Here is a 57,671-nt window from a genome sequence, read left to right as displayed (position 1 = left end):
ACTTGACTTCGAAGTTTCTCCAATAATAAATCACAAATACAGATGATACCAGAATCATATCTAGTAAAATCACAAATGTCTTGAAATATCGAGAATATCGAAGTCTTTGCATAAACCAAATTTAAGGGATATTCAGATATTTATGCGTTTGGATAGAAGATCTCCATCTTGGGTTTTCTAAAATGAAATCTGTAATTTTAGGATAATTTGCATCTCGTTTGCTCCATTCGCTCTGTAGATAAAGTTCACAAGAATCTGAAACTTTTGAGGCTTGTTCCTCAGCAAACTTAAAATCATTTTGATTAAAGATAATCATCTTCAATTCACTTGCTTCTTTATAAATATCTGCTAACGGAAGTCCAGTTTTCTTTGGAGAAAGCGTAATCCAATCCAGATGTCCACTCATTGGATAGGCTCCCGAAGTTTCGATATGAATAGTACATCCTAACTCTTTTAACTTTGAAGTCAAGATATCAAGATTCCACATTAATGGCTCTCCACCTGTGAGAACAATTGTCTTGCAATATTTTGCTACGGTTTCTGCAATTTCTACAGTATCCATCAATGGATGAAGCGTTGGATCCCAACTTTCCTTGACATCACACCAATGACAGCCAACATCACATCCGCCTAAGCGAATGAAATACGCTGCTTTTCCAGCATGAAATCCCTCACCTTGAATAGTGTAAAAATGCTCCATCACTGGGAGCATTTTACCTTCTTTTAATAAAATATTTTCTTCTTCTTTAGTCATTATAAACCGAAGTTTTATAGGCAATGATGGTATTTTTCATCAGCATTGCTCGCGTCATTGGTCCAACTCCTCCAGGAACTGGCGTAATCCAACTTGCTTTTTCTGCACAACTGTCAAAATCTACATCGCCTGCAAGATGATATCCTTTCTCAGAATTATCATCCACTCTTGTAATGCCGACATCTACGATAACTGCTCCATCTTTGATCATCTCTCCTTTCAAGAAGTTGGGATCGCCAAGCGCTGTTATCACAATATCTGCTTTTTTTGTATATTCTTCTATATGTTCTGTGTAAGAGTGTGTCAAAGTCACTGTAGAATTTCCTGGAAAATCTTTTCTTCCCATTAATATGCTCATTGGTTTCCCAACTATTCTACTTCTTCCTATGATTACACAATCTTTTCCTTTGGTCTCGATATTATATCGTTCCAATAATGTCAAAATTCCAAATGGTGTTGCTGGTAAAAATGTATCCATTTCCAAAGCCATTTTACCAAAATTCTCTGGATGAAAACCATCCACATCTTTTCTTGGATCAATCGCCATAATGATTTTCTCCTGATCAATTTGCTTTGGCAAAGGCAACTGAACGATAAATCCGTCTACATCTTTGGACTTATTAAGTTCATCGATTTTCTCCAATAACTCTGATTCTGAAACAGTGCTTGGAAATTTGATCAATGAAGAACTGAATCCAACTTCCTCACAATCTTTCACTTTGCTATTCACATAAGCTTTGCTTGCTCCATTATTCCCAACTAAAATTGCTACCAAATGCGGTGCTCTTCTTTTGTTGGCAAGAATCTTCTGAACCTCTTCTTTGATCTCAGCTTTTACCTCTTTGGACACTTTCAGTCCATCTAGAATTTGTGCCATTTTTCTTTCTTTTTACTTTTTAGATTTATTTGAAAAAAAGTGAAGTGCTCCTTTCCCAACACTCCACTTTTATATTTTATCGATTTGATTTATAAAAATTAATCAAACCGTTGGTTGAACTGTCGTGCGTTTCAACTTGATCTTCAGCTTCCAATTCTGGAAGGATTTTTCCCGCTAATACTTTTCCTAATTCTACACCAAATTGGTCAAAACTAAAGATATTCCAAATCACACCTTGAACAAAAATCTTGTGTTCGTATAAAGCGATTAATTGTCCTAATGTAAATGGAGTCAATTCCTTAAACAAGAAAGAGTTGGTTGGTGTATTTCCAGCGAATATTTTATAGTTCAACAACTTTTCGATTTCTTCTTCTGATTTGCCAGATGATTTTAATTCAGCAAAAACTTCATCTTCTGTTTTTCCAAATGCTAAAGCTTCTGTTTGTGCAAAATAATTCGCTAATAAGATATCCTGATGTTCACCAACTTCATTTAAAGATTTAGCATAAGCGATGAAATCTGCAGGAATCAATTCTGTTCCTTGATGAATTAATTGATAAAAAGCGTGTTGACCATTAGTTCCCGGTTCTCCCCAAATGATTGGTCCTGTTTCGTATTCTACAAATTCGCCATTTCTATCAACAGATTTCCCGTTACTTTCCATATCACCTTGTTGAAGGTAAGCTGAAAAACGATCCAAATATTGAGAATAAGGTAAAATAGCATAAGTTCCTGCCGCATAGAAATTACGATACCAAACACCTAAAAGTCCCATCAAAACAGGAACGTTCTCTTTAAAATCCTTAGTTTGGAAATGAACATCTGTATCGTTTGCTCCTTTCAATAACTGTTCGAAATTGTCATAACCAACAGACAAGACAATACTTAATCCGATTGCACTCCAAAGCGAGTAACGACCGCCAACCCAATCCCAAAATTCGAAGATATTCTCTTCCGCAATTCCGAATTTTTTAACCGCCTCAATATTAGTTGATAATGCTACGAAATGTTTTGCAACATCTTCATTTTTAGCACCGGATTTCAAGAACCATTCTTTTGCAGAATTGGCATTGGTCATTGTTTCCTGAGTTGTAAAAGTCTTAGAGGCAACAATAAACAAAGTTGTTTCAGGATTAAGATCTTTAACAACTTCTGCCATATGATTTCCGTCTACATTGGAAACGAAATGAACATTAAGTCTAGTTTTAAAATGCTTCAATGCAGAGCAAACCATTACTGGTCCAAGATCAGAACCTCCGATTCCTACATTCACCACATCCGTGATTTCCTTGCCAGTGAAACCTTTGTGAGAACCAGAAATTACAGATTCTGAAAAAGCTTTCATATGATCCAAAACCTTTCTGATTGCAGGTTTGATATTTTCGCCGTCAACCAAAATTTCTTTATCAGAAAAATCTCTCAAAGCCGTGTGAAGAACCGCTCTATCTTCTGTCTCATTGATTTTATCACCAGAAAACATTTTGCCAATTGCTTCCTTCAATTGTGATTCTTCTGCCAACTGTAACAATAATTCTAAAGTTTTAGCATCAACCAAATTCTTAGAATAATCAAAAAGATAGTTTTCTGTTTCTAACGAAAACTCCTGAAAACGGTTTGGATTGTACTGGAACAAAGTTCTAAGTTCAAAATCGTTGTTTGCAAATTGCTGGTCAAGAGCTTTCCAAGCGGAAGTCTGAAGGGGATTTATTTTTGGTAACATATTATAATTTAAATGTTAGATTGATGATTTATCTAAAAGACTTGCAAATTTACGAAAAATCAATAACTTCTTTTTAAATTAGTTTTAACATCATATGTAAAAAAAACAAGGTTTAAATTTTAATTTTTCCCGTTCCAAAAATAGATTTTGAATAGTATCTAAAATTTTTTATTCTACATTTTATTTTCTCGTAAAATTTTAGTTTAAAAATTTCTCCAAAATGTCAACCGCACATTTGGGCAAATTAGTCCCGGGACCGAAGATAAAATCTGCGCCATTAGCGTATAAAAACTCATAATCCTGTTGGGGAATTACACCACCAACAACAATGGTGATATCGTCTGCACCGAGTTTTTTCAGTTCGTCCACAACTTGCGGAACGAGTGTTTTATGACCTGCCGCTAAAGAAGAAACACCTAAAATATGGATGTCATTTTCCACCGCTTGTTTCGCAACTTCTTCCGGAGTTTGGAAAAGTGGAGCCACATCGACATCAAATCCCATATCTGCAAATGCCGTTGCAACTACTTTTGCGCCTCTGTCGTGACCATCTTGTCCCATTTTTGCCACCATAATTCTTGGTCGTCTTCCTTCCGCATCTTCAAATTTCTGGCTTAGAGAAACAGCTTTTTCAAAGTATTCGTTTTTTCCTGCATTCATAGCGTAAACTCCTGATATGGTTCTGATATTAGCTTTGTAACGCCCGAAACTTTCTTCCATCGCATCACTCATTTCGCCTAAAGTTACTCTTCTTCTTGCTGCTTCTATGGAAAGTTCCAGAAGGTTTCCGTTGCCAGTTTTCGCGGTTTCGCGGATTTTATTTAAAATTTCTTCAACAGATTCTGCATTACGATTTGACTTAATCGAGTCTAATCTTTCGATTTGTTTTCTACGAACCTCCGTATTATCGATGTCAAGAATGTCGATATCGGTTTGTTTAAGATTGGATTTGAAGGAATTAACCCCGATGATGAATTCTTCTCCGCTGTCGATTTTTGCTTGTTTTCTTGCTGCGGCTTCCTCGATTCTCATTTTCGGGATTACCGCTTCGATGGCTTTTGTCATTCCACCTTCTTTTTCAACCTCATCTATGTATTTCATTGCTTCATCAATCATTTGTTGAGTTAATGATTCAACTAAGTGACTTCCGCCCATTGGGTCAACAACGTCGCAGATTCCGCTTTCCTGCTGAAGAATGATTTGGGTATTTCTTGCGATTTTTGCAGAATAATCTGTTGGAAGAGCAATCGCTTCGTCCAAAGCATTAGTGTGTAAAGACTGGGTTCCTCCTAAAGCCGAAGACAACGCTTCAATTGCTGTTCTTGTGATATTATTGAAAGGTTCTTGTTCCGTCAAACTCCAACCAGAAGTCTGAGAATGAGTTCTTAAAGCTAAGGATTTTTGATTCTGAGGATTGAATTGTATTAGGAGATTTGCCCAAATATAACGTGCAGCGCGCATTTTGGCAATTTCCATAAAATGATTCATTCCGATGGCCCAGAAAAAGGATAATCTTGGAGCAAAATCATCTACGTTCATTCCGGCTTTGATTCCTGTTCGAACATATTCCAAACCGTCAGCTAAAGTATAAGCCATCTCCAAAACCGGAGTTGCGCCAGCTTCCTGCATATGATAGCCGGAAATCGAAATCGAGTTGAATTTCGGAATATTTTTGGAAGTGTATTCGAAAATATCAGCAATGATTTTCATTGATGGCGTTGGCGGATAGATATAAGTATTCCGGACCATAAATTCTTTCAGAATGTCATTCTGGATTGTTCCAGATAATTTATCCTGAGAAACACCTTGTTCTTCTGCAGCGACAATGTAAAAAGATAAAATCGGTAAAACTGCGCCATTCATAGTCATTGAAACCGAAATTTCATCCAATGGAATCTGGTCGAACAAGATTTTCATATCCTCAACCGAATCAATCGCAACACCTGCTTTTCCAACATCGCCAACAACTCTTGCGTGGTCGGAATCATAACCTCTGTGTGTTGCCAAATCAAAAGCAACGGACAATCCTTTTTGTCCTGCTTGTAGGTTTCTTCTGTAAAATGCATTCGATTCTTCTGCTGTGGAAAAACCTGCGTATTGGCGAATGGTCCAAGGTTTCTGAACATACATTGTAGAATATGGACCTCGAAGAAAAGGTGCAATTCCGGCTGAACCATTTTTGATGCTTTCGTTTTTTACATCTTCTGCATTGTATTTTGATTTTAGTTCTAAACCGTCTTTTTCAAAAATGTAATTTTCTGAATTAGAATTGAATTTAATATTCTTAAAATCAGGGTTTTGGTTTTTTATTTTGTGGCGCATTTTTCCTTTTATCTTGTGAAAGTAAATGTAATCAATTTTGAAAATGTGGTGAACCACAAAAGGCACAAAAGTTTTTAGGCTGAAAAATTCATTTCTACGTATTTTTTTAACGCAAAGGTCGCAAGGAATTATTTCCTTCATTGAAAATATTTTTAAGTGCGCAAAGGCGTAAAACTTAGCAATGAACGCATTAAAGCTTTTGTGTCTTTTGTGGTTTTATCAAGCGACAATTTGTCATTAATTTTTGGATGGTCTTTTTTTTGAGTTTCGAATTCAAAATTTTGTAAACAAAAAATAATATAAATATGGCAACAGGAAGTATTAATGTATCGGTGGAGAATATTTTTCCACTGATTAAAAAGTTTCTTTACAGCGACCACGAGATTTTTCTTCGTGAGCTGATTTCTAACGCGACAGATGCGACAACCAAACTGAAACACCTCACCACAATAGGTGAAGCAAAGGTGGAATATGGCAACCCAATCATCGAGGTGAAAATTGATAAAGATGCGAAAACGCTGACTATCAAAGATCAGGGAATTGGGATGACTGGCGAAGAAGTTGAAAAATATATCAACCAAGTGGCGTTTTCCGGAGCAGAGGAATTTCTTGAAAAATATAAAGATTCTGCAAAAGATGCGGGGATAATCGGACATTTTGGTCTTGGATTTTATTCGGCATTTATGGTGGCGGAAAAAGTGGAAATCTTGACTAAATCTTATAAAGATGATGAAAAAGCCGTACGTTGGATCTGTGACGGAAGCCCGGAATATACGCTGGAAGATGCAGAAAAATCTGAAAGAGGGACAGAAATTATCCTTCATATTGCAGAAGATTCTACCGAGTTTTTGGAAGAATTCAAAATCCGTGAGCTTCTGACAAAGTATAACAAATTCAACCAAATCCCAATTAAATTCGGGACCAAAAAAGAGCAGTTGCCTTTGCCGGAAGGCGCTGCAGAAGGTACAAAACCGGATGAAGTTGAGATAGATAATATCATAAATAACCCCAACCCGGCGTGGACGATTGCGCCAAGCGATCTGACTAAGGAAGATTATATAAAATTCTACCACGAGCTGTACCCAATGCAGTTTGAGGAGCCTTTGTTTCATATCCATCTGAATGTGGATTATCCTTTTAACCTGACTGGTATCCTGTTCTTTCCGAAATTAGGGAACAATCTTAATATTGAGAAAGATAAGATTCAGCTTTATCAAAATCAAGTCTTTGTAACGGATGAGGTTAAGGGAATTGTTCCTGATTTCTTGATGCTGCTTCGTGGAGTTATTGATTCGCCGGATATTCCTTTGAACGTTTCCCGTTCGTACTTGCAGGCTGATGGCTCAGTGAAGAAAATCTCTTCTTACATCACGAAAAAAGTGGCGGACAAAATGGTTTCGTTAATCAATGAAAACCGTGAAGATTACAATCAGAAATGGAATGATATCAAAATCGTTATCGAGTATGGAATGATTTCGGAAGATAAATTCTATGAAAAATCGGACAAGTTTGCGCTGTATCCAACGACAGATAACAACTATTATCTTTGGAATGAATTGATTGAGAAAATCAAACCAACTCAAACGGATAAAGACGGGAAAACTGTAATTCTTTATGCTAATAATGCTGACGAGCAGCACAGCTATATAGAATCTGCGAAAGAGAAAGGTTATGAAGTTCTATTGTTAGATTCTCCGATTGTTCCGCACTTGATTCAGAAACTGGAATCTTCAAAAGAGAATGTTTCTTTTGCAAGAGTTGATGCAGACCACATCAATAACTTAATCAAAAAAGACGAGCCAAAGATTTCTAAACTAAATGATTCGGATAAAGAAACATTGAAGAAAAAAATCGAGGAATCGATTAATGATACAAAGTTCACTGTTCAATTAGAAGATTTGGACTCTACAGATGCACCGTTTACGTTGACTCAGCCAGAATTTTTCAGAAGAATGAAAGATATGCAGGCAACTGGCGGTGGCGGAATGTTCGCAATGGGCGGTTTCCCGGAGATGTATAATTTGGTGGTGAATTCTAATTCGAATTTCGCTGAGGAATTATTGAAAAAAGATAATGTTGAAGAGAAAAATGTGATGATTAATCAAGCTTTGGATTTGGCAAAATTATCTCAGAATCTTTTGAAAGGAAAAGAATTGACAGATTTTATCAAGCGTAGTTTTGAGAGTTTGAAATAAAACTTAGATATTAATGAAAAAGGAAAAGGAACTCAGTTTTGAGTTCCTTTTTTTATTATTTAAAGATTGTCTAATTCTCTTCTCAACGCAATCGATGCTTTTTTGACCTCTTGCGTCCAATCATCGGCTGCATTTCCGTCTGCGCCGTCAGAAATATATTTCAGACAGAGAAAATCGATTTTTTCATATTCTGCAACTTTCGCAAGGGCAAAAGCTTCCATATCGATGACATTATATTCCGGATTGATATGTTCCATTTCAAACTGGTCGCCGGAACCGCAGATTCCGTTGGGGAGATTTTCTACATTTAATCCATATTCCAGAAGAATTGGTTCGCCGGAAAGTGGCGTTTCAAACTTCTGAAAACCCAACGCTCTGACATCCATATCTCTCTGAATAAAACGACCGCAATTAACAACACTACCTCTGTCAAAAGTTGTACTTCCGGCCGTTCCAAGATTAATGATCAAATCTGGTTTAATTTTCTGAATGGCTTTTATAAGATTATAAGTTGCCTTAACTTTTCCTATTCCTACAAAGATTTTATTATAGTTATCAAATTGGTTCCCCGCTTCAGATTCTAGTGCAAAAACCAGAAGGATGTTGCTGTATTGTTTCCCGTTTATGGTCATCTATAAGCTTGGTTTTTTGAGAAAAAATAAAGTTAGGGTGCGCGCTCCTTGGGCGCCGTGCACCAAAACGGCATTGATGTCCGCCGTGGCAGAAGGTCCCATAACAAAACAACCATAATGCGCTGCCGGCAACTGCACCCTCTGATAAGCCGTGTGCATATTCTCCGTAATGTCGGTGGGATCCAGCAGAACGGCCAAATGCTGGGACAGGTAGCCCAAAGAATTGGTAACCAATGATTTTTCCGTCACCCAAACCATGCCCATCTCCGCCACACCAAATTCGGCCCGGAAAATTCCCAAATCTACATGATTGAGATCTGCAGGGTTTTCCACTTTTATATCCTGATTTCCAATCCACTCAGGTGTTGCAGAGCAGGTGACCTTAGCATCGGGAAGTTTTTTATACATGATTGCCTGTGCTTCCTCAACAGATGAAACATCGTAAACATCAACGGCGGCTATTTTGGCACTTTGTTCAAAATTTTTCTTGAGATCCGCATCTGGTTTTTTGTAATCCGGAATTAGTGGATATTCAACTTTTTCTCGGTTTTGCAGGTTAGATCGTACGCTGCTAAGTAATTGCTCTTTAGTCATTTTCTTTCCTGTTTTTTTTGTACCAGTCGCGGAATGTTTCTTTTTGTATATCCGGCAATTCCCTGTCTTCTACCCAAGGGTCTAGTGCACTGTTATCCAACAGGAATTTGGGTAAAATGTGCGTCATATTGTAAGCTGCTTTTTCCATCTTTTCAAAAGCTTTTGGATTGCCTAAAAGCATGTCCGCAGCAGCAAAAGCCAAACGTCTTCCGAATGGTGTTTTCTTTTTCTCCATCATCACTTTCCGCCATTCTATAATCTGATCGGCTATATCGATATGAACCGGGCAAATCTCTGTACATGAGCCACATAACGATGAATGAAATGGCAATTCTGAATAAGTATCTTCATCAAATGTAGGATCCAAAATAATCCCGATAGGCCCGGAATAGGTGGCACCATAAGACAAACCACCACTTCTTCTGTAGACAGGGCAGGTATTCATACACGCGCCACAACGGATGCATTTGAGGGAATGCCAAAATTTATCCAGGGACAAACGCTTGCTCCTGCCATTATCTGTAAGTACAATGTGCATCTCCGAACCTTCCCGCGGTCCGGAAAAATGCGACGTATATTGCGTTGCTGGCGTTCCTAATGCGCTTCTTGACAACAGTCTTATAAAAACCCCTAGATCTTCCACTTTTGGGACTAATTTTTCGATACCAATACTGGCGATGTGAAGTGGCGGAAGGCTTGCTGTGAGATCTGCATTGCCCTCATTGGTACAAACTACAAAAGTCCCCGTTTTTGCAACAGCAAAATTAGCACCTGTCATCCCTGCATCGGCTACCAGAAATTTTGGACGGGCATTGTTCCTCATTGCTTCTGTCAAAGAACTTGGATCGTCATTATTAGGATCAGTCCCAATTTTTTCAGCGAAAAGTTTGGCAATATCTTCTGTATTTTTTTGGATGGCGGGCATTACAATATGGCTTGGCCGTTCGCCTGATAACTGCTGAATACGCTCGCCCAAATCGGTTTCCAGAACATCAATGCCTCTTTTTTCCAGAAACGGTGTCATCCCACATTCTTCCTGCAGCATCGATTTGCTTTTGATGAGCCTCTTGGCTCCTTTGGACTGCAGAATATCATAGACAATGGCATTATGTTCATCAGCATCTTTTGCAAAATGGACAGTAATCCCATTTTTTTCTGCGTTTTCGACGAACATCTCTATGTAATGGTCCAGATGGGTCAAAGTATGTTCTTTGATCTGCGACGCCAAATTACGGAGTTCTTCCCATTCCGGGATTTGCGACGCCACTGTGCCGCGTTTCATAACGGCATTCCAGAGGTTTTTATCGTGTTGCGCTTCGTGCACGTCATCTTGTTTGATGAACTTGCGCGCATTATCTTCTACGTTTATTTTTCCCATTTGATTTTTTTAAAAAGGTCCGTTATTCAAAACCTGAGCAATATGAACAAATTTCAGCCCGGATTTTTCCCGTTTGGCAATCCCTTCCTGATGCATCAGGCAAGACATATCGGGGGAAACCACATATTCTACCTCGTGCCTAGTGTAGTCTGCCACTTTGTCCTGCCCCATCTTGGAAGATACAGCCTCATCGGTAACACAGAAAGTCCCTCCAAAGCCACAGCATTCTTCTGGCCGGTCTATGGTTTTTACATCTACACCCGCTACTTTTTTCAGCAAATCTTCGGTTTTATTAAAGTAAGGTTCTTGCCATTCAAACCGGGAGGCTACATGAAGACCTCGGATGGAACTGCACGAATTGTGAATGGCTACTGTATGCTGAAAATCTGCCCAGGGAAAATCCTCAATCTTGAGGACATCATGCAGAAACTCCACCAGTTCTATGGTTTTTGTGCGAATCTCTTTTACGGTTTCGGTTTGTGGGATGGCATCCATGTGAAATTTGACGTGCTTTACACAGCTTCCTGCAGGGCCAACGATATAATCAAAATCCAAATCGTTGAAATTTTCGCAAAACTGAGTCTCCGTCTTTACGGAATGCTTCTGGTCTCCCTCGTTGGCCATGGGCTGACCGCAACAGGTCTGCTGCAGCGGAACAGTGACTTCTACACCTAAACGCTCCAAGAGCTCCAGCGTGGCTATTCCCACTTTTGGGTAAATAAGGTCTATATAACAGGGAATAAACAGTGCTACTTTCATTACAATCTTTTCTAGAACTACTAAATTAATACTAATTCTACGTTCCCGAAAGCCTGACTTCTAAAAATTCCTACTTCGTTTTCAGTTTATAATCAGTAAAAATAAAGCACCGGTTGAAACAAAAAAAGGCTCCTGAATAAATCAAAAGCCTTATATCTCTGAAAGTTAAACACTTGTTAAGTCAACATTCCTCCGTCAACATTCAGAACCTGACCTGTTACATAAGAAGATAATTCACTTGCGAAGAAAACACACGCATTTGCAACATCTGCTGGTTGTCCTCCTCTTTTCATTGGGATCCCATCTCTCCAGCCTTGAACTGTCTTTTCATCCAAAGCAGCTGTCATTTCAGTTTCGATGAAACCTGGTGCGATGGCGTTGCAACGGATATTTCTAGAGCCTAATTCCAAAGCAATAGACTTAGTAAAACCAATTGCTCCAGCTTTTGAAGCAGCGTAATTTGCTTGTCCAGCATTTCCTTTTACACCTACAACAGAAGTCATATTGATGATAGAACCAGATTTTGCTTTCATCATTGGTTTGATAACCGCTTTTGTCAAGTTGAAAACCGAATCCAAATTAACTTTTATAATTGTATCCCAATCTTCTTTTGACATTCTCAACATCAAGTTATCTCTTGTGATTCCTGCATTATTTACCAAAATATCAATCGTTCCGAATTCTGCCAATACATCCTCAACCAACTTTTGAGCGGCATCATAATCCGAAGCATCTGATTGATATCCTTTGATTACTGTTATCTTGCTTAATTCCGATTCTAATTCTTTAGCTTTTTCAACAGAACCAGCATAAGTGAATGCTATTTTTGCACCTTCTTTGGCAAAAACTTCAGCAATTCCTCTCCCGATTCCACGCGTTGCACCAGTGATAATTGCAACTTTACCTTGTAGTAATCCCATATATTTTTATAATGTTTTCTAATTTTAATATGGCAAAAATAATACTTTAAATGAATTTTGCAGATTTTAGTTCTTCTTTATCCATATCCATTCTATCCGAAAACCATTCTAAAACTACTTTTTTAAATTCAATTTTATTAATTGTATTCGAAGTTCTTCTAACTCTAAAATAATTTTCCATAACAACTTTATTAACGAGTCCTTCAACAGTTGATACTTTAAATTCCTTTCCCTTTTTAAATATAAAACCAAAAAAATAATAATTAAAAATCGCTAAAATTAAGGCATAAAAGAAGTGGAAAAAAAACAATAAAATTACTCCTATCCACAAAAAAATTGCCGAATAAAAAATCCAATTTTTTGGCTGAAGAACATTAAGTTCGAATCCTAATTCGGTTTCAATTTCTTTTACTTTATGAATTCGATTATTTTTTGGAATTAATTCTGCCAAATCTGTACTAGGCTTAATATTTTGATTTCCAATATTCAATTTATCCAGAACATTTCTCAATTTGTAAAAAGCTTGTTGACTAGCACAATCACTAGAATTTTCATAATCAAATTTATTTGAAATGGCTTCTGTTAATTCTTCAATATTTTCAATGGAATTTAATTCATCTTGATTAAAATGAATTCCGTATTGCTTCTCAAATTCCTGAAAAGAATAATCCAAATCTTCTAGCTCTTCTCTATCTAGTTTGCTATTTTTCATAATGCATTATTCACAATCAGAACAATTTCACCCTTTAAAGTTTTGCTTTTCGAGAATTCAATTAACTCATTGATTTTTCCTCTTTTAGTCTCCTCGAATTTTTTTGAAATCTCTCGACTTAAACTTGCTCTAGTTTCTTCTCCAAAAAACTCTTTGATCTGTTCAAGTGTTGTATTGATTTTATGCGGACTTTCGTAAAGAACAATTGTCTTTTTTTCTTCAGCCAATTGTTTCAATTTAGTTTGTCTTCCTTTTTTTTGAGGAAGAAATCCGGCAAAAAGAAACTCATTATTTGGTAATCCTGAAACTACAAGTGCTGGAATCAACGCTGTTGCGCCAGGAAGGCAAATCATTTCCAAATTTTCATCCGCACAAGCTTTTGCCAAGAGATAACCTGGGTCTGAAATTCCCGGAGTTCCTGCATCGGTAATGATGGCAATGTTTTGACCATTTTTGAGGTCATCAATCACTTTTTGTGTAGCTTGATGTTCGTTATGTAAATGATAGGATTTCAGAGGTTTAGATATTTCGTAATGTTTTAGAAGAACGCCAGAAGTTCTTGTATCTTCACACAAAATATAATCCACTTCTTTCAGAACTTTCACAGCTCGGAAAGTCATATCTTCCAGATTTCCAACTGGTGTTGGAACAAAATATAAAATACCGCTCATCTACAAAAACCTATTTTCCACCAAAGTCCAAAGCCTCTGTGCATAATTATCCACCTTTTTCCAATCTCTCTCGTAATAGATATCGCTTAAAAATTCCTTAGCTTTTTCCAGAGAATTGAAAGAATTCAGAATGGAAACGACTTGGTTAAGTTCACTTTGGCTTCCATTAAATAAATACTGAGAAAAAGCAATTCTATCATTCAAATCCAGCTTGAATTCCGGTTTTGGTTTCGGCGCTTCCATATAATCTGTCGGCACATTATTTTTTAGAAGACTTCCCGAAGTTTGAACCGGAACAGGTTTTTCTTCCTCTTCCAAATGGTCATCATCGAACAAAGATTTTGCAATTTTCAAACCTTTGATATTGGCCAATTTGAATTTCTTATCGTGAGATTCTGCTTGAGTTTGAGATTCATAAACTTTCTGAGTATTTTCTTCTGAAAACTCAACGATTTTTCTTCTGTTTTCTTCAAGTTCTTTCAGTTTAGCTTCTTTTTCAGCTAATCTAGCTTCATAATCATCATTAGAAACTTCAGCAATTGGTTGTTCTTTTTCCATTGCGAAAGAGAATTGACTGTCTTGCATCGGTTCCAATTTCTCCGTTGCTTCTTCTAAAAGAATTTCTTCAGGAGTTTGTGTTTCAATTGTTTCTTCGGATTCATTGATGATGTCTTCTGCCACATTAAGCGGAGTCGAAATTTCAGAAATTACTTCATCTATTTGTTCTTCATTTTGAACTTCAATGATTTCACTTGTAGCTTCATTTTCCAAAACCGGTTCTTCAAACAAATCTTCTTGAGCATTAATTTCTTCAAAAGAATGAACTTCTTCTACTTCCGGAACGTCATCAAAAATATCGTGAACCTCGGTTTCTTCAACTACAATTTCTGCCACTTTATTTTCTTCTTCAAAATCTTCTACAGAAATTAAATTTAAATCAGATTTTGTTAATTGATTTTCAATAATTTGCAAAGGTTCAATTTCGGTTGACGAAAACTCAAAATTCTGAGAAACTTTAAGAAAAGAAAATTTTTGATACAACTGATTGATTTCATTTTCCTTCATCAAAATATCTTCGTAAGTATCAGATTTTGATAATTCTGACAAAAGATTCTTTATCTCTTCGAAAACTTTATCGTACGATTCCCGCCAATTTTGCATAATATATCTTATTAATTTTTACTTAAATTTGATGCTTATAAATTTAAGAACAATTTTGTTCCCAAAAAGGTTTCATCAAGTTTTTTCTTTTATAATTTTAAAACAATTTTTTGCTAAATTAATAATGTTTTTAGAAAATACAATTAATCATTCCAAACAAAGCGGTTGGATGGAAGTTATCTGCGGTTCTATGTTTTCCGGAAAGACGGAAGAACTCATCAGAAGACTTCGTCGCGCAGAAATGGCTGGCCAGAATGTCGAGATTTTCAAACCGAAAATTGATACACGATATTCTGATGAAGATGTCGTTTCGCATAATAAGACGAAAATCCGAAGTACATCTGTGGAAAGTCCTTCCGAAATTCTTTTGTTGGGCTCTAATTGTGATGTGGTTGCGATAGATGAAGCGCAGTTTTTCGATGAAAGCATTGTTGACGTAGCTAATCAATTAGCAAACAACGGAATCCGGGTTGTGATTGCAGGATTGGATATGGATTTTCTTGGTCGTCCTTTTGGACCAATGCCCAATCTTATGGCAACTGCTGAATATGTGACCAAAGTGCACGCAATATGTAAAAGAACAGGAAATCTTGCCAATTATTCAATGAGAACTTCTGCAGGAACAGAATTGGTGGAACTTGGAGAAACTGAAGCTTACGATGCTGTGAGCAGAAGAGTTTTTGTGGATGAAGTTTTGAGAATCAATAAAGATTAATATCATTATTTTAATTAAATTTGTTTAAATTTTAATAGTAAAAACTCTTACAAAATGATATTAGAAATTAAAAATTATATAAAAATAAGTAATTCCATTGATGAGATTTTGAAGAACTCTCCTTTTAAAATCAAATATATCATTGAGAAAAGCGGAATTTCTGAACCTACATTTTTTAGAAAAATGAAAGAAAAGAAATTCAATCCGGAAGAGTTGCTCAAGATTGCGGAAATTATCGACCCTGAAGTTACTTCAAAAGATGATATTCTAAAGGCTATTGACGAAGGTTTGGAAGATGTTAAAAACGGCAGAATAACCGAACATTCTGTTGTTATGAGTGAAGCAAAAGAAAGAATTGCAAGAAAGAGAAATGAACATCTTTTGGACAAATAGAGCGAAGTCAGATTTAGAAAATCTGGAAGATTTTCTTATAGAAAATTGGGGATTCGATGTATTGGAAGATTTTTATGAGATTCTGGAGAGAAAAATTTCATTGCTTAAAAATGGGAATTTAATTCATCAGAAATATGAAGATACGGATTTTCATAAATTATTGATTACCAAACATAATTCTATTATTTATGAGATTGCAGGAAATCAAATCAATCTTTTGAATATGATTAATAATTTTCGAAATCCAGATTCTAATTACAAAACAATTACTGAAAAGTGAATTACACTTTAAAACAAATATCCGAAATAACAAAATCGGAAATCGTTGGAAATCAAGATATCAAAATCAAAAATTTGGCGTTTGACAGCCGAACGATTTATTCTACAAAAAATACTGCGTTTCTTGCGATAAGCACCAAAAAAAATTCCGGACAGAAATATATAGAAACTGTTATCGAAAAAGGAATTGATACTATTATTACTGAAAATAAAATCGACAATTCTTCTATCAATCAAATCATTACAGAAAATTCCGTTGAGTTTTTGCAAACACTTGCCAAATATCATTTTGAACATTCTGATATCAATTCGATTGGAATTACCGGAAGTAACGGAAAAACGATTCTGAAAGAATGGCTTTATCAATGTCTTTCTAATGAGTTTGTTACAGTTAAAAGTCCGAAAAGTTTTAATTCTCAAATCGGTTTGCCTTTATCAATATTGCAAATCGATAAAAAGCACGAATTAGGAATCTTCGAAGTTGGAATTTCCAAGCCGGACGAAATGGAAAAACAGGAAAATGTTTTCCATCCAAAGATTGGATTATTGACACATATTGGAACTGCTCATTCAGCAAACTTCAGTTCTGAAGAAGAATTAATTAATGAGAAATTGAAGTTATTCAAACAATCAGAAATTATATTTTTTAATTCTGATAACGAATTGACAAACAAATTAATCAATCAATTATATTCAAGTAAAAAATTAATATCATACGGATTAAAAAGTAATAATAATATTACGATAATGTCTGATGTTAATGACCGAACTCAGGATATTAAAATCAAATATTTTGAGGAAGAATTTTCTTTACCAATTAATCAAAGAGATGAAGCGACTTTAACAAATGTTTTGGCTTTGATTGGAATTCTGAAAGAGTTCAACTTGCCAAATCTTCAAATCAAAGAAAAAATCGATGCACTCAAAGCGATTGAAATGCGTCTTGAAAGCATCGAAGGAATTAGAAATAATTTGATTATCAATGATTCATACAATCTGGATTTGGATTCTTTGAAAATTGCTTTTCAGTTTATCGGCGAATATAACAAACCTAAAAACTCTCTGATTCTAACAGATATTTTGGATTCTAATGAGAATTCGGAAGAACTATATTCTGAAGTTTCTGAGCTGGTTAACGAACAAAAATTCGATAAAGTTTTCTTGATTGGCGAGGAAATTAGCTCGTTTTATAAATTATTTAATTCTGAAACTTTTACTTTTAATAATACCAATCAATTCATTGAAAGTAAAGTCATTAATGATTTAGAAAACCAAGTCATTCTTCTGAAAGGTGCAAGGAAATTCGAGATTGAAAAAATCAAAGAAATTCTTGAACTCAGAAAACACGATACAGTTTTGGAAATCAATCTCAACGCCATTCTTCATAACATTAATTTCCATAAATCTTTGCTAAAACCTGAAACTAAAATGATGGCAATGGTAAAAGCAAATGCTTATGGTTTAGGAAGTTATGAAATTTCCGAATTTCTCCAACATCATCATATTGATTATCTTGGTGTTGCATTTGCAGACGAAGGTGTTGAATTAAGAAAAAAAGGAATCACAACTCCGATAATTGTGATGAATCCTGAACAGCACAGCTACGACAGCGTTATTGAATATAATCTGGAACCCGAAATCTACAGTCTTCGGGTTTTAGAATTATTCAATGAACAATTGATAAAATCTGGAAATCAACAGAAATATCCGATTCATATCAAGCTGGAAACAGGAATGCATCGCCTTGGTTTTAAGGATTTTGAATTAGATGAATTAATTGAAAAATTAAACTCGATGAATGTCAAAGTTCAGAGTATTTTTAGTCATTTATCTTCTTCTGACATGCCTGACGAAAAAGAATTTACTTTGAATCAATTAAAAACATTTGAAAAAAATTCGAGTTATTTGATTGAAAAATTGGGTTATCAGCCAATAAGACATATCTTAAATTCTTCCGGAATCACCAATTATACTGATTATCAATACAATATGGTAAGAATTGGAATCGGAATGATTGGAGAAACTTCGAATCCTGACATTAAAAAACAACTTCAACATTCTGTTAGTTTTAAAACTGTAATTTCACAAATTTCAGAAGTTAAAATAGGAGAATCAGTTGGTTATAGTAGAAGATTCAAAGCTGAACACGATACCAAAATTGCGACAATTCCGGTTGGTTATGCAGACGGAATTCCGAGATTAATTGGAAATAAAGTTGGAAATGTTGGAATTAATAATAAACTTAGTCCAATTGTCGGAAGTATTTGTATGGATATGATGATGATTGATGTAGATAATGTTGTTGCAAAAGAAGGCGATTCTGTAACGATTTTTAATTCAAACCCAACACTTGAAGAATTTTCAAAATATTGTGGTACAATTACTTATGAAGTATTAACTTCGATTTCTCCAAGAGTCAAAAGAATCTATATAAAAAATTAACAAATGACTAAGAAACTCTTTTATTTGGTTACCTTTCTCGCTTATCTGATGAGTTATTCTCAGGTAAAAGAAAATCTTGTCATTCCCAAAAATCCGAGAATTGGATTGTCTCTTTCCGGTGGAGGCGCAAAAGGTTTTACGCACGTTGGAGTTTTGAAAGTCTTAGATTCTCTTGGCGTTAAAATCGACTATATTTCCGGAACAAGTATGGGTGCGATTGTCGGCGGTTTATACGCTTCCGGCTACACAGGTAAAGATATTGAGAAAATTGTAATGGATACGGATTTTTATTCCTTAATAACAGAACCTAAAACAAGACAGGAAACCAGTTTTTTCAATAAAAATGTCGATAAATATCTGTTCACAGTTCCTCTTAAAAACGGAAAAATTTCTTTTCCATCTTCCATTAGTACGGGACAGAGAAATGTTTATATGTTGAAAGAATTGCTTAGAAATGTATCCAATATTGATAATTTTTCCAAGCTTCCAATTCCGTTTATGTGTATTGGAACCAATCTTGAAAGTGGCGAAATGAAAATTTTTGAAAAGGGAGATTTGGTTTCTTCCATTATGGCTAGCTCTGCTTTTCCTTCGCTTTTAGACCCTGTAAAAATTGGAGATAGTCTTTATGTTGACGGCGCAATGACGGTTAATTTTCCTTCAAAACCTCTTAAAGATAGGGGAATTGATATCGTGATTGGCGTTGACCTTAATCAACCTTTAGCAAAGCGTGAAAACCTGAACAACATTATTTCTATTCTGAATCAAATCATTGATTTCGGGATTCAAAAAGAAACGAAAAATCAATATAAATACACCGATATCAATATCAAACCGAACCTTACAGGAATGACTGCTACAAGTTACGATGACAAACGAAAAATCCTTGACAGCGGTTATGTAGAAGCTCAAAAATATGTTGATATTTTGAACGAATTACCCAAACGTAATTTCCAAAGGGTAAGGTCTTCTATCAATCCAATCTATTCCAGTGTTTACAAAATAGACAGTCTTGTCGTGGAAAATGGCAGAATATATAAGTCCAACTATGTTCGTGGAAAAATGGGGCTTACATTGCCTTCTATGCAGACTTATGGAAGCATCAACAAGATGATTGATAAACTGTATGCAACCAACAATTATAAGTTTATCAATTACGACATCGTTCAGGAAAATAATGGAAGTTATCTTAAACTATATGTTACCGAGGACGATTCTCGCCATTTTTTGAAATTTGGACTTCATTATGACGAAGTTTTCAAGACTGGACTTTTGCTTAATTATTCTGCAAAACGTCTTCTTTTTAGAAATTCAAACTTGTCAGTTGATGTTGTGATTGGAGATAATCCTCGATATTATTTTAATTATTTTATTGATAACGGTTACATTCCAGGTTTTGGAATTTATTCTACAGGGATGACTTTTGATCTCAAAAACTTTGATAATAATATCACAGAAACTTGGGATTGGTTCAGAAACGAGATCTTTTTGCAATCTGTATGGAAAGACAAATTTGCAATTGGCGGAGGTATCAGTCATGATTATTTTGAAAGTAATATGAATGGTACCAACAAAAATGTAGAAAAATACCTAAGTCCATATTTATTTTTGAAAAGCGATACTCAAAACGATAAAGATTTCCCAACAAGAGGATTTTATCTTAATGCTGAAGGAAAAATTATAGACCTTTTCAATTCAGACTTAGAGAAAAAACCAATTACTATCAAAGCGGATATCAAAATGAATTTCTTTATATCAAAGATGTTCACTTATCGTTTAAATCTTTATGGAGGAATTACTATTGGAGAAGAAACTCTGCCATCATTTTATAAATACAGAGTTGGTGGGATTTTTGAACAATCTATTGTCAATTTCAAAAGATTGAATGGCTATCAATTCGCTTCTTTGTCAGATAACAATATTTTTATTGCATCCAATGATTTCCAGTTGAGATTTAGCAAAAACTATTTTTTAGTTGGTAATTTCAGTTTGGCAAATATGTTCAGTTCTATAAAATTCGAAGAAGCAGCGAAACTTAATTACAGCTCTGTTGGACTTACGGCAGGTTACAAATCACCATTTGGACAGATAAAAATCAATTACAGCAAATCACTTAACAAACATAAAGGCGTATTCAGTGTCATTTTAGGACATTGGTTTTAATAAAATGATAAACTATTTTTTCGAAAATATCGATTCTCGAGATATTCATCCAGACACTTCAAAATGGTTGGAAAACCTTATTATTTCAGAAAACAAAAAGCCTGGAGAAATCAATTACATCTTTTGTGATGACGATTATCTTCTTAAGGTTAATCAAGATTATCTCGATCACGATTATTACACAGACATCATCACATTTGACTATGTGAAGGGAAAAACCATTTCGGGAGATATTTTCGTATCTTTGCCGCGCATTTTGGACAACGCCTCTACCCTATCTCAAAACTTTGAATCAGAATTCAATCGCGTTTTGGCTCACGGGATTCTTCATCTTTGCGGATACAAGGATAAAACCGAGGAAGAACAAACCCAAATGCGAGCAAAAGAAGATTTTTATATCAATCAATTTAAAAATTTTTAGGAGCTATTTCCCGCTTTCCGCTCATACTCCTCACGCCAATGTTTTTCCAAAAGCTAGTTGCGGGGTAACCGCTACAAAGCGAAGAATGAGCTTCGACGATTCAATAAAATAAATAATATTGATTCACTCGGGGCTAGTTCCAATATTACGGTCAATGTTCCACGTGAAACATTACCTTTAAAATATAGAATATGATAAGCGAAATATACGACGTAATTGTAGTTGGAGCTGGTCACGCAGGTTGCGAGGCTGCTGCTGCTGCTGCCAATCTTGGTTCAAAAACACTCCTTGTTACAATGAATATGCAAACCATTGGACAAATGAGCTGTAATCCTGCAATGGGAGGAATTGCAAAAGGACAAATTGTAAGAGAAATAGATGCAATGGGAGGTTATTCTGGCATTGTAGCGGATAAGTCTGCAATCCAGTTCAAGATGCTGAATCTCTCCAAAGGTCCTGCAATGTGGTCTCCAAGAACACAAAATGACCGAATGATGTTTGCAGAAGAATGGCGTTTAGCACTTGAAAACACACCTAATCTTGACTTTTTCCAAGATATGGTAAAGCAACTCATCATCGAAAATAACAAAGTTGCAGGTGTTATAACTTCTCTTGGAATCGAAATCAAAGCTAAATCTGTTGTTTTAACGAACGGAACTTTCCTGAATGGATTAATTCACGTTGGAGACAAACAATTAGGCGGTGGAAGAATGGGAGAACCAAGAGCTTTTGGAATTACTGAACAATTAGTTTCTTTAGGTTTTGAAGCTGGTAGAATGAAAACTGGAACTCCTCCTCGAGTGGACGGAAGAAGCTTAGATTATTCCAAAATGGAAGAACAAAAAGGCGATGAAAATCCTCAGAAATTCAGTTATTTAGACACACCTAAGTTAACCAAACAATTAAGCTGTCATATCGTTTATACAAACGAAACTGTACACGATATTTTACGTGAAGGATTTGACAGAAGTCCGATGTTTAATGGAACAATTCAAAGTTTAGGCCCAAGATATTGTCCAAGTATTGAAGATAAAATCAACCGTTTTGCTGAGAGAAACAGACATCAATTATTTGTGGAACCAGAAGGTTGGAAAACTGTGGAAATCTATGTGAATGGATTCAGTTCTTCACTTCCAGAAGATGTTCAAATCAAAGCGATGAAACATATTCCAGGTTTCGAAAACGTAAAAGTTTTCCGACCAGGTTATGCTATTGAATACGATTACTTCCCTCCTACCCAACTGAACCATACCTTAGAAACAAAACTGGTTGAAAACCTTTATTTTGCTGGTCAAATTAATGGAACAACGGGTTATGAGGAAGCTGCAGGACAAGGTTTAATTGCAGGAATCAATGCTCATAATAAAGTTCACGATAAAGGAGAATTTATTTTAAATAGAGATGAAGCTTATATCGGAGTTTTAATTGATGATTTGATTACAAAAGGAACTGAAGAACCTTACAGAATGTTCACTTCCAGAGCAGAATATAGATTGCTTTTAAGACAAGATAATGCGGATATCAGATTAACTGAAAAGGCTTATAAGCTTGGTTTAGCTAAAGAAAACAGACTTAGAAAAGTTGAAGAAAAAATCGCTAAAAGTGAAGAATTAGAGGCATTTCTAAGAGAAACTTCGCTTAAACCAGGAATTATTAATCCTATTCTTGAAACAATTGAATCCTCTCCTGTTGACCAAGCTTACAGAGCAGCTCAAATCTTAACACGTCCTAATATGACTTTGGAAAGATTAGAAGCAATTGAGGCAATAAAAGATGTTGCTTCAACTTACAAAGATGAAGTAAGAGAACAGGCAGAAATCAATATCAAATACAAAGGTTACATAGAGAAAGAAAAGGAAAATGTTGCTAAACTAAATAGATTAGAAACTATTAGAATTCCTGAAGATTTTGATTATTCCAAAATCACCTCTCTTTCTGCTGAAGCTAAACAAAAAATGGCGAAAGTAAAACCTAAAACCATTGCTCAAGCAGGAAGAATCAGTGGTGTTTCACCAGCAGATATTAATGTTTTGTTGATTTATTTAGGAAGATAATTAGCAATGTTCCACGTGAAACATTTAGCATTAAAAGTTCAGTATTTCGAGTTTGAAATTTTGAATGTTGAACTTTAAACTTTGAATTAAAATATGAAAATTAAAGACCATTTTCTTACACAAGAAGAATTTGAAATTGTAGAAACAGAAACAAAAGGTGTTTTCAAAACCTCTCCTATTCCATCTAATATTTCAAAATATTATGAGAGCGAAGATTATATTTCGCATTATCAGGATTCGGGAAGTTTGAAAGAAAAACTTTATAAATTTCTACAGTCTTTTAATCTTCAATACAAAAAAAATATACTTATTGATAGAATTAAAAAAGGTTCTAACGTTTTAGATTATGGTTGCGGAGCCGGAGAATTTGTAAAATATATTGAAAATGATTTTCAAACTTTTGGATTTGAACCAGATTCAGATGCCAGAAATGCAACAATCAATAAAACTCAAAAAGCAAAAATTATTGATGATTTAAACTTAATTGACAATCAGAGCTTAGATGCAATTACTCTTTGGCACGTTTTCGAGCATATCGAAAATCAAAGCGAGATGTTAAAAGCTTTTCACCAGAAATTAAATGAAAAAGGATTATTAATTATTGCTGTTCCAAATCCAACTTCTTATGATGCGAAACACTATAAAGAATTTTGGGCAGCGTATGATGTACCAAGACACATCTATCATTTTTCAAAAAATGGAATGGAAAATCTGATTTCTAAAAATCCAGATTGGAAATTAAGAAAAATCAAACCTCTCCTACTCGATTCATTTTATATCTCGATGTTGAGTGAAAAATATAAGAAATCACCTCTTTTTTGGCTAAAAGCTGTGTTTCACGGAACGATTTCTAATGTAAAAGCACTTTTTTCGAACGAATTTTCAAGTTTGATATATATTATCGAAAAAAAATAGAAAATCGATTTTTGATATATTTATGAAGGTCAATTTTTAACCATTTTGTGCAAAAGTTGTTAATAAATACAAAATTTAGCAAAATTTCAGTCATTTTTTATTTTCAATTTAAATCGCTGAGAATCGCTTAAAAAATTTTTATTAAAACTTATTCAAGTATAAAGAAAATAAAACCCGACAATTAATAAGTCGGTTTTTATTATTTAAAAGAATAAACTTTAAAAACTCCTATTAAATAAAATACATTTACACAGAAAAGGTAAAAATTAAATTACTGTATCATCCAGAGAATTATATAACAATCGTATAAAACCCAAAATATATTTTAAATAAAATAATACTCCTATTCTATTAATAAATAGGACTTGAAAAAAATTGAACTAAAAATTAAACATTTTGAAGATAATTTTTATATAAAATTTTTTAGAACTAATTTTTAAAGTTTAATAATAGATCTCAAAGAAAAAAGATTTTTACTATAATTCTAAAACGTAATTTCTAGACATAATGTTTGAAAATTGTTAATAATTTAAAAAATTTGGAAAAATATAAGTCATATTTGATTTTCATTTGAAATCCCTGAGAATCGCTTAAAAAATTTTTACTGAAACTTATTTAAGTATAGACAAAATAAAAACCGACAAAAATTGTCGGTTTTTTAATTTATGTAGAAAAGTAAATTTCTATTTGTTAATTGCAGCAACTCCTGGAAGTTCTAAGCCTTCCAAACTTTCTAACATTGCTCCTCCTCCAGTTGAAACATAACTCACTTTATCAGAATAACCAAATTGTTTTACAAATGCAACACTGTCTCCTCCTCCAACTAATGAGAAAGCACCCAATTTGGTAGCTTCTGCAATACTATCTCCTAAAGCTTTAGTTCCAGCAGCAAAATTTGACATTTCAAAAACTCCGATAGGTCCATTCCAAAGAATTGTTTTAGAATTCATCAAAACATCGTTAAAGATTTCTCTAGATTTTGGACCTGCATCCAAACCTTGCCAATCTTCAGGAATCTCGTTAATATCAGCATCTCTTCTCTCTGCATCATTATTAAAATCATTTGCAATTACAACATCCGTAGGAAGATAAACATTTACGTTATGTTCTTTTGCTTTAGCCAAAATTTCTATAGCAAGATTCAATTTATCATCTTCAACAATAGATTGTCCTATCTTTCCACCAAGCGCTTTGATAAACGTAAAAGACATCCCACCACCAATAATTAAGTTATCAACTGCAGGTAGAATATTTTCTATAATCGTAATTTTTGTAGAAACTTTAGAACCTCCAAGTATCGCAGTTACAGGCTTTTCACCAGATTTTAGAACTTTATCAATCGCTACTAATTCTTTTTCCATTAGTAAACCGAAAAATTTAGTAGAAGGAAAGAAATTAGCAATTACAGCTGTAGAAGCGTGTGCTCTGTGAGCAGTTCCGAAGGCATCATTCACGTAAGCATCACCTAATTTAGACAGCTTTTCTGCAAAAGCTTCATCACCTTTTTCTTCTTCATTATGAAAACGTAGATTTTCCAGTAATAAAATTTCTCCAGCCTGAAGTTCAGCAGCAGCCTGTTCAGCCTTCTCTCCTACTGATTCCACCACAAACTTAACATCCTGACCAAGAACTTTAGAAACTTCGCTCAAAACGTGTTTAAGAGAATATTTGTCATTCACCTCTCCTTTTGGTCTCCCAAGGTGCGTCATTAATATAACAGAACCACCGTCAGCCAAGATTTTATCAACTGTAGGTTTTACAGCAACGATTCTTGTATTATCTGTCACATTAAGATTCTCATCCTGAGGAACATTGAAATCAACTCTTATTAAAGCTTTTTTGTTTTTAAAATCGAAATCTTTAATTGTTTTCATTTAAAATATATTTAAGGTTTTTATTGAGATTTGAAATCACTCCTCCTCTCTTTGTTTCACAAATTTAAAACTTATTCCTTCCTTTCGGAAATTTTATTCTCAAAAAAATTCCACAAACTTTTCTTACAATCATAAACAACTTTTTTTTTCTTTTTAAAAAAAATAAGATTGTAGTTTATTGTTGTAGACGAGAGTATGGGGATAAATAAATCTTAAATATTTTATCACAATAAATGTAGATTAATTAAGACTTTTTTAACAGTTCTAATGTTCTTTAAATCAATAGATTAATGATGTTATCAACAATTGTTGATAAATTTAAAATCAACTCATTATTCAAAACCATCTTGCGGATAAATGAAGGGAATCTCCAATAAAAGTTTTCTAAAAATTTTGTTAAAATATTTGTCGACAGTTTTCATTACAAAATTTGTTTTACAATTAAAAGAATTATTTAAAAGAAGTTATCCACAGGTTTTCTAACAATTTCTAACAATCTATTATCTATTAATTAATAATATCAAAAATTGTTTGATTTTTATATATTATAATATTAATTATGTTGATATATAATTACTTAATATAAGATATTATTATTAATTCTATTAAAATATAGTGACAACAATTGCAAAATATGTAGTAATTTTATACTGAAATAAATGAATAATTAAAAAAAGGAAATGAAATCGCTTATAAGAGATTCCATTTTACCATTAAAAATAATAAGTAAATAAAAATGAAAAAGATTGCAATAGCCGCAGACCACGCCGGTTTTGAGTACAAAGAATTGATAAAAAAATACCTCGAAGGTAAATATGAAGTTCAGGATTTTGGAACCTACTCTACTGATTCTGTAGATTATCCCGACTTTGTACATCCTGCTGCAAGTTCTGTGGAAAAAGGAGAAAACGAATTAGGAATCTTAGTTTGTGGAAGTGGAAATGGTGTTCAAATCACAGCAAACAAACATCAGAAAATAAGATGTGCACTTTGTTGGATGCCGGAAATTGCTTCTCTTGCAAGACAACATAATGATGCGAATATGATTTCGATTCCGGCGAGATTCATTTCAAAAGAATTGGCTTTCGAGATTGTAGATAAATTCCTCACAACTGATTTCGAAGGTGGAAGACATCAGAACCGAGTTGATAAAATCGCATTCTGCTAGATATAAAGACTTACAATTTTGTAAGTCTTTTTTATTTGAATTAAGATGAAAAAATCCAATTATTAATAAAGTTGTATCTTTGCAACGCATTTCACAGAGAAAGTTCTTTCTCACGAAACCATAAATTAATACAAAGGTTTCCCCAAACTCCCCTATTTTATTTTATCTTTAATAAAAATTAAATCCTGTTTTAGGATTATTGTTATTGGATACAAATGAAGATGAATTTTAAATTTTAAACAATGAAAAACAAAAAACATATAAGTCATAAAAACGACCAAAAACTTCTGGATATCGGAAGGAAAATTATTCGTTTTATGAATCAGAAAACTTCTAAAATCTACAATTACAAACAGATTGCGGAAGGTATAGATTATAAAAATCCAAGACAAAGAGAGCTGGTAATTCAGGCGCTTCACAGACTCTTGGCAAGTCAGAAAATCAAAGAAACTGAGAAAGGAAAATATATTGTTAACCTCAATATAGAAGGGACTTTGACAGGTGTTATAGATTTCAATCAATCCGGAAATGCTTATGTAAAAGTGGAAGGAATCAATGATGATATCTTCGTCCATCAGAAAAATGTAAAAGATGCTTTACAAGGCGACAAAGTCCTGATTGTTACTTACAATTTCAAAGGCAAAAAGCTGGAGGGTTCTGTGGTAGAAGTTTTGGAAAGAGCAAAAGAAATTTTTGTTGGAACTTTTCAGAAGATTTCGGACAAAGATTTCGGATTTGTTGTTTTGGATAAGAAGAAATTGAATACTGATATTTTCATTTCCAAAAACCATTTTAATGGCGCAGAAGATGGCGATAAAGTGATCGTAAAAATGCTGGAATGGAAACCTGGAAGCAAAAACCCAGAAGGTGAAATCACAACTGTTCTTGGTGCTCCAGGAGACCACGAAACAGAAATTCATTCGATTTTAGCAGAATATGGTTTGCCTTACAATTTCCCACCAGAAGTGGAACACGATGCAGACCAAATCGACAGAAGTATCAATGCAGATGAAGTCGCAAAACGTTGGGATATGCGTGATATTCTGACATTTACGATTGACCCGAAAGATGCTAAAGATTTTGATGATGCTTTGTCTATTAGAAAATTAGAAAATGGACTTTGGGAAATCGGCGTTCACATTGCGGATGTTTCTCATTATGTGAAACCTGGGACGATTTTGGATGAAGAAGCTTATAACAGAGCAACTTCAGTTTATCTGGTTGATAGAGTAGTGCCGATGCTTCCGGAAGTTTTGAGTAACGATGTTTGTTCTTTGCGACCAAATGAAGATAAATTCACTTTCTCAGCCGTTTTCGAACTGGATGAAGATGCGAAAATCCATAAACAATGGTTTGGTAGAACAGTTATCCATTCGGACAGAAGATTTGCTTACGAAGAAGCTCAGGAAAGAATAGAAACTGGAGAAGGAGACTTGGTTGAGGAAATTCTTCAGCTGGATAAATTAGCCAAAATAATGAGAGCGGAACGTATCAAAAATGGTGCGATTACGTTTGATAGGAGCGAGGTGAGATTCAATCTGGATGAAAATAACAAACCGATTGGCGTTTACTTTAAAGTCAGTAAAGATTCCAATCACTTGATTGAAGAATTTATGCTTTTGGCGAATAAAAAAGTCTCCGAATTCATTTCATTAAATAAAAGAAATGAACCAACTGGAAACACTTTCATTTATAGAATTCACGATGACCCAGACCCAGCGAAATTAACCGCTTTGCGAGATTTCGTAAGAACTTTCGGTTACAAAATGGATTTGGCAAATACCCAAAAAGTCGCTGAATCTTTGAATAAATTATTGAGTGATGTCAAAGGCAAAGGCGAAGAAAATATGATTGAAACTTTGGCAATGAGAAGTATGAGCAAGGCGGTTTATTCCACAGACCCGATTGGACATTACGGACTTGGCTTCGAATATTATTCGCACTTTACATCGCCAATTCGTCGTTATCCGGATTTGATTGCGCATAGATTGTTACAGCATTATTTGGACGGTGGAAAATCGCCAAATAAAGAGGAAGTGGAAGAGAAGGCAAAACATTGTTCAGCAATGGAAAGATTAGCTTCTGAAGCGGAAAGAGAAAGCATCAAGTTTATGCAAGTCAAATTTATGGAAGACCACGTTGGCGAAGTTTTCTCAGGTGTTATTTCCGGTGTTGCAGAATATGGTTTCTGGGTAGAAATTCCGGAAAATGGAGCAGAAGGAATGATAAAACTGCGCGATTTAGTGGACGATTCTTATTCTTTGGATGCGAAAAATTATGCGATTATCGGTTCAAGAACAGGCAATACTTATCAACTTGGAGACGAGGTAAAAATAAAAGTTGTAAAAGCTAATTTGATTGCTAAGCAACTGGATTTTAAGATTGTCAATTAGAATTAATTTCTTACTGAGATTCAATTTTATAACCTTAGAAAAACTCTCGCAGATTATTTTGATTTTACAGATTTAGAATATCAATAAAAATCTGCTCAATTAGCAAAATCTGCGAGATAAGTTATATTAACTTCAATTTATCAGAGTATCTTAAATTTTAAATCTCTATTTTTACAGCCGGTTCTGAAATTTAAAAAAAATGCTCGAACTCATTTTATACGCTGTCGGATTAGGAATAATGCTAAGTTTGGTCTTTATTGGACCTATTTTTTTCCTACTGATAGAAACCAGTTTTTCCCGCGGTCCAAGACACGCCATTGCTTTGGATATCGGAGTAGTTTCTGCTGATTTACTTTGTATCGTTGTCAGTTATTACGCCAGCGCTGATTTGGTAAGTCTTATTGATAAACATCCCGGATTTTACCGGATTTCGGCGTTTCTCATCTTGATTTATGCCATTTATATGTTGCTTTCCAGAACCAAAATGCATATCGAAGGCGAAGAAAAACTCATCGATCAGAATTATTTCAAAACCTTCCTTAACGGCTTTTTACTCAATTTACTTAACATTGGTGTTGTTCTTTTTTGGTTAGTAACAGTTCTTTCTGTTCGGAAAGAATATCCGAGAGTTCAGGATTTTGTCCTTTACATTGGGATTGTAATTGGAACATATCTTCTTATAGACCTTTCCAAAATTCTTTTAGCAAAGCAATTCCACGATAAGCTTAATCAAAGAGTAGCCAATAAAATAAGGAAAGCAGTAGGTTGTATTTTGATATTATTCAGTTTTTTTATTTTCCTTCAAAGCTTCAAAAAGTTCAATAAGTTCGACGAGAAATTAGAACGAGCAGAAAAACAGCAGCCGAAGATTAAGTAGAATTATTTGGACAACTTATCCGCCTGTAGTTTATCCTGAGCTTGTCGAAGGGCTCAATAGTTCAAGTCGGGTTGCAGATTCAACATAAATCGACGGTTAACATATAAACCCAATTTTGTCATTCAGTATGAATCTAAATGGATGAGATTCCTATGCAATGACAAAATAACTTGAGAATTTTTGCTGAGCGAAGCGTCTTTGTGACCCTAAAATATTTTCAATAAAATAAAAAAATCTTTGCGACCTTTGCGTTAAATCAAATACATCAAAAATACACAAATGCAAAATATTATTTTCCCAAAACCGCTCAAAAAAGGAGATAAAATAGCCATTATTTCACCGGCAGGTTCTGTTGAGATTCCGCAATTGGAAAAAACTTTAGAATTAATCAAATCCAAAGGTTACGAACCTATTTTAGGCGAAAATCTCTACACAAAATACCAAAACGGCTATTCATACGCCGGAACCGAGAAACAGCGAATAAACGATATCAATTGGGCTTTAAATGACAAAGAGATTTCTGCAGTCTGGACTTCAAGAGGTGGTTATGGTTGTCAGCATCTTTTGCAGGATTTGAAACTAACTGAGTTCAAGAAAAATCCAAAATGTTATATCGGTTATTCTGACAATACGGTTATTCAAAGCTATTTGTTGAAAAAAGGTTTTGCATCTATCCACGGACAAACCATTAAAACTTCAAGTTTTGGCGTTACAGAAGAAAGTTATGAATTGATTTTTGATATTCTGAAAGGCAAGAAACTCAATTATAAAATAGATTCAAATCCAAATAATAGAGTAGGAGAGACTTCCGGAATTCTGGTTGGTGGAAATCTTGCGTTGGTTTATGCACTTTTAGGAACCAGTTATTCCTTTGATTTCACAGATAAAATTTTATTCATAGAAGATATTGGCGAGAATTTTTATGCGCTGGACCGAATGATAATGAGTCTGGAATTAGCGGACGTTTTCAAAAAAATCAAAGGATTAATCATTGGAGGAATGACCAATATGGGAAAAGAAACCGAGAACAAAGAATATGAAGAATCCTTCGATTCATTTGCTTATCAATTAATTGCTGACAGAGTCTCCAAATATGATGTTCCAACAGTTTTTGGCTTTCCAAACGGACATATTTTTGATAACAGACCGTTGATAATTGGCTCAGAAATCAATCTGAAAGTTGGTAAAAAAGTTATTGTTGAATTTCATCAATCGTAATCTACAATGGCTGACCACAACGATTTTGGCAAAATAGCTGAAGATTTAGCAGTTGATTTTTTAGTTAAGAATCAATATAAAATTTTGGTTCGCAATTTCCGTTACCTCAAAGCAGAAGTTGATATCATTGCGGAATTTGAAAATCAAATAATTATCGTAGAAGTAAAAGCCAGAAATACCGATGCTTTTCTGGAACCTCAAGAAGCAGTTAACAAGAAGAAAATCAAATTGTTAATATCAGCTTCCAATTATTTCATTGAGGAAAATAATATTGATAAAGAAATCCGGTTTGATATTATTTCGGTACTTCCAAACAAACAAAAAACTTTGGAAATTCATCATATCATTGATGCTTTCCAAAGTTTTGAAATATAGTTTTTTAGACTAATAGATAAAAGACTTTCTGTTTAGAATCTATCATCTATCAGTCTATTTTCTCAAAAGTCTAACCTATTTTATCTCGACACACCCAACTCTTCCGCCCGCATTTCCAGTCGGTTGCGTATGGAAATCATCAACTCCTGCGTGGATTACAATGGCCTTTCCAATGATATTTTTCATTGGGTCATCACAACCAAGACACCATTTATCAGTGGTAAAGACCAATCGTGCCCGACCGTCTTTTTTAGCATCTAGGTTTCCAATATCTCCCATATGGAAATGTTCTGTATCCCATTTTCCGTGGTCGTCTTTTGAAGGATTCCAATGTCCGCCTGCAGAAGAAGCATCTGTTGCACCGCAATTTCCAAATTCGTGGATGTGAACAGCGTGAAGACCTGGTGTTAATTTGAAAACGCTCAAATCCATTTCGACTTTACCTTTTTTTTGCTTGAAATTAGCCGTTCCCTGAGTCTCTGTATGAGATTTTGGACGAATGATGTATTCTTTTGAAATAGTTTTGCAAGAAGCTAGTGTAAGTCCCACAATACCAATAAGTATTAGATTTTTCATTATAAAAAGTTTATTTGTTTAAAGTTAATTATTATTTTTCCGATATAACAAATTTAAAGCCAATATTATAAAGTCAATGTTTTACGTGAAACATTTACCATTCGGTTAGCAATATCTACGGTTCGGTCATAATTAATTTAATATTATCATTCGCCGAAATATCTTTGAGTCAAAATTAAGTCATATGAAAACTCAACGTAAACTTTTTAGCTTATTAACTTTAGTAATTGGAATCAGTTTATGGTCGCAAATTACCGTTTCCGGAAAAGTGACTTATAAGAATAAAGCATTGAAAGACATCAATGTAACGCTTAAAGATACTTACGATGGAGCAACTACAGATGCTAGTGGAAATTATACTTTCACGACCACAGAAACTGGAGATAAAACCTTGGTTTTTTCAGGACAAAATTATGATGAAATTGAACTTCCTGTAAAGATTGAAGGAAAAGATATTTCGATGAATGCTAATCTCAAACAACAAATTAGTGAAATCAATGCGGTCGTAATTACTGCCGGAAGTATAGAAGCGAGCGACAAGAAACGTGCGACTGCTTTATTGACGCCCTTGGATGTTTATACAACAGCTGGTGCGAATGGACAGATTTCTTCAGCTTTAGGTTATTTACCCGGCGTTCAGAAAGTGGGAGAGAGCGAAGGATTGTTCGTAAGAGGTGGAACAGGTGCTGAAACTAAAATCTTTATGGACGGCAATCTGGTCAATAATTATTTCACTAATTCGGTGCCGGGAATTGCTGGGAGAGACCGTTTCAACACATCTTTGTTTAAAGGGAATGTATTTTCAAGTGGCGGATATTCAGCGGTTTATGGTCAGGCTTTATCATCGGTTTTAGTTTTAGAAAGTGTTGATTTGCCTGAACAGACTTCTTTTGATTTTGGCATTTCTCCAATTTTTTTAAGTGCTAATTACCAAAAACTGAATCAAGAAAAAACAGCTTCTTGGGGCGTTGCAGGCGGTTATTCTAATTTTGGATTGATGGGAAAATTATTCAACTTCAATACAGATTTTGACAAATACCCTCAAGGTTATGGAGTTGACGGGAACTTTAGAATTAAAACCAAAAAAGGAGGTTTTATCAAATATTACGGAAGTGTAGATGAAAACAAAATGGCGGTTAGTTCGGAAAGTTTGGAGACGAATTCTGACAAAAATATGGTAAGTCTGAAAGGTCAGAATATGTATCACAATTTGTCTTACAGAGAGAAATTCGGGAAATATCTTCTGAACATCGGAACTTCTTATACTTACAATTTCAGCGATTTGAATTTTGCCACTTTTAAGGATAATGTTGAACAATCTAATACGCCAATTAATAATCAATCGAATTATATTAATGTAAAAGCAGTTGTTGAAAGAAAAATCAACAGAGCAAGTATTATTCGTGCTGGTTTTGAAATGAACAATGCAGATGAAACAATGAAATACGGAACTTTTGAACGCAATTATAAAGATTTGATTTCATCCACTTTTGCAGAAACTGATTTGATTTTCACTAATAATCTGACTGCAAAAATAGGAGCCAGATCAGAACATTCTTCTTATCTCGACAAATGGAATTTTTCACCAAGAGCTGCGTTAGCTTACAGGATTTCCAGAGATTGGACAACGTCTTTAGCTTACGGAATCTTCTATCAAAATCCGGAAAGTAAATATCTTTACAGTAAGAATTTTGATTTCCAGAGAGCTGACCATTATATCTTTCAGGTTCAAAAAAATGCGGATGGAAGAAGCTTGAGATTCGAAGCGTTTTATAAAAAGTATGATAACTTGATTAAAACCATTTCATTAACAGACAATGTGTCTTCGGCAAATAACCAATATTATCAAATTGCGAATAGTAATGTAGGAAAAGGTTTTGCTACGGGAATTGAATTATTCTGGAGAGATAAGAAAACCTTCAAAGACATAGATTATTGGCTGACTTATTCCTATCTGGATTCCAAAAGAGACTTTTTAAACTATCCTTTTAGTTTAGCTCCGAATTTTGCATCAAAACATACTTTCAATGCTGTGGCGAAGAAGTTTGTGATGGACTGGAAAACAGGATTTAATCTATCTTATACTTATTCCAAAGGACGTCCTTATTATGATTTGGTTTCGGAAAATGGAGAGAATGTCGTCCGTCATCAAGGAAGACTTAAAGATTATAGCGGATTGAATTTCAGTGTGAATTATGTTCCGAGTATCGGCAAGAAAGATTCAAATTTCTTTACAGTATTTGTTTTGAGTATCAATAATATTTTGGGAAATAAAAATATTTATGGCTATAATTATTCTGCAGATGGAAATAATAGAACTGCCGTAAGACCGCCGGTTAATACTTTTGTTTTTGTAGGCGTTTTTGTAAGTTTTGGTGTTGATAAGACCAATGATGCTATTAATAATAATTTGTAATAATTAGAAGAAAGATAATAGAGAAAAGATAAAAGACTTACATTCGATTGTTTATTTTCTCAAGTATATTATTCAATTTTTTTAAGTACTTATTTCCTCGCAGATTGAGCTAATCAAGGAAATTTCTTAACTAATTCAATCAGCTAAATCTGTAAAATCAGCGAGAGTTTTAAGTAATCAACAGTTCAGACATCAAAAATAACAGTTCGGTAGAATAAAATTTCAATGAAATAACAATCATTCTATCTTTGAATCAGAAATTTAAAATAACAAATAAAATACTCTCATATGAAAAAATTAATCTTAACAATCAGCCTTTCCTTAATAGGATTTACGGCTTTTGCTCAAACAGCTTTTGAAAAAGCTATGACAGAAAAAATAGCTAAAGTAGAAGACCACAAAACACCAGATGAATTCACGGCTTTGGCTAATGATTTTGATAGAATCGGAACTAAAGAATCTAAAGAATGGTTACCGTATTATTATGCTGCATTTGCAACGATTCAGAAAGGAAGAATATTGATGCAATCCGGAAAAACAGCAGAACTTGATCCAGTTGCTGCCGATGCGGAGAAATATATTGCTAAAGCAGAAATATTAAGCCCAAACAATGCTGAACTTTTCATCCTGAAAAAAATGACAAGCGGACTGAAAATGATGGCAGATCCGATGTCCAGATATATGACTGAAGCTCCAGTTGCACAACAAGCTTTGGCTAAAGCTCAGGAACTAGACCCAAACAATCCAAGAATCACAGTTTTACAAGCAGAAGACGCATATTTCACACCAGAACAATTTGGTGGAAGTAAAGTAAAAGGTGCAGAATTATTTAAAAAAGCTATTGAACAATTTGGAACTTACAAATCAAAATCATCTCTTGACCCAAAATGGGGGAAAGCGGAAGCAGAATATTTTTTGAGTCAGAAATAAAATAGAAACATTCATATTTCATAAGATTCCTTCGTCTAGGTGGAGAAATTTAAAATAAGAGTTTGAAACTTTTCAGTCTCTTATTTTTTATTTGAGAGTGTAGTTTATTATTCTAGAAGCAGAGAGATTGTATTGAGAGTTCAAATTTAACCACGGGAATTTTTCAATCAACATAATTGTTATATAAATTAATAATAGGCTAAATCTGGACAATCTGCTAGATATATTATTAATGAGTTAAAAGCTTTTCATTAAATTTGCAAACTGATTTATTTCTCAGTAATTTTCCCAAATGAAGCAATATTCCGCAAAACGCAGCATCCAGATTCTCGCACATATTCTTGAACAATACGGCATCGATAAAATCATCATTTCTCCGGGCTCCAGAAACGCACCTTTGGCGATTCATTTTTCCGAGATTGATGCGTTCCAATGTTACAGTATTGTGGATGAAAGAGCGGCTGCTTTTGTCGGTTTGGGAATTTCAAAATCGATTAAAAAACCTGTAGCGATTACTTGTACAAGTGGTTCTGCAGCTACCAATTATTATCCGGCTATTGTGGAAGCATTTTATCAGAATGTGCCGCTTTTGGTTTTGACCGCAGATAGACCTGCAGATTTTGTGGATATTTTTGACGGACAAACGATTCGTCAAAAGAATATTTTCCAGCAACATTCTTACGGCGATTTCGAACTGTTGGAAGATGAAAAAGATGGCGCTGATGATTATAATTTTGAAACCATCAAAAAAGCGGTTGAATTATGCATCGAAAAAAGCGGACCGGTTCACATCAATATTCCTTTGACAGAACCACTTTACAATCTGCTGGAAGAATTGCCTGTAATGCCAGCTGTTGAGAAAACAATTCAGAAAAAGAATTACGAGTTACCTTCCAATCTTGTTGCTGATTGGCATACTTCCAAAAGAATTATGATTTTGGCTGGAACTTTGTCTCCAAATCCGGAATTGGAAGCTCAGCTTTCTCAATTGGTTAAAAATCATAGCGTTGTTGTTTTAACGGAAATGAATTCCAATCTTCAACACGACAAATTTTTTGCTCATATCGACCGTTATATCACGGATTTTTCTGAGGAAGATTACCATACTTATGCTCCGGATTTGTTGATTACAATCGGACAGAATGTAGTTTCTAAAAGAGTGAAACAATTCTTGAGAAAAGCAAAACCAAAGCAACATTGGCATATCGATGAATATTGGCAACCAGACACTTATTATGCTTTAACTCAGAAAATTGAAACTAAGCCAGAGATTTTCTTTTCCAAATTATTGAAATCCATTAATCTGGAACCAAGACCTTATTTCAATCTTTGGGATGTTTTGAAAGATAAAAAAGATGCAAAACACGAGGAATATCTTAACAAAGCTCCTTTTTCAGATTTCTATCTTTTCAACCAATTGTCGAACATTATTCCTGAAAATTATAGAATTCATATTTCTAATTCTTCGGCAATTCGATACGCACAATTATTTGAATATCAAAAATATGATGTGTACTGCAACCGTGGAACCAGTGGAATCGATGGCTGTACGTCTACGGCAATGGGATTTGCAATGATGGAAGATGAGCCAACGATTTTAATTACTGGCGATTTGTCGTTTTTCTATGATATCAATGGGCTTTGGAATCAGTACATCCCGCCTTATACGAGAATTGTGATTTTCAATAATGGTGAAGGTAACATTTTCAAAATCATTCCTGGGCCAAGTGGAACTAATGCTTTGGATGAATTCATAGCAACACAACATCATAGAAATGCTGAATTATTAGCAAAGAATTTTGGATTTGATTATATAAAAGTTGAAGATGAAATTTCTCTTGACCGTGTTTTACCAAATTATTTCAAACCGGATTCTAAACCAAAAATCTTGGAAGTAATGACTTCAGGATGTAATAATGCGGATATTTTGAAACAGTATTTTGAAGCTTTGAAGTAAGTGTTTTTTAACACGTCATCATCTTGTAAAAACTTAATAAGCAATAAATTAAAACAATAAGAATTGTATTATTAAATAATTTACGTATTTTTGCAAAAAATATGGACACATTAGCTTACATTAAATTCAACAAGAATCAATTAGAAAAAATTGGAAATACTGTTGTATATTTAAGTGAGATGATTCCCCAGCTTTCCAAAACAAAACTCTTAAAACTTCTATATATTTTAGACGAAATTTCAATAAAAAAAACAGGAATTCCTTTTTTAAATTTGAAATATAAAGTTTGGAAATTTGGTCCTGTATCTGAAGAGTTATTTATTGATTTATCTTCAGAACCGAAATTACTTGAAGATTACATTCAAAAAAGCAGTGAAGATGGAATTAATTTCGTTATACCAAAAGTAGATTTCAATGATGATGAGTTTTCTGATAACGATATCGAATTAATGAATAATGTTATTAAAAATTTTGGTAATAAAACTGCAAAAGAGTTGATATCTTACACGCATAGAATAAACTCCCCTTGGTATAATACGGCTAAGAAAAATGATGTATTAGAATTATTAGAAAAAGAAGTAATCAATAATACTGAATATCTAATTGATATGGGTCAATTAATTTCTCACGATGAACGAAAATCAGAAATTTATTCCGAATTCATTGAGTGTAATTAAGTGTTTGAAGAAGGTAATATCATTTATTTTGATCCATTCTACTTTAAGAATGGGAATCCTGCAAAGCCAAAATATTTTGTAGTCTTGAAAAATGATGGTTACAAAAATATTATTGCATCATTACCTACAAGAAGAGACTCTATTCCCCAAAAAGAAACTATTGAAAATGGATGCGTAGAAATACCTTCTATTAATCTCAATTGTTTTATTATTTCTCCAAATCAGATAATTACAAACTGTAATAAATCTTTTGACTTCCCAACTCTTTTGTATGGACACCAGCTTGACGACTATAATATTCTTGCTTTAAAAGAAATGTATCCAAATGAAGGAAGTGATTTTTCTATTTGGGGAAAAATGAAAACAAGTTTATTTGAAGAATTAATTAATTGTTTTAAAAATTCTAAGACAGTAAAAAGAAAGTATAAAAAGCTTTTTTGATACTAATCTAAAACTCCAAATCCGATTCCTCTTTCGGAAGGTTAATGATTTTTCCAATCGGATAAATGAACATATCATCGAAGTCATTCATCGCATTGATGAGCTGAAAATGGGTAAATTCCTTGATATTATCGAGAGTGATTTCTGCTTCTTTGATTTTTTTTAATTTCAAAAGATTCTGTCTCATTACACCATTCAGAAGATAACTTTTCGGCGTGAACCAAGTTTTATCTTTCAGGAACAAAAGGTTGGAATATGATGTGTCGGTAATCTGATTATTTTTTACAATAATGATTTCGTCGGCGTGACTTTTATTTTTCAAATTTTGTAATTGAGTTCTGTCAGCAGACTTAAAGTTATAGTCGATTTCATTATCAATAACCAATTCAAAATCATCTAATTCTGAAATCACATAAGGAATGACCTGTGTCTTGAATTGATTCTCCAAATCATATTCGATTCGGAATTTATAAAGACCATCTTCATCGTGCTCCAAATTGAGAAATAAACTGTAAATATCGATTTTACATTCTTTCCCAAAATTCGAAAAAGTATCGTTCATTCTTTTCTGATGAAGTTCTTTCAGGAAAATTTTCTGGTCTTCAACTTTGATGCTTTCAATAAATCGGGACATAGATTTTGTTTTTCATTTCTTCATATTCGCTGGCAAGGTCACTTTGATGGGTAATTCCACCTCCGCTTTTGAAAAACAGTTTCTCGTTCTCTTTTTCAATAAAACGTATCATCACGCAGGAATCCAAATTTTTGCCGTCAAAATAACCTGCAATTCCTGTATAAAATCCTCTTTCATATTGTTCGGCTTCCAAAATGATTTCCAAAGTTTTGGGTTTTGGAGCGCCTAAAATAGAACCTGCCGGCAACAGTTTTTGAAGAATCGTTCCGATTTTATTTTGATATTCTGGTTTGATTTCGCCTTCGATTTCGGAACTCATTGCCAAGAGATTTTTCTGCTTGGTTTTGATATAATCGATTCTTTGAAATTCTTTAATCTGAACCTTATCCGCAACCATACTCAAATCATTTCTCAACAAATCCACAACTGTGTAATGTTCCGCTTTTTCTTTCGGGTCATTTTTCAGAATCTTTATTGCATCTTCTATTTCCGCATCAATTGTTCCTTTCATCGGATGTGTAAAAATCTTGTTATCAACAATTTCCACAAAAGTTTCCGGTGAGAAAAATACGAATTCATTTTTAAACTGAACTTTATATTTTGCCTTTGAAAATTTAAAAATATCTTCTAAACTTAAGCTTGTTTCAATTTCAGTTTTTGTTGTATAATTTATCAAATAAGAATTTCCTTTTCTAAGATTTTCCTGAACCAATTCAAATCCTTTTTGATATTTTTCTAAGGTTTCAGGAAATGATTTCCATTCAAAATTTGGAATATCTTCGTGTTGATGATTGATGTTTGTAATATTCGGAAAATCAATCAACAAAGTGTTATTTTGAATTTCAATTTCAGTAAAAATTTTGACTTCATCCATCAAGAAATTAATCAAGAAAAAAAAAGGTTCTTTTTTCTCAGACAACTCGTCCATTTTCTGAAACTGCGGATTCTCAAACATAAAAACAAAAATAGAAAAAAGATGGTAGAGAAAAGATAAAAGACTTAAAATGTGGTTTATCAATTTCAATCCTTTATTTTTGCAAAAAAGTTTGAGAAATGACGACGCAAAAACCAGAAATCGGAAAAATACTGACAGAAGCCTATCAATATTGGATGAGAACACTGCCGTTCCAGCTGATGTTTACGGTGATTTATTTCAGCATTTATATGTTTGCGGCGATGTACGCGTTTCGATATTACGGGCTTTTTGAAGAAATTCAGAAGTTCCAAAATCTTTTTTATTCCGACAGTACTGCCTTCTTGACAAAATATGCAGAACTGATGCAAACGGAAAATGCAGTGAATTTTTCTATTGCGGTTTTGATAATCAAATCTGTGATTTATCCTCTGAATATTGGTTTTTTGAAAATTTATAGAAAGTTGGATATTGGTGAACCACTGGAATTATCCGATTTGTTTGCTGGTTTCAGAGGTTATCATTTTATCATTTTTGTGGCTTTTGCACTGATTTGGAATTTCATTAACAATTATTTATTCATCCTTTCTCTTGTTTGGATGCCGATGTTTTTGCTGGTACCGGCCTTGATTTTCTTCAAGAATTATAATTTTTTTGATGCTTTTAAACTGAGTTTTGAGGTTTTCAAAAAGCATACTCTGCTTCTTCTTGGAGTTGCTTTAGTTTCCATTATTATTTCTTTTTCGGGAATTATTGTTTTCTTTTTTGGACTTTTTATGACTTTCCCTTTTTGGAATGCTGCAAATTATGTTCTTTATAAGCATTTGATTGCTGATTTTCAGGAATAATTTTTCTTGAGTTCATCCATTTCAGAAATTTTTTATGTAGATTTGATAATAAACTTCAAACTCAAACTACAATGGAAAATTTTAAAGAATTTGATTCTCAAGCAACAACTCCAGAAAGGGAAGTGGGCTCTATTATCTCTCACGCTTTAGAGATTTTTAAGAATACTTTTTTATATTGCTTTTTGGCTGTTGTTATCTATTTCTTGCTTAGTTTCATCATCCAGATGGTAACTGGTTTTGATTCTCAACTTTTGGTTGAAGAAATGACTAGCGGAGGACACGTAGATTACGCAGATATTATTGCAGCTCCAGGTTTTGCGGCTTATACTGGCGCAAGTTTTCTTGTTACACTTCTTCTTACACCAGTTTTAGTAAGTTTGATTTATGTGGCTAATAAATCCAATTTCAAGCAACCAATTGTTGTTTCCGATATCTTTTTTGCTTATAAACAAAACTTTGTTAATATTTTCATTTACGCATTAATTACTCAAATTGCGCTAACAATCCTACTTTTTATGTGCATTTTGCCTGCAGTTTTTGTGATGCCTTTTTTCTTTCTTGGTTATCCTATCTTAATTTTTGAAAAAGCAAGCGCTTTTGATGCTTTGAAAAAATCTTTTGACATTGTACAAAACAATTATGGCACGATTTTACTTACCGCATTATTGGCTGGCCTTATCAGTATTGCAGGTGTAGTATTGTGTTGTGTGGGGATTTATCTTACAATTCCGTTTGCTTACATCGCAATGTATTCTACTTACTGCGCTTACTGTGGGACGCCGAGACAATTAAATCCATAAAAAATAAATAAAAACTATGTCAGATTCCGGTAAACCAATAGACTCTGTTGTTATAAAACAGATTGCATTAATTCTTCTTATATGTGTTTTAGTTGGGTTAATTTGCTGGAATCTGGCATTATTTATTCCTTCATTTCTCGGAGCTGTTACGCTTTATATCATTTGTAGAAAATTCAATTTTTATTTAATTGAAGATAAAAACTGGAAACCTTGGCTTTCTTCAACAGTTCTGATGTTAGCATCACTTGTAATTCTCATTTTGCCTGTTTATTTTACGGTTGACCAATTGGTTTCCAAAATGGGAAATGCGCAGGTTTATATGCAAAAATTCAATGTATTTCTGGAGAAGATTCATCAATTTGTTTATCAAAAAGTGGGGTTTGATATTCTTAGCAAAGAGAATATTACTAAGGTTACCAACTTTGCAGGAACATTTTCTACAAAAGCTTTGAGTACGACTTTCAATACTTTCACAGTTGTTGTTTCGATGTATTTTATCTTGTATTTTATGTTTGTAAAAGCAAGACTTTTCGAGAGAATTGTTGCCAAAGCAATACCTTTCAAAAGAACCAATACGCAGATGTTAGGTGACAAATTCGTTAAACTAGTAATGGCAAACGCCATCGGGATTCCTGTGGTTGCGCTTGGACAAGGTATTGTAGCTTTGATTGGTTATTACATATTTGGAGCGCCAAGTCCAATGCTTTTATTTGCTTTAACGGCTCTTGCATCTATGTTACCCGTTGTTGGGGCTGCTATAGTTTACGTTCCAGTTGCTATTTTTATGATTGCAGAAGGACAAACCGGACCGGGACTTGGAGTTTTGATTTACGGTCTTGTTGCTGTTGGATTGACAGATAATCTTTTGAGGTTTACTTTGCTAAAGAAATTAGAAGACATTCACCCTTTGGTAACCGTTTTCGGAATTATTCTCGGAATGAATATCTTTGGTTTTATGGGACTGATTTTTGGTCCAATCCTGATGTCTATCACAGTTTTATTAATCCAAGTTTACAGAGACGAATTTTCAGATGATGAAACACCACAATTAGAACTTCCGAATCAGGATATCGAAATTGAAAACAAAAACGATTTAATTATATAAAATGGAGGGAATCAATCCTCAAATCCTGAAAGAAATCTGCGAAGTCAGAATGCCTTTTGGAAAATACAAAGAAACAATCCTCGCAGACTTACCCATTTCTTACCTCGAATGGTTCATGAGAAACGGCGGATTTCCACAAGGAAAACTCGGAATGCAATTGGCAACAATCTACGAAATCAAATTAAATGGTTTGATGGATTTGCTAAAACCGCTCAGACGATAATTTTTTTCGGTAAATTTGCAATCATAAAAGTTATATGAAGAAAAAAATCAACGCCGTAAGAAGGTCTGTTATGAAAAGTCTTACTAAAAACATTGGTAAGTCGCATGCTGAGGGGAAACTTAATAAAAATTTCAAAGTAAAAAGAGTTCTGATTTCCAGACCTAATCACAGGCTTGGAAATATTCTTTTATTAACTCCGCTGGTTCAAGAGATTGAAAATACGTTTCCAGATGCAAAAATCGATTTGTTTGTAAAAGGTGGAGTAACGCCTATTATTTTCAAGAATTATAAAAGTGTTGATAAAATCTATCAACTGCCGAAAAAGCCTTTCAGTAATCTTTTTAAATATATAAAAGGTTGGTTTTCTTTGAAATCGAATAAGTACGATTTGGCAATCAACGCCACGCAGGGTTCTTCTTCCGGAAGATTATCCATTTCTTTAGCCAATGCAGATTACAAATTTTTTGGAGAAGAAGTTGAGAATATTAAATCCCAACATTCTGATTACAATCACATTGCGAAAAATACCATTTACAATTTAAGATATTATCTAACTCAAATTGGACTTGATGAAAACAAATCTGAAGTTCCTTTTCTAGATTTAAAATTAGACCAATCAGAAATTGAAGATGGAAAGAAAAAACTACATAACATTGTAAAAAATGATAAAAAAACCATTTGTCTTTTCACCAATGCAACTGGAGATAAATGTTATTCAGAACCTTGGTGGACAGCATTTTATGATAAATTAGAAGCTACTTTCCCAGATTACAATATCATCGAACTTTTACCGGTAGAAAACATCTCAAAACTCAATTTCAAGATTCCGAATTTTTATAGTAAAGATGTTCGTGAGATGTGTGGTTTCATTGCAAATTGTGCCATTTTTATTGCAGCTGATAATGGTGTAATGCATTTGGCGAGTGCTTCTGGAGTTCCAACGATTGGACTGTTTTCTGTGACAGACGAAAATATGTACAAACCTTATAATCATAAAAGTTTATCTGTAAACACCAATAATGTGGATAATGATAAAGTAATGGAGCTGATTAAAACGTCTTTAAACTAATAACCTAAAAACAAGAAGACAATGAACTGGGTATTTTCCGAAGGTTTTTCTCAATATAAAAATGCAGTTTCTGATATTATTAAAAACTTCAAAAACGGCGGGACTTTAATTGGTCCTGGAGCCAGAAATATTGTAAAAATTTTTGAAATTGAGGGTAAACAATATAACTTCAAATCATTCAAACAGCATAATTTCATCAACAGACACGTTTACAAGTTTTATAGAAAATCCAAAGCCAGACGTTCTTTTGAATATGCTAATCTTCTGCTCAGTAAAAACTTCTATACACCAAATCCTGTTGCCTACATCGAGTTTTTTGATTTTTGGGGATTGACATCAAGTTATTATGTCAGTGAGCAGCTGGACAATTGTTTTCCTTTGACAGACGCTTTACATAATGCTGATTATCCTGAGAGAGAAAAAATTTTCCGAGGCTATGCAACTTTAATGTTCAATTTGCACGAAAAAGGAATCGAGTTTATTGACAATGCTTCTGGAAATTTTCTCTTAAAAAAAGAAAACGAAACTTATAATTTCTACTTAGTTGATCTCAACAGAATGAATTTTCATTCCGTTTTTCCGATTGACAAACGACTGCTTAATTTTGCAAGATTAACGACCGATATGGATACGATGAAAATCATCAGTGACGAATATTCCAAACTATCTGGGATTCCAGTAGAATACTGCCTTCAAAAAATCAATGAAGCTTCAGCAAAAATGGTAAGAAAACGTAAAATCAAGAAGATTCTGAAATTCTACAAATACTTTTTGAAAAAATAATTAAGCTTTCAAAGCAGTAATTTCATCACGAAGTTTTGCGGCTTTTATAAAGTCAAGATTTTTCGCGGCAGCTTCCATTTCTTTCTGCTTTTGAGCCACGATTTTCTCGATGTCTTCGCTTCCGTAACTTGCTTTGGTTTCGGCAACTTCCTGTAGGATTTGTTTTTGAGTATATTTTTCGTCTGGGAAATCTTTGCTTCTTCCGACTAAATTTTCACTGATTTTTTTATTCAAAGCCTGAGGAACTTTGCCGTGCTCTTCATTATATTTCATTTGTTTTTCACGGCGATAATTGGTCTCATCAAGCGTTGCCTGCATAGATTTTGTTATTTTATCGGCATACATAATGGCCCGTCCGTTTAGATTTCTCGCAGCTCTACCAACCGTTTGAATCATAGAACGGCGCGAACGCAACATCCCTTCTTTATCGGCATCTAAAATCGCTACTAAGGAAACTTCCGGCAAATCAAGACCTTCTCTCAAAAGATTAACACCAACCAAAACATCAAATAATCCGAGACGCAAATCCTGCATAATCTGAATTCTTTCCAGCGTTTCCACATCAGAGTGGATATACCTTGTTCGGATGCCTACTTTTGTGAAATATTTAGTGAGTTCTTCCGCCATCTTTTTAGTCAAAGTAGTAACCAGAGTTCTTTCATCCAGTTCTACTCTTTTATGGATCTCTTCAATCAAATCATCAATCTGATTAATTGTTGGACGAACTTCGATAACTGGATCCAGAAGTCCTGTTGGACGAATAATTTGCTCAATATAAGTCCCTCCGGATTTTTCCAATTCATAATCTGCAGGTGTTGCCGAAACATAAATCACCTGATTCTGCATATCCTCAAACTCATTAAATTTCAAAGGTCGATTATCCATCGCAGCAGGCAAACGGAATCCGTGTTCTACCAAAACTTCTTTTCTACTTCGGTCACCTCCATACATCGCGTGAACCTGAGGAATGGTAACGTGACTTTCGTCTATCACCATCAGATAATCTTTCGGAAAATAATCGAGTAGACAGAAAGGCCTTGATCCGGGCAAACGTCCGTCCATATAACGGGAATAATTCTCAATTCCTGAACAATAGCCCAATTCACGAATCATTTCTAAATCGAGTTCGGTACGCTCTTCCAAACGTTTGGCTTCCAATGGTTTTTCAATTTCCTGGAAAAAATCAACCTGTTTTACCAAATCGTCCTGGATTTGACGCACCGCACTTTGCATGGTTTCTGGTGTGGTTACAAAAAGATTAGCAGGATAAATATTAATGGAGTCAAAATTGGCAGTTACATTTCCAGAAATGGGATCAAAACTTTGAATCTTTTCAATTTCATCTCCAAAAAACTGGACTCTCACCGCATTATCTGCATAAGCAGGAAAAATATCAACGACATCTCCTTTTACGCGGAATGTTCCTCTTTGAAAATCATTCAAAGCTCTGGAATATAATGCACTTACCAAGGAATGGAGTAGTTTTGTTCTGGAAACTTTTACTTCCTTATCAAGTGTAATTAAGGATTTATGAAATTCCGTTGGATTTCCAATACCATAAATACAAGATACTGAAGCCACAATTAAAACATCTCTTCTCCCGGAAAGCAGGCTGGCTGTAGCAGACAATCTCAATTTCTCGACTTCTTCGTTGATGCTTAAATCTTTCTCGATGTAAGTATTTGTGGAGGCAATAAAAGCTTCCGGCTGATAATAATCGTAGTAGCTTACAAAATATTCCACAGCATTTTCCGGGAAAAACTCTTTGAATTCCATAAAAAGCTGAGCTGCCAAAGTCTTGTTGTGGGCCAAAACCAAAGTAGGTTTTTGAACCTGTTGTACCACATTTGCAACGGTAAAAGTTTTTCCGGAACCCGTAACACCCAGAAGTGTCTGATATTTTTCACCAATATTGATTCCTTCTACCAATTTCTCAATAGCTTGAGGCTGGTCTCCAGTGGGTTGATATTCTGATTGAAGTTTGAAATCCATTTAACAAAAATACGAAATAAAAAAACGTTTCGGAATGCGAAACGTTTGATGTTGATGATAAAGAAATTCTATTGGAAATTCATCGCTATTGGAAGTTTAAAAACTGTAGCTGCTGGCTTTTCGTTTTCTGTTGCTGATTTCCATATTTTATCTGCTATTACCGCTTTTGCAACTCTAACGGCTTCATTATTAAATTTTTGATTATCTCCTTCTGCCTTTACATCTGTTGTTTTACCGTTTTCATCAATGGAAATATATAAAATCGATTTTATAAAACCTTTTTCTTTAAAACCTGATGCATCGAACTTATTAGCAAATGTCTGTCTAAATTCATCAAGCCCTTCCGGAAACTGTGCTGCTGTAATATTACTGGCTGGTGGTGGGGGTGGCGGAATTGGCAATTCGTTTTCTTTAAGTTTTCTCATCTTCGCTTTCTTATTATTGGAAGGAATTGTATCCATTATGACTTTTTCAGCATAATCATATCCTCTTGGTTTCCTCTTTTTTTTCAATTCTGCTTTATACATTGCCATCATTTTTCTTTGAGATTCTGTATAATCTTTTTCTTTTGTAAGAACAGCTACAGCATTTTTTTCTTTGCTGTTCTGAGCATAAACTTTTTGAACAAACAAAAGACTCAATCCTGCAAAGGCAGAAACTGCGACTATTTTTTTTGTTTTCTCGAATTTTGACTTTTTTGTGGTCATCATAATAAATCGTTTTTTGGTGTTATTGTAATTGAATTGGTGTGTCAGGTTTAAATTTTGTGTTTGGAGAATCTCGGAAAGAATCAAAGTCTGATAATCTTTCACATTATTTTTTTGTTGAATAATACTTTCATCCGCCAAAAATTCGTGGTTATCTGTCATTGCTTTTTTGTAAAAATATAAAGCCGGATTGAACCAAGAAATGACTCTCAAAATCTCAAGAAACAGAATATCTAGAGAATGTTTCTGAACAATATGTGTTTTCTCGTGTTGGAAAATTCTGTTATCGATTTGTTGATTTTGGAAGTAACTTTTGTTCAGATAGATTTTGTTCCAAAAACTGAACGGAGGCAGATTTTTCTCAACTAATTTCACTTTCTGATTTTGATAATTAATCTCTTTTCCTTTCAGATTAATAATTTTTCTGATTGAATTTATAGTTATGATAATCAAACTAATTGATATTAAAACACAAATCAGAATAATCAAATTTATCCAATTAAAATTAGAAACTTGAGCTGTAGTTTGAACTAATTCCTGAGTTTGGATTTCGTCAAAAATCAATTGACTTTTTTGTTCAGAAATCGCTGGCAAATTAATTTTCACAAACGGAATTGCATAAGAAAAAACCAAAGCCAACAAAAGATAAAATCTGTTGAAACGGAACATTTTTTCTCTTTGCAAAAACAAATAATAAATCCCTATCAACAATGATGAACAAAGGATTATTTTGAAAATAATGGTTAACATTTTAGTCTGTTATTTCTTTGTCAATAATGTCTCGTAGTTCTTTCAATTGTTTCTGAGATAGTTTTGCATTCGAAGTGAAAAATGATGCAAACTGACTTACAGAATTATTGAAAAAACGGTCAATCATAGAAGTCATTTCGCCTTGGAAATAATCTTCTTTCTTCACTTTAGGAAAGTATTCTCTCGAGTTTCCATAAAGTTTGTAGCCTACCAAATTTTTGTTCTGCATTCTTTTCAACAACGTTGCAATGGTTGTTGACGCAGGTTTTGGTTCAGCATATTCTTCCAAAATATCTTTCATAAAAACCTTTTCTTTTTTCCAAAGGATTTCCATTAAGATGATTTCGGTTTCTGTTAATTTTTGCTCGTTCATTTCTACAATATTATATTTTGTTCTACAAATGTAGAATTAAAATTTGAATAAGCAAATTATTCAATAAAAAAAGGACTCAATATAAAATTGAATCCTTAAAAAAGTAGTTAGTTGTTGTTTAAAATTTATAGGTCACTCTTGTGAAGATCTGTCTTCCGGCAAACCCCATCTGCACAGGATCAAAGATTCCACCGGACTCTGTATTACCATCAGATACAGATGAATATTGTAATGTTGGGTATCTGTTAAAAATATTTTTTCCGCCCACAATCCAAGAGAAATTTTTTGTAAAATCATAACCTAGCGAAATATCCGTGGTCACTCTTGGGGTATAAGTTTGGTAATCATCTGGTCCATTATAACCTACCAAAGTCACTTTATCGAATCTTACCAATTGTAGATTCGCATTGAATTTTTGGATTTTATAGTTTAGATTTAGATTAACCTTGGTTTTAGGAGCAGAAGCCAAGATAAAAGCCCTTTCTCTAGCACTCAAATAAACATCTTCTTTACCTACAAGCTTACCGCTGGTATGAACATCTGTAATTTCCATTTCATTGTAATTCCCAGCCAATGTAGCGGTCAACTTTCCAGCACCTAAACCTGTGTTATAAGAGAGAATCAAATCAATTCCTTTTGTTTTGGTATCTACAGCATTAGTAAAAAACTGTGCTTGATCAATATGATTGGTTGTCAAAATCGAGCCAATTGCATCATCCGATTGATCAAAAGTTCCGGTCAAAACAATCCTATCTTTTACTTTGATGTAATAACCATCTACAGTTGCAGTAAATTTTCCACTATTGAATGTAAATCCCGCACTTCCATTCGTAGAAGTTTCCTGTTTCAGCTCTGGGATCCCAACTTCTTTTGCAAGTGCACTATCATTAGATGCTAACTGAACCGTCACAAGTTCTCCACCTTGAAAATTGGTGAACTGTAAACTATAATATTTCTGAACCAATGATGGCGCTCGGAAACCTGTAGATATTGATCCTCTGAATGCAAATTGTGGTGTTATCGCATATCTTGTCGCAAATTTTCCATTGATTGTGCTTCCAAAATCATTATAATTTTCAAATCTTCCCGCAGCACTTATCATCCAATTTTTTGTAATATCAAGTTCTGTATCTATGTAAGCAGCAAAATTATTTCTACTTTTTCCAACTTCTTGAGAATAGCCCGGAAAACCTTGTGATCCGCCAGGTCTCACATCTCCAGACAATGGATTAACAACCAACAAATCTGGGTTTGTATTGGCCGTTACCAAATTTCCATTCGCATCATACATGGCATAAGACGCTTCTTCGCCTTTTATGATATTGAATTTTTCATACCGGAATTCTGTTCCGATTGCTAGATTCAAACCATCTAATACATCAAAAAATTTGCTTGTACTTATCCCCGTTGTATTTTGTAAAAGCGAATGTCCTCCTGCATCAAAACTAGTTGGAGAATTAACACCCAAAGTAGCATTGATTGTATTATCAATTTGATACACAAATCTGTTATTTCCAAAAGCATTATAGAAATCAAAATCCCAATCACCAACTTTAAACTTCAAACCATTATCAAAAGTAAAATCTGAGATTTTTGTGTTCTGAACAGGATCGAAGCCGTTTGGATAAACTTCTGGGATATTACCATCCGCATCTGCAGACCTTGTCCAGGCATAGGCATGGGTGTTACGATAAGAAAAACCAGGCTGTGAATAGAATTTCAAATTATTAGAAAAAGGAACTTCTATATTACCAAAGAAAAAGATATTATTGGATTTAGCATCTCCAAACCGTTGTCTCGGCGCATCAAATTTATCAGGATTCGCATTTCTAATTGCATAATCTTTATTGATGATTTCAAAAGTAAAATTTCCAAAACCTCCATTGTTTCCTATTTTGGTTCCAAGGTTTCCACTGAAATCAAACGTATTTCCATCCCATTTTTTATCCGAAACCACATCGTTATTTCCTGGACTTTTGAAAAGATTAGCACCGTAAAAAGCACTTCCTTCAAATCCGTGATCCCTGTCATTCAAAACAACATTAATAACACCTGCAATAGCATCTGATCCATATTGGGCAGAAGCTCCATCTCTTAAAATTTCTACCCTTTTTATAGCCGCAACAGGAATTGTATTCATATCATATCCAGAATTACCTCTTCCTCTGGTTCCGAAAAGATTAACCAAAGAAGATTGGTGGTATCTTTTCCCATTCAACAAAAGTAAAGTCTGGTCTGGCCCCAATCCACGCAAAGTAGCAGGATCTACAGCATCAGCCCCGTCTGAGCCAGATTGTTTATTAGAATTAAAAGATGGTGCAGCAAACTGTAAAAGCTGATTAACATCTACCTGACCTGTGGATTGGCTTACTTGTTTCAGATCGATAACATCTACTGGGACAGGGGTATTTGTAACGGTTCTATTTTTATTCCGAGTTCCAATAATGGTAACTTCATCCACTGCTGTTTCTCCTGAAAGTGTATCTTTGATCTGAGCCAGATAAAGTGAACTTGCACCTAAAAAAAACACAACACTTATTTTTTTTATTTTCATATTAATTAGAAATTTATTATCAAAAATATAATTTTTTAGCTAATTATATATTAAAAAAAAGGGTAAATGTTAAAATAAGTGAAAACACTTAAAATAAGCCCTATCAAAAACAGGAGGTAAGTGGAAAAAAAATTTTTAATTAAGATTTTTTTGGTGGCACTATTTTTCCATTCATTAGAAAAAATATTTGTTATGCTGAAGTCCATTATTCTTCCAATGTTTTGTTTTTCAACAATTTTGATTTCTTGTCAGAAAAAAGAATCTATCAAAAATCTTCCTCCAGTAGAAAAAGAAAAACCAAATTCCAACAACAAACCAGCTTTTGAAGGACAAACGAGAGTAGTGGGTTATAAAACGCAGACAGAATATCAGGTTGATGTCATCAACACAAAACTTGGTCGACCTTGGGGAATTGCGCAACTACCTAACCATAATTTCCTAATTACAGAGAAAACGGGATTTATCAATCTTGTTTCTCCAGACGGAAAATATGTAACAAAAATAACGGGTCTTCCGAAAGTTGATAGTCGTGGACAAGGCGGACTTCTTGATATTGTGATTGACCCAGATTTTGAGAATAATCAAACGATTTACTGGTCATTTTCAGAACCATATGAAAAAGGAAATTTGACTTCCGTTGCAAAAGGTATTCTGTCGACAAACAAAGTAGAAAACGTCAAAGTTATTTTCCGAGCAACACCTTCTTATGACGGAAGACTGCATTACGGAAGTCGGTTGGCTTTTGACAATTCCGGAAATCTTTTCGTAAGTACAGGCGAAAGGTCGGACTTGGAAACACGTCCGTTGGCTCAGGATTTAAAAGCTTATTTGGGAAAAATTATTAAAATTGATAAAAACGGAAAACCTGCCGCAGGAAATCCTTTTATTGGAAGCAACAAAGCTCAGCCAGAAATCTATTCTTACGGACACAGAAATCCACAGGGAATCGCCATTCATCCAGAAACCGGCGAACTTTGGGAAACCGAAATGGGACCAAGAGGCGGTGACGAAATCAATCTTATTAAAGCCGGAAAAAATTATGGTTGGCCAACAATCACTTACGGAATTGAATATTCCGGACATAAAATCAATAATGGATTGACGAAAAAAGATGATTTGGAACAGCCCGTTTATTATTGGGATCCGGTGATTTCTCCAAGTGGAATTACATTTTATACGGGAAACATTGTTGAGTGGAAAAACAATCTTTTCATTGCTTGTCTCAGTGGTGAAAAAATCAACAGAATTATTCTTGAAAACAACAAAGTTGTCGGAGAAGAAAGGTTATTAGATGACCAAGGCGAGAGATTCCGTGATGTTTTTGATGGGAAGACGGGAATCTTTATGCGGTGACGGACAGTGGGAAATTGTACAGAATTTCTAAGAAGTAATTATTGTTTTTTAACTCTATCAGCTTTTTTAATTCCTTGAAAATCTTTCAGATAAAACGGTTCAAAATAAGCGACATCTTCAAATTGTTTTTCATTGAATTTCACCACAGATTTTTTAATCAAGCCTTTTGCAGAAGGATAAATATCCGATTTGAATTCTGCATTAGTAAGATTCAGGATTTCTTGAGCTTTTTTTGCGCCGTCTCCAATGAAGAGAATTTTCTTGTCAGATAATTCTGAAAAGGAATTTTCATCTAGGATTTTGGCTTCGGTTTCCTTAATCATTTCGCCTGAGTTCCCATCGAAAAAAGCGGTGTAAACTTCCATTCTTCTGGCATCAATCAAAGGAATAATTAATTCAAAACCTTGATTAACGAATTCCTCAACCATAGAATCCAAGGAATTAACAGCAATCAAAGGAAGCTTCAAACCATAACAGAAACCTTTGGCAGAAGCCGCTCCAATTCTAAGACCTGTATAAGAACCCGGACCTTTTCCCAAAGAAATGGCATCCAAATCTTTCAAGGAAATTTCGGCACCCTCCAAAGCCCATTCTACAAAACTGTGAAGACTTTCGGATTGTTTATAATTATCGGAAACTTCTTCGCAAAGGCAAAGTAAATTTTCACCATCAGAAATGGCAACAGAACAGTTTTTGGACGAGGTTTCTATGTGAAGGATTTTCATTCTGCAAATGTAAGGATTAAGGAAGAATTATTTCAAACTCACACTTTGTCTGCTCCACAATTTCCAGATTCCTTTTTGTTTAATCCAAAATTCTAGGACAGAAAGCTTCATTTCAAAAGTTTCGTTTTTGTAAAGTCCTTTTACAGCAATATTTCTACGGATATTTGCGAATTTATTTTTGAATTTAAATTCCTTTAATTCAGTTTGTTTAACAGATTGATATTTTACTTTTCCGGATTCGAAATCTTTTTTGAAATCATCTTTATTCTGAATCCAGCCATTAGAATGCCCAAAAGAAACGTCATCAGAAAACAATTCCAAAATCTTAGAATTGTTATTTTCCATCAAAGAATCCAACTTTGAAACCTGACTTAGCAATGCTTTTTCTTTATTGGAATAGGTCTGAGAAAATCCGAAGACAAAAAAAACTAGAAATATAAAACTTAAAGTCGATTTCATTATTTCCTGTAAATCGTTCTAGGTTCGGCTTGAGCTTTCGGATAAATCGTCATATCAGAAACCGAAACTCTTTCCGGAACATTGATGCAATAAGCAATTGCATCGGCAATATCTTCGGCAACCAAAGGCTCATATCCAGCATAAACTGTCGCCGCTCTTTCATCATCACCTTTGAATCTCACTTTCGAGAAATCGGTTTCTACAGCTCCAGGTTGAATATTAGTCACGCGAATCCCAAATTCCGTCAATTCTATTCTCATTCCTTCGGAAATCACATCAACAGCTTTTTTAGACGCGCAATAAACCACGCCATTTGCGTAAGTTTGTCTCGCCGCAACCGAACTAATATTGATGATTTGCCCGTTTTGTTTTTCTTTCATCAATTTGATAATGGGTTGAGAAACATATAATAAACCTTTCACATTGCCGTCCATCATAGAGTTCCAATCGTCGATATTTCCTTCAGAAATTGGGTCAAGTCCGTGGGCATTTCCTGCGTTGTTAATTAGAACATCGATGTTTTTCCAATTTTCCGGAAGTGAATTGATTGCAGAAAAAACTTCCTCAGAATTTCTGACATCAAAACTTAAAGTAAAAACTTCAGTTTCTTTTGACAATTCTGTTTTGAGTTCTTCTAGAATAGTTTTATTTCTTCCGCAGAGAATCAATCTGTTTTTTTGCTTTGCTAATAGAATTGCTGTTGCTTTCCCGATTCCGGAAGTGGCTCCGGTGATGAATATTGTTTTCAATTTTAAATTAGATTTAGTGATACAAAATTAACGCAAAGTCGCAAGCATTTTAGAATTTAAAACTAAAAAAGTCGCAAAGTTTTAATTTGCGACTCATATAAAAATATTTAAATCTTCCTTTCTGCCTTTGCGATGAAAACTATTTCTTATCGCGTTGAAAATCCAAACTAACAGAATTCATACAATATCGAGTTCCTGTTGGCGGCGGTCCATCATTGAAAACGTGCCCTAAGTGTGAATCGCAACGTTTGCAAAGAACTTCGATACGTTCCATTCCGTGAGAAGAATCTCGCTTGTAAATTACGCCATCTTTATCAGCTTCGAAGAAACTTGGCCAGCCACAAGTACTCGCAAATTTAGAGCTTGAACGGAACAAATGATTACCGCAAACAGCGCAGTAATATTCTCCAACTTCATCGAAATCATTATATTTTCCTGTGAAAGGATATTCTGTATTGGCTTCTCTTGCGATGGCGTAAACTTCAGGAGCAAGGATTTTTTTCCATTCTTCGTTGGAAATATTCAGTTTGGTTTTGTCAGTTCTTGAATAATAGGGATTGTTGGCGTGTGTGTTATCTTCCATTGTTGTTTGTTGTTGAGGTTTGGTTAAATCAACTTTTTTCTGCGCGCAATTTTGCATCGAAAAAAAAGATAATATTAGAAAAACATAAAGCTTCATTGTTTAGCAAATTTAATAATTTCATTAGACAAATGCACTCATTCCTGTAATCGAGCGACCAACAATCAACGAGTTGATTTCTTTGGTTCCTTCATAAGAATAAATGGCTTCTGCATCGGCGACAAATCGGGCAACATCGTGTTCCAAAAGAATTCCATTTCCGCCCATTACTTCTCTTGCTTGTGCGACAACATCACGAGTTCTCAGGCTACAGAAAACTTTTGCCAAAGATGCGTGTTCGTCTTTCAAAATATCAGCATCCTGCATTTCGGACAATCTGAAAACCAAAGTCTGCATTGCTGTCAAATTTGATAACATTTCTACCAAATGTCCTTGAATCAACTGAAAAGATGCAATCGGTTTTCCAAATTGCTTACGTTTTCTGGTATAATCCAAAGCACTTTCGTAAGCACCTCTTGCACAACCAGTCGCCATCCAAGCAACACCTGCTCTTGTCATTTGAAGCACTTTCGCAGTGTCTTTGAAACTATTGGCGTGTTCCATTTTTTGAGAATCAGCAACGAAACAATCTTTCATCGTGATGAGTCCGTTTTGGACAATTCTGAGTGCCATTTTTCCTTTGATTTTTTCAACCTCGAATCCCGGAGTACCTTTTTCAACAATGAAACCTTTGACCTGATTATCATCTAAATCTCTCGCCCAAATAACAGTTACGTCAGCAAAAGTTGCATTTCCAATCCATTTTTTTTGTCCATTCAGAATCCAACCGCCTTCTACTTTTTTGCAGGTTGTTGTTAATCCGCCAGCAGCTCCGGAACCGACTTCTGGCTCGGTCAATCCAAATGCGCCAATCAAATCGAATTGTTGCATTGCCGGAAGGTATTTTTGTTTCTGTTCTTCGGAACCGCAAATATAAATGGAACCCATTGATAATCCGGATTGCACACCGAAAAATGTTGCCAATGACGCATCAACACGTGCAATTTCCATTGCGATGACGCCTTCCATCAGGAATGGTAGATTTGGGCAACCGTAGCCTTCATAAGTGACACCGCAGAGATTAAGTTTTTTGAATTTTGGAATCAGTTCGTGTGGAAAATCGTCGTGAAGCCAATAATCGTTGACCAAAGGTTTTGCTTCTTTTTCCATAAACTCACGGACTTTTAACTGAATTGCTCTTTGCTCATCCGTCAGTTTCATATGTAATTCATAAAAATCGCCATTGATTGGTGGTAATTCTTTTTTATTTCCGGACGAATCGAGCATTTTTATCAAACCTTTGATTTGATTGTCGTCCAATTTTGAGAACTGATTCATCAGTTTTGGAAGGTCAACTTTTTGTGAGATTTTGGAGATTTGGTCTATATCGATATGTTTCAGGAGATTAAAAATTCCTTTGATTTTGGAAATAGTGCTGTTCATAGATTTCTGTTTTCTTGTAGAATGCAAAGAATATTCCTAAAAAGCTTTTACTAGTTTTCTTCAAAAATAAAAATTCGCAAACATAAATTTGCGAACTTAACATATTAGATTACAATTTGATAGCCCTTATATCTTTAATTATTTTACTACCATAGAACCGCTTTTCGTCATTGGTAAAATAAGATTGATTTTTGTTTACTAAATATTCTACATCTCTTCTTAATAATGGCACTCTCCATAAAATCTCTAATATAACATTCTCTTGTATAAGGAATCTTGATGTATATACCTTTCTTTGATTCAAGGAGCCTTTATATATTTTTTGTGGAGAGATAATTATTTCACATAAAAATTTGTCAAATCTTTGCTCAATAAATTTTCCTTTGTTACTTTCAATTTTTTCTTTTAAATAAAGATAAGCATCTTTTGGCGGTCTAAACATATCATTTGTTCTTATGTATAAACCTTCACTATAAACAATATTAATATCTTTTACTCGTAGTGCATTATTAAATTAATTCAATTTTAAGTCTATTCATTTTTCTATTGAAAACAAAAACATTTACAAACTGAATGAAAGTTAATGCTGTTAT

Annotated in this window: 53 protein-coding genes (1 of these 53 running past the window's edge); 26 read left to right on the top strand and 27 right to left on the bottom strand. The window is 34.2% G+C overall.

The window, feature by feature from the left end:
- The 5 genes from DRF58_RS03175 to scpA form a co-directional block, all read right to left on the bottom strand.
- Positions 1–112, bottom strand: partial view of an exopolysaccharide biosynthesis polyprenyl glycosylphosphotransferase gene (locus DRF58_RS03175; RefSeq protein ID WP_116032754.1) — the start only. It extends 1,259 nt beyond the left edge of the window; the window shows 112 of its 1,371 coding nt (coding positions 1–112); it begins with the start codon at positions 110–112; its stop codon lies beyond the left edge, outside the window.
- Positions 113–121: 9 nt separating this feature from the next.
- The gene (locus DRF58_RS03170) at positions 122–754 is read right to left on the bottom strand and encodes a 7-carboxy-7-deazaguanine synthase QueE (protein WP_116032751.1); all 633 of its coding nucleotides are present in this window, start codon (positions 752–754) and stop codon (positions 122–124) included.
- A complete protein-coding gene (locus DRF58_RS03165; protein ID WP_116032750.1) occupies positions 747–1,631 on the bottom strand; it encodes a bifunctional 5,10-methylenetetrahydrofolate dehydrogenase/5,10-methenyltetrahydrofolate cyclohydrolase in 885 nt (294 codons plus the stop codon). Before DRF58_RS03165 ends, DRF58_RS03170 begins: the two co-directional genes overlap by 8 nt.
- A gap of 76 nt (positions 1,632–1,707) precedes the next feature.
- Positions 1,708–3,351: a glucose-6-phosphate isomerase gene (pgi, locus tag DRF58_RS03160; protein ID WP_116032747.1), complete on the bottom strand. Its 1,644-nt coding sequence runs from the start codon at positions 3,349–3,351 to the stop codon at positions 1,708–1,710.
- A 198-nt stretch (positions 3,352–3,549) separates the two neighbouring features.
- A complete protein-coding gene (scpA, locus tag DRF58_RS03155; protein ID WP_116032890.1) occupies positions 3,550–5,673 on the bottom strand; it encodes a methylmalonyl-CoA mutase in 2,124 nt (707 codons plus the stop codon).
- 305 nt (positions 5,674–5,978) lie between these two features.
- Here scpA and htpG point away from each other — a divergent pair, with 305 nt between their 5' ends.
- Positions 5,979–7,868, top strand: a complete 1,890-nt coding sequence (gene htpG, locus DRF58_RS03150) for a molecular chaperone HtpG (RefSeq protein WP_116032746.1) — start codon at positions 5,979–5,981, stop codon at positions 7,866–7,868.
- A gap of 59 nt (positions 7,869–7,927) precedes the next feature.
- On the opposite strand, the gene DRF58_RS03145 is transcribed toward htpG, so the two are convergent.
- From DRF58_RS03145 to DRF58_RS03110, 8 genes are all read right to left on the bottom strand, one after another.
- Positions 7,928–8,500, bottom strand: coding sequence for a 5'-methylthioadenosine/S-adenosylhomocysteine nucleosidase family protein (locus DRF58_RS03145; protein WP_116032743.1), 573 nt, complete (start codon positions 8,498–8,500; stop codon positions 7,928–7,930).
- Positions 8,501–9,094, bottom strand: a complete 594-nt coding sequence (locus tag DRF58_RS03140; RefSeq protein ID WP_116032742.1) for a LutC/YkgG family protein — start codon at positions 9,092–9,094, stop codon at positions 8,501–8,503.
- Positions 9,087–10,376, bottom strand: a complete 1,290-nt coding sequence (locus DRF58_RS03135) for a lactate utilization protein B (protein ID WP_245955355.1) — start codon at positions 10,374–10,376, stop codon at positions 9,087–9,089. The genes DRF58_RS03140 and DRF58_RS03135 overlap by 8 nt, the downstream gene beginning before the upstream one ends.
- A gap of 105 nt (positions 10,377–10,481) precedes the next feature.
- Positions 10,482–11,231, bottom strand: a complete 750-nt coding sequence (locus tag DRF58_RS03130) for a (Fe-S)-binding protein (RefSeq protein WP_116032736.1) — start codon at positions 11,229–11,231, stop codon at positions 10,482–10,484.
- 176 nt (positions 11,232–11,407) lie between these two features.
- Positions 11,408–12,151 (bottom strand): 3-oxoacyl-[acyl-carrier-protein] reductase, encoded by a 744-nt coding sequence (gene fabG / locus DRF58_RS03125; protein ID WP_116032734.1) that lies wholly within the window; start codon positions 12,149–12,151, stop codon positions 11,408–11,410.
- A 46-nt stretch (positions 12,152–12,197) separates the two neighbouring features.
- Positions 12,198–12,863, bottom strand: coding sequence for a hypothetical protein (locus tag DRF58_RS03120; RefSeq protein ID WP_116032731.1), 666 nt, complete (start codon positions 12,861–12,863; stop codon positions 12,198–12,200).
- Positions 12,860–13,534: a 16S rRNA (cytidine(1402)-2'-O)-methyltransferase gene (gene rsmI, locus DRF58_RS03115; RefSeq protein ID WP_116032728.1), complete on the bottom strand. Its 675-nt coding sequence runs from the start codon at positions 13,532–13,534 to the stop codon at positions 12,860–12,862. Before rsmI ends, DRF58_RS03120 begins: the two co-directional genes overlap by 4 nt.
- Entirely contained in the window at positions 13,535–14,695 is a 1,161-nt protein-coding gene (locus tag DRF58_RS03110; protein ID WP_116032726.1) for a hypothetical protein, read from the bottom strand. It abuts the gene before it with no gap.
- A gap of 124 nt (positions 14,696–14,819) precedes the next feature.
- Between DRF58_RS03110 and DRF58_RS03105 the strand changes: the two genes are divergently transcribed.
- The 8 genes from DRF58_RS03105 to DRF58_RS03070 all read left to right on the top strand — a co-directional run bounded on the left by DRF58_RS03105 (position 14,820) and on the right by DRF58_RS03070 (position 24,077).
- Complete coding sequence (locus DRF58_RS03105) at positions 14,820–15,410, top strand: thymidine kinase (protein ID WP_116032888.1); 591 nt, start codon at positions 14,820–14,822, stop codon at positions 15,408–15,410.
- A gap of 54 nt (positions 15,411–15,464) precedes the next feature.
- Positions 15,465–15,803: a hypothetical protein gene (locus DRF58_RS03100; RefSeq protein WP_116032724.1), complete on the top strand. Its 339-nt coding sequence runs from the start codon at positions 15,465–15,467 to the stop codon at positions 15,801–15,803.
- Positions 15,781–16,083: a type II toxin-antitoxin system RelE/ParE family toxin gene (locus DRF58_RS03095; protein WP_116032722.1), complete on the top strand. Its 303-nt coding sequence runs from the start codon at positions 15,781–15,783 to the stop codon at positions 16,081–16,083. The genes DRF58_RS03100 and DRF58_RS03095 overlap by 23 nt, the downstream gene beginning before the upstream one ends.
- Positions 16,080–18,524 (top strand): bifunctional UDP-N-acetylmuramoyl-tripeptide:D-alanyl-D-alanine ligase/alanine racemase, encoded by a 2,445-nt coding sequence (locus DRF58_RS03090; RefSeq protein WP_116032720.1) that lies wholly within the window; start codon positions 16,080–16,082, stop codon positions 18,522–18,524. Before DRF58_RS03095 ends, DRF58_RS03090 begins: the two co-directional genes overlap by 4 nt.
- A 3-nt stretch (positions 18,525–18,527) precedes the next feature.
- Complete coding sequence (locus tag DRF58_RS03085; protein WP_116032718.1) at positions 18,528–20,687, top strand: patatin-like phospholipase family protein; 2,160 nt, start codon at positions 18,528–18,530, stop codon at positions 20,685–20,687.
- A gap of 4 nt (positions 20,688–20,691) precedes the next feature.
- Positions 20,692–21,108, top strand: coding sequence for an rRNA maturation RNase YbeY (gene ybeY / locus DRF58_RS03080; protein ID WP_116032715.1), 417 nt, complete (start codon positions 20,692–20,694; stop codon positions 21,106–21,108).
- 191 nt (positions 21,109–21,299) lie between these two features.
- Positions 21,300–23,162: a tRNA uridine-5-carboxymethylaminomethyl(34) synthesis enzyme MnmG gene (gene mnmG / locus DRF58_RS03075; protein WP_116032713.1), complete on the top strand. Its 1,863-nt coding sequence runs from the start codon at positions 21,300–21,302 to the stop codon at positions 23,160–23,162.
- 93 nt (positions 23,163–23,255) lie between these two features.
- On the top strand, positions 23,256–24,077 hold the full coding sequence (locus tag DRF58_RS03070) for a class I SAM-dependent methyltransferase (RefSeq protein ID WP_116032711.1): 822 nt from the start codon (positions 23,256–23,258) through the stop codon (positions 24,075–24,077).
- A 683-nt stretch (positions 24,078–24,760) separates the two neighbouring features.
- On the opposite strand, the gene DRF58_RS03065 is transcribed toward DRF58_RS03070, so the two are convergent.
- The gene (locus DRF58_RS03065; RefSeq protein ID WP_116032708.1) at positions 24,761–25,951 is read right to left on the bottom strand and encodes a phosphoglycerate kinase; all 1,191 of its coding nucleotides are present in this window, start codon (positions 25,949–25,951) and stop codon (positions 24,761–24,763) included.
- Positions 25,952–26,687: 736 nt separating this feature from the next.
- On the opposite strand from DRF58_RS03065, the gene rpiB reads away from it, so the two are divergent.
- From rpiB to DRF58_RS03040, 5 genes are all read left to right on the top strand, one after another.
- On the top strand, positions 26,688–27,119 hold the full coding sequence (gene rpiB, locus DRF58_RS03060; protein WP_116032706.1) for a ribose 5-phosphate isomerase B: 432 nt from the start codon (positions 26,688–26,690) through the stop codon (positions 27,117–27,119).
- Positions 27,120–27,361: 242 nt separating this feature from the next.
- Positions 27,362–29,512, top strand: coding sequence for a ribonuclease R (rnr, locus tag DRF58_RS03055; RefSeq protein ID WP_116032704.1), 2,151 nt, complete (start codon positions 27,362–27,364; stop codon positions 29,510–29,512).
- 199 nt (positions 29,513–29,711) lie between these two features.
- Complete coding sequence (locus DRF58_RS03050) at positions 29,712–30,389, top strand: LysE family translocator (RefSeq protein WP_116032701.1); 678 nt, start codon at positions 29,712–29,714, stop codon at positions 30,387–30,389.
- A 279-nt stretch (positions 30,390–30,668) separates the two neighbouring features.
- Entirely contained in the window at positions 30,669–31,607 is a 939-nt protein-coding gene (locus tag DRF58_RS03045; RefSeq protein WP_116032699.1) for a S66 peptidase family protein, read from the top strand.
- 6 nt (positions 31,608–31,613) lie between these two features.
- Positions 31,614–31,982, top strand: coding sequence for a YraN family protein (locus tag DRF58_RS03040; protein WP_116032696.1), 369 nt, complete (start codon positions 31,614–31,616; stop codon positions 31,980–31,982).
- A 75-nt stretch (positions 31,983–32,057) separates the two neighbouring features.
- Here the strand turns inward: DRF58_RS03040 and DRF58_RS03035 are convergent, their stop codons facing one another.
- The gene (locus tag DRF58_RS03035) at positions 32,058–32,558 is read right to left on the bottom strand and encodes a superoxide dismutase family protein (RefSeq protein WP_116032693.1); all 501 of its coding nucleotides are present in this window, start codon (positions 32,556–32,558) and stop codon (positions 32,058–32,060) included.
- A gap of 184 nt (positions 32,559–32,742) precedes the next feature.
- Here DRF58_RS03035 and DRF58_RS03030 point away from each other — a divergent pair, with 184 nt between their 5' ends.
- From DRF58_RS03030 to DRF58_RS03010, 5 genes are all read left to right on the top strand, one after another.
- A complete protein-coding gene (locus DRF58_RS03030) occupies positions 32,743–34,974 on the top strand; it encodes a TonB-dependent receptor (protein ID WP_116032691.1) in 2,232 nt (743 codons plus the stop codon).
- 288 nt (positions 34,975–35,262) lie between these two features.
- Positions 35,263–35,904, top strand: coding sequence for a tetratricopeptide repeat protein (locus tag DRF58_RS03025; protein WP_116032689.1), 642 nt, complete (start codon positions 35,263–35,265; stop codon positions 35,902–35,904).
- Between the two features lie 292 nt (positions 35,905–36,196).
- Entirely contained in the window at positions 36,197–37,861 is a 1,665-nt protein-coding gene (gene menD, locus DRF58_RS03020; RefSeq protein WP_116032687.1) for a 2-succinyl-5-enolpyruvyl-6-hydroxy-3-cyclohexene-1-carboxylic-acid synthase, read from the top strand.
- Positions 37,862–37,962: 101 nt separating this feature from the next.
- Entirely contained in the window at positions 37,963–38,538 is a 576-nt protein-coding gene (locus tag DRF58_RS03015) for a Panacea domain-containing protein (protein ID WP_116032684.1), read from the top strand.
- Entirely contained in the window at positions 38,539–38,979 is a 441-nt protein-coding gene (locus tag DRF58_RS03010) for a hypothetical protein (RefSeq protein WP_116032683.1), read from the top strand.
- Between the two features lie 7 nt (positions 38,980–38,986).
- Here the strand turns inward: DRF58_RS03010 and DRF58_RS03005 are convergent, their stop codons facing one another.
- Both DRF58_RS03005 and DRF58_RS03000 read right to left on the bottom strand, forming a co-directional pair.
- On the bottom strand, positions 38,987–39,613 hold the full coding sequence (locus DRF58_RS03005; protein ID WP_116032680.1) for an aminotransferase class IV: 627 nt from the start codon (positions 39,611–39,613) through the stop codon (positions 38,987–38,989).
- Positions 39,597–40,541: an aminodeoxychorismate synthase component I gene (locus DRF58_RS03000; RefSeq protein WP_116032885.1), complete on the bottom strand. Its 945-nt coding sequence runs from the start codon at positions 40,539–40,541 to the stop codon at positions 39,597–39,599. The genes DRF58_RS03005 and DRF58_RS03000 overlap by 17 nt, the downstream gene beginning before the upstream one ends.
- Positions 40,542–40,666: 125 nt before the next feature.
- On the opposite strand from DRF58_RS03000, the gene DRF58_RS02995 reads away from it, so the two are divergent.
- From DRF58_RS02995 to DRF58_RS02970, 6 genes are all read left to right on the top strand, one after another.
- Positions 40,667–41,374: a hypothetical protein gene (locus DRF58_RS02995; RefSeq protein WP_116032679.1), complete on the top strand. Its 708-nt coding sequence runs from the start codon at positions 40,667–40,669 to the stop codon at positions 41,372–41,374.
- 71 nt (positions 41,375–41,445) lie between these two features.
- Entirely contained in the window at positions 41,446–42,174 is a 729-nt protein-coding gene (locus DRF58_RS02990; protein ID WP_116032676.1) for a beta-carotene 15,15'-monooxygenase, read from the top strand.
- 16 nt (positions 42,175–42,190) lie between these two features.
- A complete protein-coding gene (locus tag DRF58_RS02985) occupies positions 42,191–43,279 on the top strand; it encodes an AI-2E family transporter (protein WP_116032674.1) in 1,089 nt (362 codons plus the stop codon).
- Positions 43,280–43,289: 10 nt separating this feature from the next.
- A complete protein-coding gene (locus DRF58_RS02980; RefSeq protein WP_089770244.1) occupies positions 43,290–43,502 on the top strand; it encodes a DUF3820 family protein in 213 nt (70 codons plus the stop codon).
- A 34-nt stretch (positions 43,503–43,536) separates the two neighbouring features.
- Entirely contained in the window at positions 43,537–44,571 is a 1,035-nt protein-coding gene (locus tag DRF58_RS02975; protein WP_116032672.1) for a glycosyltransferase family 9 protein, read from the top strand.
- A 21-nt stretch (positions 44,572–44,592) separates the two neighbouring features.
- Entirely contained in the window at positions 44,593–45,354 is a 762-nt protein-coding gene (locus tag DRF58_RS02970; RefSeq protein WP_116032669.1) for a lipopolysaccharide kinase InaA family protein, read from the top strand.
- Here the strand turns inward: DRF58_RS02970 and uvrB are convergent, their stop codons facing one another.
- The 4 genes from uvrB to DRF58_RS02950 form a co-directional block, all read right to left on the bottom strand.
- Positions 45,355–47,346 carry an excinuclease ABC subunit UvrB gene (gene uvrB / locus DRF58_RS02965; protein WP_116032668.1) on the bottom strand — a complete coding sequence of 664 codons (1,992 nt, stop codon included), beginning with the start codon at positions 47,344–47,346 and terminating at the stop codon, positions 45,355–45,357. It abuts the gene before it with no gap.
- Positions 47,347–47,414: 68 nt separating this feature from the next.
- Positions 47,415–48,722 carry a M56 family metallopeptidase gene (locus DRF58_RS02960; protein WP_157966698.1) on the bottom strand — a complete coding sequence of 436 codons (1,308 nt, stop codon included), beginning with the start codon at positions 48,720–48,722 and terminating at the stop codon, positions 47,415–47,417.
- 82 nt (positions 48,723–48,804) lie between these two features.
- The gene (locus DRF58_RS02955) at positions 48,805–49,176 is read right to left on the bottom strand and encodes a BlaI/MecI/CopY family transcriptional regulator (RefSeq protein ID WP_116032663.1); all 372 of its coding nucleotides are present in this window, start codon (positions 49,174–49,176) and stop codon (positions 48,805–48,807) included.
- Between the two features lie 118 nt (positions 49,177–49,294).
- Positions 49,295–51,730 (bottom strand): TonB-dependent receptor plug domain-containing protein, encoded by a 2,436-nt coding sequence (locus DRF58_RS02950; protein ID WP_116032661.1) that lies wholly within the window; start codon positions 51,728–51,730, stop codon positions 49,295–49,297.
- Positions 51,731–51,922: 192 nt separating this feature from the next.
- On the opposite strand from DRF58_RS02950, the gene DRF58_RS02945 reads away from it, so the two are divergent.
- Positions 51,923–53,083 (top strand): PQQ-dependent sugar dehydrogenase, encoded by a 1,161-nt coding sequence (locus DRF58_RS02945; protein WP_245955354.1) that lies wholly within the window; start codon positions 51,923–51,925, stop codon positions 53,081–53,083.
- 38 nt (positions 53,084–53,121) lie between these two features.
- Here the strand turns inward: DRF58_RS02945 and tsaB are convergent, their stop codons facing one another.
- The 6 genes from tsaB to DRF58_RS02915 all read right to left on the bottom strand — a co-directional run bounded on the left by tsaB (position 53,122) and on the right by DRF58_RS02915 (position 57,520).
- A complete protein-coding gene (tsaB, locus tag DRF58_RS02940; protein ID WP_116032658.1) occupies positions 53,122–53,808 on the bottom strand; it encodes a tRNA (adenosine(37)-N6)-threonylcarbamoyltransferase complex dimerization subunit type 1 TsaB in 687 nt (228 codons plus the stop codon).
- Positions 53,809–53,835: 27 nt separating this feature from the next.
- Positions 53,836–54,267: a nuclear transport factor 2 family protein gene (locus DRF58_RS02935; protein ID WP_116032656.1), complete on the bottom strand. Its 432-nt coding sequence runs from the start codon at positions 54,265–54,267 to the stop codon at positions 53,836–53,838.
- The gene (locus DRF58_RS02930; RefSeq protein ID WP_116032653.1) at positions 54,267–55,016 is read right to left on the bottom strand and encodes an SDR family NAD(P)-dependent oxidoreductase; all 750 of its coding nucleotides are present in this window, start codon (positions 55,014–55,016) and stop codon (positions 54,267–54,269) included. Before DRF58_RS02930 ends, DRF58_RS02935 begins: the two co-directional genes overlap by 1 nt.
- Before the next feature lie 139 nt (positions 55,017–55,155).
- Positions 55,156–55,599, bottom strand: coding sequence for a peptide-methionine (R)-S-oxide reductase MsrB (msrB, locus tag DRF58_RS02925; protein ID WP_245955353.1), 444 nt, complete (start codon positions 55,597–55,599; stop codon positions 55,156–55,158).
- A gap of 120 nt (positions 55,600–55,719) precedes the next feature.
- Positions 55,720–57,078: an acyl-CoA dehydrogenase family protein gene (locus tag DRF58_RS02920; protein ID WP_116032648.1), complete on the bottom strand. Its 1,359-nt coding sequence runs from the start codon at positions 57,076–57,078 to the stop codon at positions 55,720–55,722.
- A gap of 109 nt (positions 57,079–57,187) precedes the next feature.
- Complete coding sequence (locus DRF58_RS02915) at positions 57,188–57,520, bottom strand: hypothetical protein (RefSeq protein ID WP_116032645.1); 333 nt, start codon at positions 57,518–57,520, stop codon at positions 57,188–57,190.
- Positions 57,521–57,671: the final 151 nt, after the last annotated feature.

Origin of the sequence: Epilithonimonas hispanica, assembly GCF_003385395.1 — a bacterium.
GTDB lineage: Bacteria > Bacteroidota > Bacteroidia > Flavobacteriales > Weeksellaceae > Epilithonimonas > Epilithonimonas hispanica.
Note: the sequence above shows the minus strand (reverse complement) of the source record. Positions and strands in the feature narration are given on the sequence as shown.

What these genes read in the sequence shown, in the direction of transcription:
- DRF58_RS03170 (WP_116032751.1), bottom strand. Translation starts at nt 754, where the DNA reads ATGACTAAAGAAGAAGAAAATATTTTATTAAAAGAAGGTAAAATGCTC.
- DRF58_RS03165 (WP_116032750.1), bottom strand. Translation starts at nt 1,631, where the DNA reads ATGGCACAAATTCTAGATGGACTGAAAGTGTCCAAAGAGGTAAAAGCT.
- pgi (WP_116032747.1), bottom strand. Translation starts at nt 3,351, where the DNA reads ATGTTACCAAAAATAAATCCCCTTCAGACTTCCGCTTGGAAAGCTCTT.
- scpA (WP_116032890.1), bottom strand. Translation starts at nt 5,673, where the DNA reads ATGCGCCACAAAATAAAAAACCAAAACCCTGATTTTAAGAATATTAAA.
- htpG (WP_116032746.1), top strand. Translation starts at nt 5,979, where the DNA reads ATGGCAACAGGAAGTATTAATGTATCGGTGGAGAATATTTTTCCACTG.
- DRF58_RS03145 (WP_116032743.1), bottom strand. Translation starts at nt 8,500, where the DNA reads ATGACCATAAACGGGAAACAATACAGCAACATCCTTCTGGTTTTTGCA.
- DRF58_RS03140 (WP_116032742.1), bottom strand. Translation starts at nt 9,094, where the DNA reads ATGACTAAAGAGCAATTACTTAGCAGCGTACGATCTAACCTGCAAAAC.
- DRF58_RS03135 (WP_245955355.1), bottom strand. Translation starts at nt 10,376, where the DNA reads ATGAAACGCGGCACAGTGGCGTCGCAAATCCCGGAATGGGAAGAACTC.
- DRF58_RS03130 (WP_116032736.1), bottom strand. Translation starts at nt 11,231, where the DNA reads ATGAAAGTAGCACTGTTTATTCCCTGTTATATAGACCTTATTTACCCA.
- fabG (WP_116032734.1), bottom strand. Translation starts at nt 12,151, where the DNA reads ATGGGATTACTACAAGGTAAAGTTGCAATTATCACTGGTGCAACGCGT.
- DRF58_RS03120 (WP_116032731.1), bottom strand. Translation starts at nt 12,863, where the DNA reads ATGAAAAATAGCAAACTAGATAGAGAAGAGCTAGAAGATTTGGATTAT.
- rsmI (WP_116032728.1), bottom strand. Translation starts at nt 13,534, where the DNA reads ATGAGCGGTATTTTATATTTTGTTCCAACACCAGTTGGAAATCTGGAA.
- DRF58_RS03110 (WP_116032726.1), bottom strand. Translation starts at nt 14,695, where the DNA reads ATGCAAAATTGGCGGGAATCGTACGATAAAGTTTTCGAAGAGATAAAG.
- DRF58_RS03105 (WP_116032888.1), top strand. Translation starts at nt 14,820, where the DNA reads ATGTTTTTAGAAAATACAATTAATCATTCCAAACAAAGCGGTTGGATG.
- DRF58_RS03100 (WP_116032724.1), top strand. Translation starts at nt 15,465, where the DNA reads ATGATATTAGAAATTAAAAATTATATAAAAATAAGTAATTCCATTGAT.
- DRF58_RS03095 (WP_116032722.1), top strand. Translation starts at nt 15,781, where the DNA reads ATGAACATCTTTTGGACAAATAGAGCGAAGTCAGATTTAGAAAATCTG.
- DRF58_RS03085 (WP_116032718.1), top strand. Translation starts at nt 18,528, where the DNA reads ATGACTAAGAAACTCTTTTATTTGGTTACCTTTCTCGCTTATCTGATG.
- ybeY (WP_116032715.1), top strand. Translation starts at nt 20,692, where the DNA reads ATGATAAACTATTTTTTCGAAAATATCGATTCTCGAGATATTCATCCA.
- mnmG (WP_116032713.1), top strand. Translation starts at nt 21,300, where the DNA reads ATGATAAGCGAAATATACGACGTAATTGTAGTTGGAGCTGGTCACGCA.
- DRF58_RS03070 (WP_116032711.1), top strand. Translation starts at nt 23,256, where the DNA reads ATGAAAATTAAAGACCATTTTCTTACACAAGAAGAATTTGAAATTGTA.
- DRF58_RS03065 (WP_116032708.1), bottom strand. Translation starts at nt 25,951, where the DNA reads ATGAAAACAATTAAAGATTTCGATTTTAAAAACAAAAAAGCTTTAATA.
- rpiB (WP_116032706.1), top strand. Translation starts at nt 26,688, where the DNA reads ATGAAAAAGATTGCAATAGCCGCAGACCACGCCGGTTTTGAGTACAAA.
- rnr (WP_116032704.1), top strand. Translation starts at nt 27,362, where the DNA reads ATGAAAAACAAAAAACATATAAGTCATAAAAACGACCAAAAACTTCTG.
- DRF58_RS03050 (WP_116032701.1), top strand. Translation starts at nt 29,712, where the DNA reads ATGCTCGAACTCATTTTATACGCTGTCGGATTAGGAATAATGCTAAGT.
- DRF58_RS03045 (WP_116032699.1), top strand. Translation starts at nt 30,669, where the DNA reads ATGCAAAATATTATTTTCCCAAAACCGCTCAAAAAAGGAGATAAAATA.
- DRF58_RS03040 (WP_116032696.1), top strand. Translation starts at nt 31,614, where the DNA reads ATGGCTGACCACAACGATTTTGGCAAAATAGCTGAAGATTTAGCAGTT.
- DRF58_RS03035 (WP_116032693.1), bottom strand. Translation starts at nt 32,558, where the DNA reads ATGAAAAATCTAATACTTATTGGTATTGTGGGACTTACACTAGCTTCT.
- DRF58_RS03030 (WP_116032691.1), top strand. Translation starts at nt 32,743, where the DNA reads ATGAAAACTCAACGTAAACTTTTTAGCTTATTAACTTTAGTAATTGGA.
- DRF58_RS03025 (WP_116032689.1), top strand. Translation starts at nt 35,263, where the DNA reads ATGAAAAAATTAATCTTAACAATCAGCCTTTCCTTAATAGGATTTACG.
- menD (WP_116032687.1), top strand. Translation starts at nt 36,197, where the DNA reads ATGAAGCAATATTCCGCAAAACGCAGCATCCAGATTCTCGCACATATT.
- DRF58_RS03015 (WP_116032684.1), top strand. Translation starts at nt 37,963, where the DNA reads ATGGACACATTAGCTTACATTAAATTCAACAAGAATCAATTAGAAAAA.
- DRF58_RS03005 (WP_116032680.1), bottom strand. Translation starts at nt 39,613, where the DNA reads ATGTCCCGATTTATTGAAAGCATCAAAGTTGAAGACCAGAAAATTTTC.
- DRF58_RS03000 (WP_116032885.1), bottom strand. Translation starts at nt 40,541, where the DNA reads ATGGACGAGTTGTCTGAGAAAAAAGAACCTTTTTTTTTCTTGATTAAT.
- DRF58_RS02995 (WP_116032679.1), top strand. Translation starts at nt 40,667, where the DNA reads ATGACGACGCAAAAACCAGAAATCGGAAAAATACTGACAGAAGCCTAT.
- DRF58_RS02990 (WP_116032676.1), top strand. Translation starts at nt 41,446, where the DNA reads ATGGAAAATTTTAAAGAATTTGATTCTCAAGCAACAACTCCAGAAAGG.
- DRF58_RS02985 (WP_116032674.1), top strand. Translation starts at nt 42,191, where the DNA reads ATGTCAGATTCCGGTAAACCAATAGACTCTGTTGTTATAAAACAGATT.
- DRF58_RS02975 (WP_116032672.1), top strand. Translation starts at nt 43,537, where the DNA reads ATGAAGAAAAAAATCAACGCCGTAAGAAGGTCTGTTATGAAAAGTCTT.
- DRF58_RS02970 (WP_116032669.1), top strand. Translation starts at nt 44,593, where the DNA reads ATGAACTGGGTATTTTCCGAAGGTTTTTCTCAATATAAAAATGCAGTT.
- uvrB (WP_116032668.1), bottom strand. Translation starts at nt 47,346, where the DNA reads ATGGATTTCAAACTTCAATCAGAATATCAACCCACTGGAGACCAGCCT.
- DRF58_RS02960 (WP_157966698.1), bottom strand. Translation starts at nt 48,722, where the DNA reads ATGTTCCGTTTCAACAGATTTTATCTTTTGTTGGCTTTGGTTTTTTCT.
- DRF58_RS02955 (WP_116032663.1), bottom strand. Translation starts at nt 49,176, where the DNA reads ATGAACGAGCAAAAATTAACAGAAACCGAAATCATCTTAATGGAAATC.
- DRF58_RS02950 (WP_116032661.1), bottom strand. Translation starts at nt 51,730, where the DNA reads ATGAAAATAAAAAAAATAAGTGTTGTGTTTTTTTTAGGTGCAAGTTCA.
- DRF58_RS02945 (WP_245955354.1), top strand. Translation starts at nt 51,923, where the DNA reads ATGCTGAAGTCCATTATTCTTCCAATGTTTTGTTTTTCAACAATTTTG.
- tsaB (WP_116032658.1), bottom strand. Translation starts at nt 53,808, where the DNA reads ATGAAAATCCTTCACATAGAAACCTCGTCCAAAAACTGTTCTGTTGCC.
- DRF58_RS02935 (WP_116032656.1), bottom strand. Translation starts at nt 54,267, where the DNA reads ATGAAATCGACTTTAAGTTTTATATTTCTAGTTTTTTTTGTCTTCGGA.
- msrB (WP_245955353.1), bottom strand. Translation starts at nt 55,599, where the DNA reads ATGGAAGATAACACACACGCCAACAATCCCTATTATTCAAGAACTGAC.
- DRF58_RS02920 (WP_116032648.1), bottom strand. Translation starts at nt 57,078, where the DNA reads ATGAACAGCACTATTTCCAAAATCAAAGGAATTTTTAATCTCCTGAAA.
- DRF58_RS02915 (WP_116032645.1), bottom strand. Translation starts at nt 57,520, where the DNA reads ATGTTTAGACCGCCAAAAGATGCTTATCTTTATTTAAAAGAAAAAATT.